Source organism: Micromonospora foliorum (assembly GCF_022229015.1).
GTDB lineage: Bacteria > Actinomycetota > Actinomycetes > Mycobacteriales > Micromonosporaceae > Micromonospora > Micromonospora foliorum.
Genome location: NZ_JAKKFF010000031.1, coordinates 1 through 46144, shown reverse-complemented (window position 1 = coordinate 46144; position 46144 = coordinate 1). Strand labels below are relative to the sequence as shown.

Here is a 46144-nt window from a genome sequence, read left to right as displayed (position 1 = left end):
CCCGTGACGGCCTGGCGGGTCTGCCGATCGGCAAGAAGCACATCGGTGACGCCGACCGCACCGCGACGTCCCGGATCGGACGGCAGGTGGCGCTCGAAGTCGACAACGCCACCAAGCAGATGCGCGTGCTGCGGGACGGCAAGCTGATCCGCAAGATCCCGGTCAGCCTGGGCAAGCGCAGCACCCCCACGTCCAGCGGCAAGATGGTGATCATGGAGAAGCACCAGCACACCACCTTCGACACGCGCGGCGAGCCGAACGGCGGCTACGTGGTGAACGTCGAGGACGCGCAGCGGCTCACCTGGGGCGGCGAGTTCATTCACGGGGCACCCTGGTCGGTGTCGCATCAGGGACACCGCAACGTCTCGCACGGCTGCACGAACATCTCGGCGGCCAACGCCGACTGGCTGATGGGCGTCACCCAGGTCGGTGACCTGGTCACCTTTACCGGCACCGAGGTCCGGCTCCAGTCGGGCAACGGATGGACGGCCTGGAACACCAGTTGGGCCCAGTTCGTCAGGGGCAGCGCCCTGCCCGTACCCGCGGATCTCCGACCGGCGCCGCCGCCGGCCCGGGCGGTCACCGGCGGCGTGCCGACGCCGTCGCCGTCGGCCTCCGGCGGCTGACACGCCGGGCGTGCGGCGGGCTCCCGAGCTACGGTAGAACCTGACGTTCACGTGAGGGACAAGGCTGAGTGACGGGCGTCACCGGCCGGGGGAGGGGTCCATGCGGATCGGGGAACTCGCCACGAAGACCGGGGTGTCGGTACGAGCCCTGCGCTACTACGAGGAGCAGGGCCTCCTGACTTCCGCGCGAAGCAGTGGCGGTCAACGCCACTACCTCGACGACGCGGTCGACCGGGTGTACCTGATCCAGATGCTGTACGCCGCCGGCCTGTCCAGCCGAACCATCCTGGACCTGCTGCCCTGCGTCGACGCGAAGGTCAACACGCCGCAGTCGCGGGCCATGCTCCGAGCTGAACGCGACCGCATCGATCGGCAGATCACCCAACTCCGGCAGGCGCGCGAGCGGCTCGACGCGGTCATCGCGCTCAGCGAGAGCCCAGCCAGCGGTTGCACCCGAGCCGACACCGACGCCGCGGTGGCGTAGCGGCGCGACACGTCGGGGATCAGATCGGGGTCAACTCCGGGATGCCGTAGTGCTGGTCGAGGACCTGCATGGCCGCGCCCGCGGCGATCACGTCCGCGCCGAGACTGGACAGGGCCACCCGCGTACGGAGCCAGTCCGCGCGCCGGGCGTCCGCCTGGACGGCGTCGGTGACCGCCGCGAGGTAGGTCCGCGGGTGCCGGAGGAGGTCCGCTCCCGCCAGCACCACGTGGGCGAGGTCGAGGGTCTGGAGCAGGTTGACGACGCCCACGGCCAGCACGCGGGCGGCGTGTGCGATGTCCCCGGCCTCGGTGGCGTGGTGGTGCACGATCTCCAGGCACCCGTGCCGGCCGCAGACGCAGCGGGGCCCGGTCAGGTCGACGACCGTGTGGCCGAACTCGCCCGCGTTGGTGTGCGCCCCCCGGTGGGCCGCGCCGCCCAGCCAGAAGCCTCCGCCGATGCCGGACTCGACCATGATGAGGGCCGCGTCGCCGAACGTCGCGCCGTGCCGCCAGGCCTCCGCCGTGATCCCCGCGGTGACGTCCTTGTCCAGGTGGACGGGGAGGCCGAGGTGTTTCTCGGCGAGCTCGCGCAGCGGTACGTCGTGCCAGTGCCGCAGGCCGTGGGCGTCCCGGACCAGGCCGTTGGCGTGGTCGAGTGGGCCGATCATGCCGATGCCCAGCCCGGTGAGTCGGCCCCGCAGGTCGCCGATGCCGGCCATCGTGTCGATGCCGGCGCTCAGGGCGTCGAGGAGCTGCGCCGGGGTGAAGTCGCCGGGCAGCGGGCTGACCGTCGAGTGGTGCACGGTGCCGGCCAGGTCGACCAGGACGAGCCGCAGCGTACGCCGGGCCACGTGGGCGCCGATCGCGTACCGGCTGTCGGGAACGAGTTCGTAGACGACCGCGGGCTTGCCGATGCCCGGACGCCGGACGCCGGCGGGCCGGATCAGACCGCCGGCGGTCAGCCGGGCGATGACCTTGGAGACCGCCTGTGGGGTCAGGCCGGTGGCCTCGACCACTGTCGCCCGCTCGAACGTGCGAGCGGTACGCCCCACCGCCATGACCAGTGCCTCGTTGTAGCCGCGCAGGAAGGTGACGTCGGCAGTGACGCGAGTCATCCCACCACCCTATTACGCAACGCTGTTGCTAAATTTTTTCGGTGATCGAGTTGAGCAGAGGTCGACGGTTGGCGGCACTGGCCGCGCTGGCACTGGGCGGCGTCGCGGTCGGCCTCACCGAGTTCGTGGCGATGGGGCTGCTGCCCGACATCGCCCGCGGTCTGCTCCCGCACCAGTACGCGCAGTCGCCGTCGGACGCGATCGCCCGAGCCGGCTGGATGATCACCGCGTACGCGCTCGGCGTGGTCGTCGGCGCGCCGCTGATCGCCGCGTTGAGCGCGCGCCTACCCCGCAAGAAGCTCGTCCTCGGGCTGCTCGTGCTGTTCGCCGTCGGCACCGTCGCATCCGCGGTCGCCCCCACCTTCGACCTGGTGCTGGTGGCCCGGTTCGCGGCGGCACTGCCGCACGGCGCGTACTTCGGTGCGGCCGGTCTGCTCGCGGCGACCCTGATGGGCCCCGGTAACGAGGCCCGTGGTTTCGCCACCGTGCTGGGCGGTCTGACCGTGAGCAACCTGGTCGGCGTACCCCTCATCACGCGCCTCGGGCAGACGGTCGACTGGCGGTTCGCGTACCTGGTCATCGCCGGCTTCTTCCTGCTCACCCTGCTGGCGGTGCTGGCGGTCGTTCCGGAGGTCGCCGCGGCGGTCGACGGCTCACCGGCCGCCGAGTTGCGGGCGCTGCGGACCTCGCAGGTCTGGCTGGTCGCCGCCACCGGCGCGGTCGGGTTCGCCGGGTTCTTCGCGGTGAACACCTACATCGCGCCGGTCACCACCGACGTCACCGGGCTCTCCGCCGCGACGGTGCCGTGGGCGTTGGTCGCGGTGGGTCTCGGGATGACCGTCGGCAACGCCCTGGGCGGCTGGCTGGCCGACCGCGACCTCCAGCGGAGCATGGTCATCGGCTTCGTGGCGATGATCGTGAGCATCGCCGTGTTCAGCCTCGTGGCGTCGTCCCGTGTCGGCCTGTTCGTGGGCGCGTTCCTGGTCGGTGCGACCAGCCTCTATCTCGGGCCGGTCCTACAGGCGCGCCTCATCACGGTCGCCCCGGGAGCACAACTGATGGGCGCGGCGCTCAACCAGTCGGCCATGAACATCGCGAACAGCCTGGGCGCCGCCCTGGGCAGCGTCGCCATCGCCGCCGGACTTGGTTACCTCGCGCCGGCCCGGGTGGGCGTCCTTCTGGCGGTCGTCGGGTTGATCCTGGGAGTGGTCAGCTTCGCCGTCGGACGACGGGTGCGCGATCGGGTCCCGGCCACCGTCTGACGGCTGCGCGAGCGGCCCGGCCACCGTCTCGACCCGAGGTGGCCGGGCCGCCCGCGACGCGGTCAGAAGTCGTCCACGCCGACCGTCACCCGGTCGGTGCTCGATCTCCAGTTGGGCACGTTGATCACCTCGTACCCGCCGCCGCGTTGGCCCACGGTGATCCGTACCAGGCCGAGGTGTGCCGGCGTCGCCGGAATGAAGACGTCCATGCCGGTGATGAAGGTCTGGCTGAAGAACTCCGGCAACGGGGCCGTCAGATCCGTGACGCCATCGCTGCCGTCGTCGAACGCGAAGATGCCGATCGTCCTCTTGGCGCGCGGTGCGTTCGCCGCGTTCAGGACATCCCTGCCGTTGATCCAGAGGTTGTCGCCGGCATCGCCCTGGTCGCCCCACCACTCCTTCTGGCGTTGGATGGTGAGCGCCGTGTGTCGGTCACTGGTGTCGATCAGGGCGCTGAGGCCCTCGCCCGGCTCGCTTGTCGCGAGGCGGACGAACGAGTCCGAGCGCAGGAACGGCTGGAAGTAGAAGTGGTGCGTCGCGGCGCCGGTGCGCACGAGGGCGAACTCGTAGCGGGCCGTGGCGAGCACCGGGATCGGGCCGAACGAGCCGTCGGCACCGAGCGACAACCGGTGCGCGGGCCGGTGGGACAGTCGGTCGCCGGTCAGCGGGCTGACCGGGTAGACCTCGACAGTCGCACCGGCGACGCCGACGTTGCTCGGAAAGAGCACGGCCCGGCCGGAGACCCGGGCGGCGCCGAAGAGTTGGGGCACGATCCGCGTCGTGTGGGGCGCGCGGCCCTGGAGGAACCGGAAGATCTCGCCGAACGACTCCGCCGACGACACGGTCTGGGTGTGCGACTGGTCCGGCAGGTGCACGTTTGTCGCGCCGACGACGGCGCGGGCCGGGTCGCCCTCGCCCCAGATCGCGAGGGTGGGCACACCGCCCGGCGGGGAGGTCGCGGTGCGCCCGTCCAGGTTGACGTAGTGGGCGACCCGGGCGGCCCGCTCCGGCGAGCTGGTGAGATAGCCCTGCGTGACGAAGGTGCCCAGCGAGTGCGCGACGAGGTCGACCCGGTCCGCGCTGGTGGCCGCCAGCAGGCGGGAGATCCGCGCGTCGAGCCCCGCGTACACCTGGGGCAGGATGGTCGCGATGTTCGGGGAGTCGTACTCGTGGGCTTCGATGACGTCGATCGGATAGCCGTTGCTGGCCAGCCGCTTGGCCTGGGACTCGAACTGCGCCGCCGATCCCGCGCTGCCGTGCACGAAGATCACTGGGCGGTAGGTCGGGGTGACGACGGCTTCGGCGGCGCGGGGAACGGCGACGGGGGACAGGCCGGCCGCGAGGGCGACCCCGACCAGCACGGAGAGCAGCCTCCGGCGAGATGTGTGCATCGATCCTCCACCTTGAGGGACGAAGTATTTGCACTACTAGCGCAAGTATCGTGTCAGGGCGCGGCGCGATGGTCCACACCTTCCGGTCAGCTGACCGCCGTCGCGAGCAGGTCGCCGACGGCGGCGCGGACCGGGTCGGGATTCGACCAGCTCCAGTTGGGGTGCGCGCGGTTGGTCAGCAGCGCCAGGACGAGTTTGCGGTCGGGAGCGACCAGGAGCGAGGGGCCGGCGAACCCGGTGTGCCCGAAGGTCCGGGCCGAGGCGAGCCTCCCCATGAACCAGCTCTGGTTGAGGACAACCCCGAGGCCGTGCGCCGAGGTCCGATTGGGTCGCTCCGGGTCGATGGCGGGTTTGCCGGCGTTGTGGTTGCTGAGCATCCGGCGCACGGTCGCCGCGGCCAGGATTCGCTTGCCCTGGTAGGTGCCCTCGTCGAGGAGCAGCTGACCGATGGCCGCGAGGTCGGCCGCGGAGGCGAAGATGCCGGCGTGGCCGGCGATGCCACCGAGGTGGTTGGCGACGTCGTCGTGGACGGTGCCCCGCAGCAGGCCCCGGGACGAGCGGGCGTCGGTGGCGACCAGCCGGTTGGCCTTCGAGGTGGTGGACATCCAACTGCTGGCGTTGAAGCCGGTGTCGCGCAGGCCGAGCGGGTTGGTGAGGTTGGTCCGGAGTGCCTGGTCGAGCCGCTGGCCGGTGACCTTCTCGACGATCTTGCCGGCGACCATCAGCCCCACGCTTGAGTAGCGGAACGTGTTCCCGGGCACGGCGCCGGCGACCAGCGGCGTGGTGAGCACGGCGTTCCAGCGGGCCGCGTTGTCGGGCAGACCGGTGACCTTGGCACCGACGGGGAGGCCGCTGGTGTGGGTGAGCAGCATCTCGACGGTGATCTGTTCCTTGCCCGTGCCGGTGAAGGCGGGCAGGTAGTCGCGCACCGCAGCGCCGAGGTCGACCTGCCCCTTGTCGACCTGCTGCAGGAGCAGGATGGCCGTGTACACCTTGGTGACCGAGGCCAGGTCGAAGATGGAGTCCGGGCGCATCGCGACGCGTTGACCCGCCGCCAGCAGCTTCGGACCCGCGCCGTAGCGCAAAGCCTCACCGACGGCGGTGTGCACCATCATCTTCCCGTCCACGAGGACGAGAGCGACCGCACCGGGGAAACCCTTGTGCTGGAAGGTCTGCGCCGTGGCGGGCAGGTGTCGACGGATCAGGGCGGTCACGTCCCGCGCGTAGGGGGCCTGACCCGCTGGTGGGGCGCCGCCGCTCGGGGGGACCGGCGCGCCCGGTGCGGCGGACGGCGACCTGAGGTTTCCCGCCGAACCGAACCCGGCCCGGTTCCCGGCGGCATCCGTCCCGGTCACCGCGTCGCCGGTGGCCGCAGCGCCGGGGTCCGTCGCGCCGTTGTCGCCGCAGCCGGTGAGGGCGGAGGTCGCGGCGGCCAGGCCGGCCCCGAGCAGAGTACGACGCGCAACGGGCATGCCGGAGATCGTGACAGTCGGTCCTCGGGCGCGCCACCTGTCGGGTCCGAACGTCGAGCCCGTCGGCCCCATCGGCCAACAGGTGGTCATCTGGCGGACACAGCCGGTTGACGTTCGGGCGTTTGTGCGACGATCGGCGGGCATCACGTCGAACGACCGTCCACCGGTCTGTCCGCGCACGGTCGTGGCAGTCACCGGGGAGGGCACACACCCCGTTACCTCTTGGAGAGCACGATGTCCCTCTCCCCGTCCCGGGTCTTCGCAGAGCTGAACGCGGCACGACCCCCTGACCAGCCGTCCCCGACGATGGGAACGGCCGTCGTGGTCGGCGGCAGCGTCGCCGGTCTGCTGGCCGCCCGGGTGCTGTCCGACCACGCCGACACCGTCGTCATCATCGACCGGGACGACCCGCAGGTGACCGGAGCGCGGCCCGGCGTACCCCAGGGGACCCAGCTGCACGCGCTGCTGCCCGGCGGCCTCTTCCAGTTGGAGCGGCTGTTTCCCGGCTTCCGCGACGAGGCACTGGCGCGCGGCGCGATCGAGTCGCCGCCCACGGCCCGGCGCAACTACCTCGACGGGCGTCTGAAGGTCGTCGTCCCCGACGACGCCGACAGCCTGGCGGGTAGTCGGCCGCTGCTGGAGGGCCTGATCCGCCAGCAGGTGCTTCGACTGCCCAACGTCAAGACGATCACCGCCCGCGCCACCGGCCTCGTGGTCGACGGCACCGCGGTCACCGGGGTCCGCTGTGAGGTCGGTGGGGTCCCCGGTGTCGAGCGCGGCGACCTCGTGGTCGACGCCATGGGGCGGTCCAGCAAACTGTCGGACTGGCTGGAGCGGGCCGACTGGGACCGGCCGGTCACCCGGCGGATGACCGTGCACCTCAACTACGCGACCGCCCTGTTCCGTCGTCCGGAGGTCACCCCGGCCTCGACGGTCGTGCTGGCGCTGAACACCGCCAGGACGTCGGTGGACGTGGCCGGGGCCGCGTTCTTCGCCATCGAGGACGGCCGGTGGATGGCCATGATGGCCGGTTACCGCAACGACCGTCCGGGGCGCACCGCGGAGGACTTCGTCCGCCGCCTGCGGGAGCAGTTCCCACCGGAGTTCGGCGAGGTCGCCGACCAGGAGATGATCGGTGACGTCCAGACCTACCACCATGCCGACAGCCGGCGACGGGACTTCCACGCGCTCAAGCGGTTCCCGGCCGGCCTGATCAGCGTCGGCGACGCCGTCGCCTCGTTCAACCCGGTGTACGGGCAGGGCATGACGGCGGCGGCCCTGCACGCGGCCTGCCTGTCGACGTACCTCCGGTCCGGCCCCGATCTGCGGGCGCCCGCGCGCCACTTCCTCGCGCTACAGAAGGTCGTGGTCGACGCCGCCTGGTCGCTGTCGACCTCGGCGGACCTGGCGTTGCCCCACGTCGACGGGCCCTACCCGCGCGGCTACCGGCTCTCCAGGTGGGCCAGTGGGCAGATCATCGCCGCGACCGTCACGGACGTGACGACCGCGCGGCGGTTCAACGACGTCGTCTCCATGCGCGAGCACCCCGGTTCGCTGGCCCGGCCCGGCGTGCTCCTGGGCGCCCTGCGCGCCAACCGACGCGCACACTGAGCGGGTGACCCGGCGGCCTCGTCGCGAGGCCGCCGGGACCGCCCTAGCGGGGGAGCTTGCGGAGGATGTCGACCACGAAGCGGTGGTCGTCCAGCTGCGGCAGCCCGGAGACACCGACCCAGCCCACCACACCGGTGCCGCGTACGCGCAGGGGCACGGCACCCCCGGCCGCCGCGTACCGCGAGGCCGGCAGGCCGAACCTCTCGGCCAGGGTCACCTGCTTGTCCTGGCACAGCCGGGCCATGTACAGCGAGGAGTGCTCGAACCGCATCACCACCCGGCCCTTGCGACGCAGCCACGCGTCGTTGTCCGCCGTCGACCCCGGCAGGCCACAGTGGAACAGCTGCCGCCCGGCCCGCCACACCCCCACCGAGACCGGCAGCCGCTGCTCGGTCGCCGCGGCGACGGCGAGCATCCCCAGCTCGTACGCGTCGGTCTCGGACAGACCCGCGAGCTCCAGCTCGTCCTCCTCGCGCAGCAGCTCGTCCAGCGTCGGCCACGATTCACGGTCAGCTGACATGTCTCTTCTCCTCATGGTGCGGGGCGATCATCCGCGTGGTGCGGGCGATCATCCCCGTCGGGCGGGGCGATCACCAGGCGCAGGGCGCGTAGTCCTTCAGGAAACAGCCGTACAGGTCCTCGCCCAGCTCGCCCCGGACGATCGGGTCGTACACCCGGGCCGCGCCGTCGACCAGGTCCAGTGGGGCGTGGAAGCCCTCGTCGGCCAGCCGCATCTTCGTCGGGTGGGGGCGTTCGTCGGTGATCCAGCCGGTGTCGACGCTGGTCATCAGGATGCCGTCGGTCAGCATCTCCTCGGCGCTGGTGCGGGTCAGCATGTTCAGCGCAGCCTTGGCCATGTTGGTGTGCGGGTGCCCCGGCCCCTTGTAACCGCGGCCGAACTGGCCCTCCATCGCCGACACGTTCACCACGTACTTGCGGCGGGCCGACGCGGCGGCCATCACCGGGCGCAACCGGCTGACCAGCACGAACGGCGCGGTGACGTTGCACAGCTGCACTTCGAGCAGCTCGACCGGGTCCACCTCCTGCACCCGCTGGACCCAGCTGTTGACCGAGTCGAGGTCGGGCACGAGACCCCCGGCGTCGATGGCCGTGGACGCCGCGATCCGTTCCGGCGAGGCCGAGCCGCTGGTCAGCGCCAGCGCGGTGAGCGCGTGCGGGGTGAGCGCGGTCGACTGTGGGCCCGCGGTCAGGCTGCCCACCGGGCCACCCTGCCCGTCCGGCTTGGCGAACGTGATCAGCTCCGGCAGCGGGCCGTCCGGCAGGGCCGCGGCCTCGGCGGCGATGAGCTGCGCGTACGCCCCGGGGGACCGGCGGACGGTCTGCGCCGCGTTGTTGATCAGAATGTCGAGGGGGCCCTGGCTGCTGACGTCGTCGGCGAGGGCGATCACCTGGGCGGGGTCGCGCAGGTCGATCCCGACGATGCGCAGCCGGTGCAGCCAGTCCCCGCTGTCGGGCATCGCGGCGAACCGGCGGACCGCGTCGTGCGGGAACCGCGTCGTCACCGTGGTGTGCGCGCCGTCGCGCAGCAGTCGCAGTGCGATGTACATGCCGATCTTGGCCCGGCCGCCGGTGAGCAGCGCGCGCCGACCGGTCAGGTCGGTTCGGGCGTCGCGGCGCTCCCGGTTGAGCGCGGCGCAGGACGGGCAGAGCTGGTGGTAGAAGGCGTCCACCTCGCGGTAGCGCTGCTTGCAGACGTAGCAGCCGCGGGGGTTGTGCAGGAAGCCCGCCGTCTCGCCCGCGGCGGAGGACGCGAGCGGAATGCCCTGCGTCTCGTCGTCGATCCGCCCCGGCGCCCCGGTGGCGGTGGCCTCCGTCACCGCGCGGTCGGCGGCGAGGATGGCGTCCCGCCGCTCCTCCCGCCGCCGCTGCTTGATCACCTTGTAGAGCCGGGCGGTGGCCCGCTGCACCTGCACCACGTCGGGGTGGTCGGAGGGCAGCGCCTCCAACGCCTCGAAGACGCTGAGGCAGGCCTCCAGCCGGCTTCGGTCAATACCCTCTTGACCGTTTTCGGTAATGTTGTCCACCGTCATGCGTCGTTGTCTCGTCCCGTATCCCGTGCCGGCTCCAGCCGGTCCGCCCCAAGTCCGACCCGAAACGGTACGCGCCTCACGGCCTCCGACGCACCTCGCGGGCCGGCCCGGGGTGGCGCGCCTCGCGGCGTCGTCAGTCGGCGTCGGCGCGGCCGAGCCGCCAGTAACCCATGAAGGCCACCGCCCGGCGGTCCAGACCCCGCTCGGCGACGAGGTGCCGGCGCAGGTTACGGATGACGCCGGCCTCCCCGGCCAGCCACGCGTACAGCGGCACCGAGGCCACCTCCTCGGGCACCTCCCACAGGATCTCGGTGTCCACGTCCACGTCCACGTCGGGCACGGGCCGGACGGCCGCCGACGCGCCGGGGGTCAGCAGTTCCCCGGCCGCGGCGACGACGGCGGGCACCAGGTGGCTGCCGTACCCGTCGGCGCCCCGGGACAGCCAGCGGACCTCGACGCCGGGGGGCGCGACCAGCGGCAACACGTCGGCGGCGTCGGGTACCTCCAGCACGACCGTGCCCCGGGCGTCGCGGGGGAGCCGCTCGCAGATGCTGCTGATCGCCGGCACGGCGGTCTCGTCCCCGGCCAGCAGCAGGGTGCCACCGGTCGGCTGTCGAAACTCGACCCCGCCGTGGTTGCCGTCGAAGCCGGCGTCCGGTCCGACCAGGGCGATCTCGTCGCCGACGCTGGCCCGCCGGGCCCAGCGTGTCGCCGGGCCACTGTCGCCGTGCAGCACGAGGTCGACGTCGACCTCGGCCAGCTCTGGTCGGACCGCCCGCACCGTGTAGGTGCGGATCGGGTTGCGCAGGTGCTCGGGCAGGGCCCGCCACGTCGCGTACCAGTCCGCGCCGTCCGGCAGGGTCGCCCGGTCGTGACCGGGCAGCGGCAGCGCCAGTTTGATCCGCTGGTCGTAACCGTTGTCGGCGAAGCGGTCCAGGTCCGCCCCGGTGAAGGTCACCCGGGTGAAGGACGGGCTCAGTCGGCGCACCGCGCGGACGGTGACGGCGAACACGCGCCACGGGGCGATGGGCAGGGTCTCGGTCATGGTGCCTCTCTCGACTCGGGCCGGCGTCTACCGGGTGGTGCCCGCCACGGCGCGGGACCGCCACAGCAACCAGACGAAGTACGGGGTGCCGATCATGGCGGTGACCAGGCCGGCGGGGATCTGAGCTGGAGCGATGACCGTCCGGCCGAGGGTGTCGGCGATGCTGACCAGCGCAGCGCCGAGCAGGGCGGCCACCGGAAGCACCCGGGAATGCCGCCCGCCGACGAGCGCCCGCGCCGCGTGCGGGGCGACCAGGCCGACGAAGCCGATGACCCCGACGGCCGAGACGGCGGTGGACGTGAGCAGCGCCGCCGCGCCGAGCGCGACCAACCGGGTGCGTTCCAGCCGGACGCCCAGCACCCGGGGGGTGTCGTCGTCCAGCGCCATCAGGTCGAGCTCCCGGCGGGCGGCGACCACCGCCGGGGTGAGCACCAGCAGGGCGATCAGCACCGGCAGCACCTGGGTGGGCATCCGGCCGTAGGTGGAGCCGGACAGCCAGGTCAACGCCTTGCCGGTGTTCCACGGGTCGAAGGCGACGACCAGGTAGGTGATGACCGCCATGCCGCCCTGCCAGGCGCCGAAGCCGATCAGCACCAGTCGGTCGGAGCTCAACCCGCCGCGCCAGGCCAGGCCGTAGACCAGGGCGAACGCCAGCATCGCGCCGAGCCCGGCGACGCCGGAGACGGCCCACACCCCGGCGAGCGGCACGAAGGTGAGCAGGGAGACGGCCCCCAGCCCGGCGCCGGCGGTGATGCCGAGGATGCCGGGTTCGGCCAGCGGGTTGCGGCAGACCGCCTGCACGGTGGTGCCGGCGACCGCGAGCGCCGCGCCAGCCAGGACCGCCGCGGCGACGCGCGGCCACCGCTGGTCCAGCACAAAGGTGTACGCGGGCCCGGTGCTGCCGTTGAGCCAGTTCACCACGTCACCGAGCAGCACCCAGGTGTCACCGGCGAGCATGGCGACCGCCACGGCGCCGACGGTCAGGACGGCGGTGACAGCGACGACGCCGCGGTGGAAGGCGGCGGAGCGAACGGCCGCGTGGCCACCGGGCGGACGGCGGGTGGGGCCCGCGTCCCGGTGCCGGCGGGCCAGCCAGATGAGGATCGCCGCGCCGAACAGGGTGGTGACCACGCCGGTGGGGATGTCGACCCCGGCCTGCCCGCCCATCACGGCCCGCAGCAGCACGTCGGAGCCGAGCACGATGATGACCCCGGCGATGCCGGACAACGGCAGCAGGATGCGGTGCCGGTGCACCCCCGGCACCACGGGGGCGAGCAGCCGGACGATCACCGGGGCGCACAGGCCGACGAAGCCGACCGGGCCGGTGAGGGTGACGGCCGCGGCGGAGAGCAGCACGGCCAGCACCATGACGGTGAGCCGGGTGCGCCGCACGTCGAGGCCGAGCACGGTGGCGGTGTCGTCGCCGAGGGCGAGAATGTCGAGGCGGTGCCCGAGCAGCACGAGCACGACGGCGGCGCCGACGATCACCGGAGCGAGTTGGGTCAGCGCGGTCAGGTCGCTCTGCACCAACGAGCCGTTCCCCCAGGCGAACAGCCCGATGGTGGCCTGCTCGAACAGGAGCAGCAGCAGGGTGGTCACCGACCCGAGCGCCAGCGCGGTCGCCGAGCCGGCGAGGATCAGGCGGGTGGTGCCGGCCTGCCCGCCGGAGGACATCGCCATCACCAGGCCGGCGGCGGCCAACCCGCCGCAGAAGGCGAGGCCGCCGGCGGGCAGCGCGGGCAGCGAGACGCCGAACGCGGCGACGGCGACGATCGCGAGGTGGGCGCCCGCGTTGACCGCGAGGGTGTCGGGGGAGGCGAGCGGGTTGCGGGCGATCGACTGCAACGCCGCCCCGGCGAACCCGAGCGCCACGCCGATGGCCAGCCCGGCGAGGAGCCGGGGCAGCCGGGAGGCGATCAGCACGCGGGCCGCCTCGTCGTCGGCGCCGGTCGCGAGCCGCAGCAGGTCGAGGGCGCCGACGTTCGAGGTGCCCTGGGTGAGGTGCAGCGCGCCGACCACGAGCAGCAGCAGGATCGCGGCGACGAAGACACCGGCGACGCGGGGCACGGCCAGGCGTCCGCCCGGAGCCGGCCGGGTGGCCGGCTCCGGGCGTGGGGGCGCGTTCAGCACGCTCACACCGCGTACGTCTTGACGAGCTCGTCGATGTACTGCTTGCCGGAGAGCGGACCGCCGAAGGTCCAGACGCCATTGGGCATCTTGTGCAGGTTGCCCTGCCGCACGAAGGGCAGCGACTTCCAGATGGCGTTGCCGGCGAGCCCGTCGGCGAACACGTCGTCGCCGTCGGAGGCGTTGTAGAAGAGGTGCATGTTCGGGTCCTTGAGGACCGTCATGCCCTCGACGTCGGTCTGGCCGAGGCCCCACACCTCATCGGACTTGCCGGTCCAGGCGTTGGTGAGGCCGAGCTGGATGCCGATCTGGGAGACCAGCGCGCCCTTGCCGAACATCCGGATGCTGACGGTGCTGCCCTCCTTCCAGCCGTCGGCGATGGCGAACGGCCGGCCGGCGGCACCCGCGTCGGCGATCTTCTTCCTGCCGTCGGCGATGGCCGCGTCGAAGTCGGCGAGCAGCTTCTCCGCCTCGGTGGTCTTGCCGACCGCCTTCGCGATCATGTTGAGGTCGGTGCGCATCCGGCCGAGGTTGTCGGTGGCGTCACTGCCCTTGGCGACCACGACGGGCACGAACTTCTCCAGCTGGCTGACCATGTTGGCGCCCCGGTCGTCCTCCATCACGACGAGGTCGGGTTGGAGGGCGACGATCGAGTCGACGCTGGGTTCGCCGCGGGTGCCGACGTCCTTGACGCCCGGGTCGAGCTTCGCGGAGGTGACCCAGGTGCCGTAGCCCTTGGGGTCGGCGACACCGACCGGCATGACGCCGAGGCTGACCAGCATCTCGACCTCGCCCCACTCCAGCCCGACGACCTTGGTCGCCGGCGCCTTGAGGGTGATCTCCTTGCCCCGACTGTCGGTGAGGGTGACCGGGCCTCCGGCCGCCGAGGCGGAGGTCTCGGGGGCCGCGGCGTTCTCGGTGGTGCCGCAGGCGCCGAGCGTCAGGGCGGTCACGACGGCGATGAGGGCGGTGAAACGGGTACGGGTCATGACGGTCTTTCTCTGCTGTGGATGAGGGGTGTTCAGACCAGGGCGCGGATCTGATGCCGCCCGACGGGGCGGGTGGTGACCAGTCCGCTGAGCGGATCGCTGGTCACCTCGATGCGGATCCCGTAGGTCTCGGTGAGGGCGTTCTCGGTGAACACCGTTGCCGGGGTGCCGGTGGCGCGGACCCGGCCCTGCTGCAACAGGACCACCTCGTCCGCCACTGCGGCTGCCTGGTTGAGGTCGTGCAGCACGACGCCGACGGCGACGCCGTGCTCGTCCGCGAGGTCACGGACCAGGTCGAGGATCTCCACCTGGTAGCGCAGGTCGAGGAAGGTGGTGGGCTCGTCGAGGAGCAGCACCGGAGTGTCCTGGGCGAGGCAGGTGGCCAACCACACCCGCTGCAACTCGCCTCCGGAGAGTTCGTCGACGGGACGGTCGGCCATCGCGGCGACACCGGTGACGTCCATGGCGCGTGCGATGGCGGCGGGACCGTCGGGATCCTCGGTGCGCCAGCGCCCCCGGTAGGGGTGGCGGCCGTAGCCGACGACGTCGCGGACGGTGACGCCGCTGGGCACCGGCCGGCTCTGGGCGAGCAGGGTGACCCGCCGGGCGAACTCCCGGGCCGCGAGGCCGGCGGCGGTGACGCCGTCGGCGAGGTGCACGGTTCCGGCGTCGATCGGGTGCAGTCGGGCCAGGGCCCGCAGCAGGGTGGACTTGCCGCTGCCGTTGGGCCCCACCAGTGCGGTGACGGCACCCGCGCGGAGGTTGATCACGGCACCGTGCACCACCGGCACACCGTGATAGCCCAGACGGAGGTCGACGCCGGACAGGCTGCGCTCCCCGTTGACCGACGTCAACTCGCTCTTCATGAGGTTAGGCTAACCTAACCAAATCATGGTCTGTCAAGCCGGTCTCGGGCCCGTGACCAGCCCGGCGGACCGGTGGTCGTCGGGCCCGTGCGCGCGTGGGGGATGCTGGGTCCGTGCACATCGCGACCCTCGGCCCACTCGCCGTCGACGGCCAGCCCGTTCGGGGTGAACGGCTCGCGGCGGTGCTCCGCGCGCTCGTCGACGCGCGGGGGCGGGCGGTCTCCGTGAGCCTGCTCGTGGACGCCGTCTGGGACGGCACGCCACCCGACGACGCGACCGGCGCCGTCCAGGCGCTCGTGTCCCGGGTACGCCGTCTCGGGCTGCCCGTGGTCGCGGTGCCGGGCGGATACCGGCTGCCCGCCGAGGAGATCACGGTGGACGCGGTCGAGGCGCGCGCGCTCGTCGAGCAGGCGGGCACCCTGCTCCGGTGCGGTGACCTCCGTGCCGCCCGCGGCCTGGCCGATCAGGCGCGGGCCCTGTTCCCCGAGGTGCCGGAGTTGGTCAGCGCCGAGGACACCCGCCTGTTCGCCGAGGTCGCCGCGCTGCGCGCGCAGGCGGCACTCGCCGGCGTGGGCCCGTTCGACGAGGTCGACCTGGGCCGACTCGTCGCGCGCACACCACCGGACGAGCCGTCGGCCGCCCTGCTCGTCCGGGTGCTGGCCGCGCAGGGGCGGGAGGCGGAGGCGCTGGAGGTGGTCGAGCGGCTGCGCGCCGACCTGGCCGACCGGTACGGCACCGACCCGTCTCCCGTGCTCACGAGCGTGCACCTGGCGTTGCTGCGCGGTGAACTCACCGCCCCGCCCGTCGCGGCGCCGCCCCGGCGACCGGCGCGGATCACGCTGCCCGCCGCGTGGCGTCGTCCCATGGCCCCGCTCGTCGGGCGGGAACGGGACGTCGAGGCCGTCACCGACGCGCTCGCCGAGGCGCCCGTCGTGACGATCGTGGCGACCGGCGGGGCGGGCAAGACCCGGCTCGCCGCCGAGGTGGCCAGGCGCACGGCGGCGGCCGGGCAGGCGGTACGCGTGATCGAACTCGCTGGCCTGCGCTCGCCCGACGAGGTGCTGCCGACGGTGCTCGCCGCGCTCGGCGGTGCGGACACCACGGCGACCGGCGGCAATCTGGGGCTGGAGCGGCGGGTCCTCAGCCCCGAGGAGCGGCTGCGCGCCGTGGCGCCGGACCTGGACGGGCTGGTGGTGCTGGACAACTGCGAGCACGTGCTCGACGCGGTGGCCGTCGTCGTCGCGGACCTGGTCGCGGTGGCCTCGCCGGAGGTCGCGGTGCTCGCGACGAGCCGCGCCCCACTGGGCCTGGTCGGCGAGTTGGTGCACCGGCTGACCGCCTTGCCGGACGCCGACGCGCTCGCGCTGGTCGAGTCCCGCGCACGGGCCGGTGGCGCCGTGCCGACCTGGGACACCGAACGGGCGCTCGCCCTGTGCCACCGGCTCGACAACCTGCCGTTGGCGCTCGAACTGGCCGCCGCGCGACTGCGGCACATGCCGATCGACGACGTGCTCGCCGGGCTGACCGACCGGTTCGCGTTGCTCGACGACGCCCTGCGCGGCCTGCCCGAGCGGCACGCGAGCCTGTGGGCGTTGGTCGACTGGAGCCGGGAACTGCTCGCCGAGGACGACCGCCACCTGCTCCAGCGGGTCGCCGTGATTCCCGCGCCGTTCACCGCGGACCTCGCCGCCGCCGTCGCGCAGGCCCCGGACGTCCGGCGCGGCCTGGCGACCCTCGTCGAACAGTCCCTGTTGACCCTGGTCGAGGGGGACGGTCCGCCGCGCTACCGAATGCTCGAAACGGTCCGCGAGTACGGCGAGGCCCGGCTGGACGCGGCCGGCGCCCGGGATGAGGCCATGGCCGGCCTGGTCAGGTGGGCGCGGGAGCAGGCCGTCGCACTCGCCGGCCGGTTCATCGGCCCCGGCCAGGTCGAGGCGCTGCACCGTTGCGCCGCCGAGCAGGACAACCTTGTCGCGGGCCTGCGATGGGCAATGGGGGCGGACGACGAGCCCGCCGCCGTCGACGTCGCCACCGCGCTGTTCCACCTCTGGTCGGTGCGGGGCCTGCACCTTGAGGTCCTCGCCTGGGCGCGCGGGCTGCTGCACATCGACGACCCGCAGCGGCGGCTGCGGTCCGCGATCCTGCGTGGCGCGGCCAGCGGCCGGCCACTGCCCAACGCCGACCGGCTGGCCTGGACGTGCGTGGTGATCAGCGTGAACGCCGGCGTCAGCGCCGACCTGCGGCCCGCCGTGCTCGCCCGGCGGGCACTGCGGACGCTCCAGGCCGAACGGCCCGCCGAGGTGTCGTCCCGGCTGACCGCCATCGCGGCGGCGCTGCCCGGCTTCGACGCGTCCGATGTGGAGCAGAGCCTGAAGAGCGCGACCGAGATGGTCGCGCACCCGGACCCGTACGTGCAGGGGCTGGGGCTGTTCGCGCGCGCGGCGGTCCGGGAGAACGGCGGCCTGCCGGAAGCGTCCATCAGCGACGCCGAGCAGGCGTACCACCGCTTCGAGGCCGCCGGAGACCACTGGGGCATGGCGATGGCGGCGGGTGCGGTCGGGCAGTTCCTGGTCCCGGGCGGGGATGCCCGGTCGGCCGAGTGGCTGACCCGCAGTGTCCAGCACATGGAGCTGGTCGGCGCGACGCAGGACGCGCGGTCGATCCGGGTCCGGCTGGACGTGCAACTCGCCCTCAGCGGTGACGCGGAGGCGGAGCGGCGACTGGGCGAGACGGCCGCGCTGGGCCAGGCCGAGCAGATCGACGCCGCACAGGCGCTGCTCGGCCTGGCGCACCTCGCCTGGCAGCGCGAGCGGTACGACGAGACGCTCGCCCACGCCGACAAGGTGACGCGCGTCCTCGCCGGCTGGGTCGGGCCGCAACCGCAGCCGCGGGTGATGCTCCGGGCCACGGCGGCGATCATCTACCTGCGGGTGGCCCAGGCCGGGCGGGTGTCGGGCAACGACGCCACCGTCCAGGCGGCCGCGATGCTGTCGCTCGCCCGGGACGACGCGCTGACCTCGCGGGACCTGCCGGTGATCGGGGCGTGGGCGTCGGGCGGCGCGGAACTCTCGGCGTACCGGGGTGACGTCGACACCGCCCGCGAACTGGCCATCCTCGCGAAGCGGATCGGCACCCAGATCGAGATGTTCTTTCCGTTCGAAAGCGGCGAACGGCTCAACGCCATCCTCGGGAACGAGGAGCAGCGTGAGCCGTTGCTGGCCGCGTGGCGCGAGCGGCCGCCCGCCGCGGCCGTCAGCCGGATCCGCGAGCTGATGGACGACCTGCTCGCGTAGGTCAGATCTTCTTGCGGTACGCGCGCAGCGCCAGCGGCATGAACACCGCCACGAAGCCGGCGCACCAGGCGAGCGTCCACCACACGTGGTTGCCCAGTGGGGTGCCGAGGAACAGCCCGCGTACCGAGGCCACCAGGTGGGTCATCGGGTTGACGTCCACGAACGCCTGCATCCAGCCCGGCAGGGTGTCGGCGCCGACGAACACGTTGGACGCGAAGCTCAGCGGCATGATCAGCGCGAACATCACACCCTGCACGGCGCCCGCGGTCCGCACCTTCATCGACACGAGCACCGGCAGCCAGCTCAGGCAGAGCGCGAACAGCACCGCGAGCAGACACCCGGCGATCGCCCGGAACAGGTCGGTGTCGATCCGGAAACCCATCACGTAGCCGATCGCGAGGGTCGACACGGTGACGATGACGTACCGGACGACGTCGCCGAGGACCGCGCCGACAAGTGGCGCGGAGCGAGGGATCGGCAACGACCGGAACCGGTCGAAGATGCCCTTGGCGATGTCGGTGTTGAGGTTGACGCCGATCGCGATGGCGCCGGTCGCGATCGTCTGCGCCAGGATGCCGGGCAGCAGGAACTGCAGGTAGTCGTGGGTCGATCCGGCGACGGCGCCGCCGAAGACGTACACGAAGATGATGAGGAACAGCACCGGTTGCAGGGTCACGTCGATGAGCGCCTCGGGCGTACGCCAGGTCTTGATGAGGCTGCGCTTGGCGAGCGCTAACGAGTGCCGGACCAGCCGGAACGGCCGCGGATTCGGCGCGGAGTTCGAGAGCGCGCGGCTTCTCGTGGGCGCTGTGTCGGTCAGAGTGCTCATGCCGCGACCTCCGTGGGGCGGGTGGTGTCGTCTTCGGACGCCGTACGCCCGGTGAGGGTGAAGAACACCTCGTCGAGGCTCGGCAGGTGCAGGGAGAGTTCGGTGACCGCGATGCCGGCGGTGGCGAACCGCGCGACGCTCTCGGTCAGGGCCGCGTCGTCGGTGACCGGCACCGCGAGCACGCCCTTGCGGACCTCGTCGGCCTGCGCGCCGGAGCCGACCTGGGTCAGGATCTCCGCGGTGCGGGGCAGCTGCGCCGGGTCGGACGGGCGGACCTCCAGGGTCTGCCCGCCGACCACCCGCTTGAGCCCTTCAGGGGTGTCGTGGGCGATGACCCGGCCGTGGTCGATCACCGTGATCGCGTCGGCGAGCGCGTCGGCCTCCTCCAGGTACTGGGTGGTGAGCAGCACCGTCGAGCCGTTGTCGACCAGCGAGCGGACCACGTCCCACATGTCCTCGCGCTTGGCCGGGTCGAGCCCGGTCGTCGGTTCGTCGAGGAAGATCACGTCGGGGGAACCGACGAGGCTGGCGGCCAGGTCCAGCCGTCGCCGCATGCCGCCGGAGTAGGTCTTGGCCGGCCGGTTCGCGGCATCGGTCAGGTCGAACCAGTCGAGCAACTCGGCGGCCCGTCGCCGGGCGCCGCTGCGGCCCAGCTCCAGCAGGGTGCCGAACAGCTCCAGGTTCTGCCGCCCGGTCAGATCCTCGTCGACCGAGGCGTACTGGCCGGTGAGGCCGATGCTCTGCCGAACGCGCTCGGCGTCCCGTACCACGTCGAAACCGCCGATCCGGGCGGTCCCGCCGTCCGGGGTGAGCAGGGTGGAGAGGATGCGCACGGCGGTGGTCTTGCCGGCGCCGTTGGGGCCGAGCACCCCGAGCACCGTTCCGCGGGGTACGGCGAGGTCCACGCCTTGTAGCGCCCTCGTCTTCCCGAATGTCTTCACGAGGCCCTCGGCCTCGATCACCAGGTCAGCTGTCATGCGCCGAGTCTGCGCGGGCCCGCTGACACCGCCCCGACACGCCACCGACACGGGCTGACACGGCTGACATCGGGGCCGCGAGGGAGGGCGGCCGGGGCGTGCACATCCACGACGACGGTCGGTGTCACGATATGCTGGCCACGGCAGAGCGCCTGCCAGCGCCCGATGTGGTGGCCCACGCCTAACCGCATGCCCGGGGCCAAGAGTCTCCGACTCCGCGCCGATGTGTCGATTCCCGGCGTGCCGGTCACGCCGCCTGTTCGGTGGAGTGCGTGGGGCTGCACCGGAGGCGTCATGTCTGATTCCACCCCCCGACGGACCCCAGCCCCGGGACGCGCCCGCAAGCGCGCCATCCGAGAACATGCCGCCCGGGCTGGCGTCGCCTACTCGGAGGCTGCCCGGCAACTTGAGTCGGTCGGCCTTCGGCCCGGCGAAACCCTTTCCAGGTACGGGCGGACGATCTATCCGATCGGGTTCGATCCGCATCGCCAACTGCTCGTCGAACGTCGTGAGCGGCGGTCGTTCGAGGAGCGGGTGCGGGACAGCAGGCGGGCCGCGGTCCTGCCTCATGGCCGCGCGCGGCACCTCGTCGAACGGTTCCCGCCCAGCCGTGGGCGTACCGGCAGCGGGGTGGGCTCGCTCTATCACGGCGAGGGCCGCGAGGAACTGCTCGCGATGCTGTACATCGTGATCGTGGCCGAGTCGCCAGGGTTGCTGCCCGAGGTGGGGGACCTCGCCTGGATCGCGGAACTCGGCGAGGACACCGCGCTCGACACGGCCTGCGCCGACATCGACCGCGAGGCCCGCCGCCTGCTCGACCAGGAGCCGCTGGCCCTCTGGTCGCGCATCCAGAAGGCGCTGACCACAGCCGAACGCAGCGTGGACGGGCAGGTCCGCCAGGAGGCGATCCGGCAGACCGCGCTGTTGAGCACGATGATGACGCCACGTCTGGGGTACGCGGGCGAGCCGTACGTTGCGGGGCTGCCCGTCGCCGGTGCCCGGCAGATCCTCGACGCGCTGCTCATCGTCGCCGACGACGGACACGCGCCGGGCACCCGGGTACGCCTGCTCGCACAGCCGCGCCAACCGAAGTCGGCCACGATCATCGGCGCCCGGTGGGGTCGGTCAGGTCCGCCGGTGGGCTATCTCGTGTGGCTCGACGGGGCGACGGCGCCGCTGTCGGCCCGCCCCGACGACCTGATCGTTCTGGCCGACCAGGAAACCACTCCGCGCTGAGCCGGGGCCTGGAAGGGTGATGCCCGGCGCCGTCCCCTCCGGGCCCGGTCAGATCCTCCTGAACATTTCGGCAAGTCTGACGAACACCCAGGCAGTCTGACAGGAGCGCGGCGAACCCTGCCTGACGCGCTCCTCGGCGCGGTCGCTTAACTGAGGTGGATCAGGTAGTCCAGCTCAACTCGGTCGGACCGCATCACGATGTGCGCGACCTCGGCTACCCAGTCGTTCACGTAGGTCTGTCTGGTGATGACGATGACGGGCACCCCACCAGGGATGCGCAGCGCCTCGGTCTCGTCCGGCGTCGGCAATCTCCAGACGGGACGTTCGCGAATGCTGGTGATGGTGTGCCCAAGGCTGTAGAGCTGCGACGTGTTGCCACCGGGCCAAGGCTCGTTCTCAGGGTCGGCTACCGGGGTGCCAGCGACCATGTCCAGCAACAGGCGTGAGACGGACATCTGCTGCGGAACGCCGTGGGTGCGGAAAAGGAGGTGACGCTCAAGGAGCATCGTTCCCGGCTCCACGTTGAACAGTTCGGCTATCGCCTCACTCGCTGGCACCTCGCGGAAGTCCGTCTCCACGCCGTAGGCCGACCACTTCACCTGCTGATCAACGGTGAACGACGTGCCGAGCTCTCCGCTACGAACCTGCTCCAGCTCTTTGCGGTACCGCTCTGACGCCACCCGACGCACCGGCACAATCGGACGCGCGTAGGTGCCACGTCCTACCTCCGTCAGCACCAAGCCTTCAGAACGCAGCAACGCCAACGCCTCACGAACGGTTCCGCGGGCGACCGAGAATTCAGCCATCAACGTCGACTCACTGGGCAGCAAGGAGCCAGGTGGGATGACGCCAGCCTCGATGCGGCGGCGTAGCTCGTCGGCCACCTGACGATATCGGCGGGGCTGCTGGTGCGGGGTAGGCACGTCCGTCACCGTACTCCCGATCTTCCTGAGACTTCCTCCATGCCGCGACACGATGTCAACCTGTCTAGACAGGTTGCACAGACAGGGCCTACCGTAGCAATGAGACCGGCACGGAGAGTGATCTAGGGGTAGGCGCCCGTGCCGGTCTCTCAAGATCGAGGGAAGGCCCCGTGCGCCGATGGAAGTGGTTCCAGAGACCTGATGAGCCGCAAGCACCGCAACCAGCGGAGCGGCCACGTGATGCTTGAGCAGCCTCGCCCGGAACCCCCGTTCACCGTGATCATGGCTGGGTTCGTCGTCGACCTCCACAATCGCGCCACGTGCCCGCGCTGTCAGCCCGATGGCTGCCCGAAGCTGAGGGCCGCCGGGCTGATCCTGAAGGTGTGGCGTGCAAGGAAGCCGCATGAAGACAGGTGACATGCTGCGGCTGGACCGCGCTGCCAGCGTTCAGTTCATGCACCCCATCACCGTACGAGTCATCAGGGTTCTCGACTGGATCACCTACGACGGATGGGCCTGGATCGACTGCTACCAGCTCGGCCCGAACGGTGACGCCGTCGCGCGACGCTCGCTGTTCATCCAGCCGGCGCAGGTGCAGTACGTACCGCCTTCACCGTTCCCGGTGTGCCAGGCGCCACGCAAGGCCGGCCGGGCTCCCTTGCGGGGAGCCCGGCCGGTGCGGTCGACGGCGTCGTAGAGCTGTCCGGAGCGCAGCGGGGGGGGGTGCTGCGGCGGGAGAGGTACGGACGGCGCGACCGCGCTCCGCGCGGTGGTCCACCTGCTCAGCTCGGTAGGCGGCCCCGCGTGGAGACGAAGTGGTACGACATGACGGCGAACCCGGGGTCACGGAGCAGCCGCCGGAAGGCGTTCAGTTGCTGGGGCGACAGCCCGGCGGCCAGCAGGTCCGGTTCCAGCTGGCGGGAGTTGGTCTCGTAGAGCGACGTTCCGGTCGAACCGCCGGCCCAGCTCTGCGAGTGGGTGATGGTGTCCAGGTCGGTCAGGCCGGCGAGGGCCATCTCGGTGTGCACGTCCTGCGCCCAGCCCAGGTCGGCGCCGTGGTCCTCCAGGATGCCCATCATGGCGTCCATGACCTGCGCGAAGAGTTTCGCGGCATCATCGGTCGGCGCGGTCAGCACCCGCTGCGGCGTGGTGCAGTCGAACTCCTCGACCACCAGCCACCCGCCGGGCGCCAGCGCGCCGGTGAGGGTGCGCAGGACGCGCCGCCGATCGGGCAGGTGCAGCAGCACCAGCCGGGCGTGGATCAGGTCGAACGCGTCCCCGGGGGGCGGCTCGGTGCGGACGTCGTGCTGGCGTACGTGCAGGTTGCCCTCGGCCACGAGGTGGGTGGGGTCGATGTCGGTGGCCAGCACCTGCCCGTCGTCGCCGACCGCGCGGGCCATCCGCCGGGCCATCGAGCCGCCACCCGCCCCGACCTCCCAGCAGGTCGCGCCCGGCTCCAGCACCGGGCGGGCCAGCCGACGTGTGGTGATCGGATCCAGGAAGGACTCCAGCGCGTGCATCTGGGGGACGGCGTCCGGTGCGCCGTTGTCGAACGTGTACGTGTCATCGCTCGTAGCGGTTGTCATCGGTGTCTACCTCTCCGAGAAGGGTCGGGTTGACTACGGGGTGTCGGCCCAGAGCCGAGGGGTCGGTCGGTTGGGCGGGGGCGGCGCAACGGCGGCGACGCTCAACATCGCCGCCAGTGGGGCCGGATCGCGGCGGGCCTCCGCGGTCGGCCGGTCGTAGACCACCCGGCCGTACTCCAGCACCGCCACCCGGTCCGCGATTTCGATCGCGTGCTGGAGTTGCTGCTCCACGAGCAGCACGGTCAGGCCGTCGGCGGCGAGACCGTTGACGAGCTCGCGAACCCGCGCCGCCAGATCGGGCGAGAGGCCCTCACACGGTTCGTCGAGCAGCAGCACCCGGGGTTGGCCGAGCAGCGCACGGGCTATCGCCAGCATCTGCTGCTCGCCGCCGGAGAGTTCGCAGCCGCGGTGCCGCAGCCGCACCGCCAGCCTCGGCAGCAGTTCCAGGGTCCGAGCCACCGTCCAGCCCTCGCCGCCGGAGGTGGGGGCCCGCCACGGCGCGGCCGCCAGGTGCAGGTGCTCGGCCACGGTCAACCGGGAGAACACCCGTCGGCCCTGCGGGACGAGGCCGACGCCGGACTGGGCGATGCGATGCGGTTGTCGGCCGGCGACGTGCACGCCGCCGATCTCGATGCGACCGCTGGCCGCGCGAACCAGCCCGGCGATGGTGTGCACGAGCGTGCTCTTGCCCGCCCCGTTACGGCCCACCACGGCCTGGATGCTGCCCGGGCGCACCCGCAGGCTGACCTCGTGCAGGACGATTCCCCCGCCGTAGCCGGCACAGAGACGATCCACAGTGAGCATCAGGCCACCCCGTCGGCGTAGGCCTGCCGCACCAGCGGCGAGGTACGGATCTCGTCCGGTGTGCCGGCGGCCAGGGTCTGACCGTCACGCAGCACCGTGACCGTGTCGGAGAGCGCGTACACCAGGTCCAGTCGGTGTTCGACAAGCAGCACGGCGACCGCCCTGGGCAGCGCCTGGAGCAACTCGACCAGCCTGCCGACCTCGATGGCGGACAACCCGGCCGCCGGTTCGTCGAGGAGCAGCAGGCGGGGGCGACCGGCGAGGGCCATCGCGATCTCCAACTGGCGTCGTTGCCCGTGCGCCAGGTGCCCGGCGGGCACCGCCGCGACGGCGGTGAGCCCCATCTGGTCCAGCAGCGGACCGGCCAGGTGCTGCGCGGCGCGGCGGCGTCCGCCCGGCCACCACCGGCGGCGCGGGATGACTCGCGGCAGCGCGGCCACCACGACGTTCTCCGTCGCGGTGAGCGTCGGAAAGACCGCAGGTCGCTGGTGGATGCGGTTGATGCCGCGCCGCGCCCGGGCCGCCGGCCCGAGCCGACCGACGTCCCGTCCGTCGAACCGCACGGTGCCGCGCTGCGGCCTGGCGGACCCGCCGATCACGTTGAGCAGGGTCGTCTTGCCGGCCCCGTTCGGGCCGATCAGCGCGTGCCGCTGGCCGTCGTGGATGCACAGGTCGACGCCGTCGAGCGCGGCGAGCGAGCCGTACCGGACGCTGACCTCCCGGGCTTCCAGCAGGCCGGTCATCGGTGCGCCTCGGCAACGGTGGCCTGATCGTGGGCGACCGGCTCGTGCGCCGGGGCGTCCCGCGGGCGCAGCCGACCCCGGGCCCGGTTGACGCCGGTGGGCAGCAGGTAGACCGTCGCCACGAACAGCGCGCCCAGCACCAGCGGCGCGTGGCCGGGCAGCACCCCGAACAGCCAGTCCCGGACGGCGATGACCAACGCCGCGCCCACCAGGGCGCCGCCCACCGAGGCGGTGCCACCGATGACGACACCGAGCAGCAGCAGGGCTGACGTGTCGAAGCCGAAATCGGCGGGGGAGATGTACTGCTGGGCGACGACCAGGAGCGAGCCGGCGGCACCGGCGATCGCCCCGGCGGCGATGTGCGCGCCGGACAGGTGGACCGCCACCCGGTGGCCGCTGGCCCGCAGCCGTGTCTCGTCGTCGCGGCCGGCACGCAGCACCAGCCCGGCCCGGGTACGCAGCAGCACCAGCACCACGCCGATCAGCGTGGCCACCACGACCAGGGCGTACAGGTAACGGGCCTGGTCGCTGGCCAGGGCCGGGAACCCCCAGAACGGGCGGACCGCGGGGATGCCGGCCAGCCCGTCCGTGCCACCGGTCACCGACCGCCACCGCCCGAGGACGATGACGACGAGTTCGCCGATGGCCAGGGTGATCATCAGGACGATCACCCCTCGGGCGTGCACGACGAGCGGCACGGTGAGCGCGGCCAGCAGCGCTCCGGCCGCCGCCGCGACGACGAGCTGCACGACGCCGACGTCGGAGACGCGGCTGCCGACCACGGCGCAGGCGTAGGCGCCCGCCGCGTACGGTGCGGTCTGGCCGAGGGTGGGCATGCCGGCGACGCCGGTGAGCAGGGCCACGCTCACCCCGACCAGGGCCAGGGCCAGCGTCCGGGCGAGGATCGACGTGGTGTAGTCGTCGACCACCCAGGGCGCCACGACCAGGCCGACCAGGACGAGCGCCGCGATGCCACCCCGTGCCCGCCGGATCACCTCGCCCCTCATGCCGGCCTCCATCTGCCGGCCAGGCCGCGCGCCCGCACGGCCAGCACGGCCGCCATGGCGGCGAACAGCAGGAACGGCGCGGCGGACGGCAGCAGCGCCACTCCCAGCGTCTGGATCTCGCCGATCGCCAGCGCCGCCAACAGGGTGCCCGCCATCGACCCGAGACCACCGAGGACGACGACCACCAGGGAGAGCAACAGCACGGTGTCGGCGGTGCCCGTGCCGGGGCCGATGATGGGCGCGCCGAGGACCCCGGCCGCACCGGCCAGCGCGCCGGCGGCGGCGAGCACACCGGCCCGGATCCGCGCCGGACTCACGCCCAGACAGGCGACCATCTCCGGGTCGTCGACGGCCGCCCGGACCAGCATCCCGGCCCTGGTGCGTCGCACCACCAGGTAGAGCGCGAGGGCGAGCACCGCGGCGACGACGATGAACACCAGCCGGTACGCGGCGTAGCGGTGACCGGCGACCATCACCGACCCTTCCAGGGCGGCGGGCACCCGAACCTGCGGATTGTCGGGCCCGAAGCCGGCGACGAGCAGGCTGCCGCCGGCCAGTGCCACCCCGAACGTCAGCAGCGCCTGACTGAGGTGGTTGCCGGCGGCGACCGGTGTGAGCAGGCCGGCCAGGAGCACTCCTGCCGCGGCGGCGGCCAGCACACCGACCGCGAGGGCCAACCCCAGGCTCGCCCAGCCGCCGTCGAGCAGCGCCGCGGCGGTGTATCCGCCGATCGCGTAAAGCAGGCCGTGCGCGAGGTTGAGGATGTTGGCGACGCCGAAACAGAAGACCAGGCCCGACGCGGCGACGAACACGAGCAGCCCGTAGGCGACTCCGTCCAACGCCGGGATCAGGTACGGGTCGATCCGGTTCGTGCCGGCCGCCACCGCTATCACCGGCCGACGGTCGCGAGGTCGCCCACGACGGTGTTGGACAGCGCCCGGCCGTCCTGGCGGACCTGCCGCAGGTACCACTTCTGCACGGGCGAGTGCGTGGTGGTGGAGAACTGCCAGGTGCCGCGCGGGCTGGCGATCTGGCCGAGTTGACCGATGGCCGTGTTGATGGCCTCCGGGGTCGGGTTGCTGCCGGCGGCACCGATCGCCCGGTCCAGTACCGCCGCCGCGTCGTACGAGGCGAGCGCGTAGGTCGTCGGCGATCCGTCGTGCTTCGCCTTCCACGCGGCCACGAAGGCGCGGTTCTCCGCGTTGTCGAGGTCGGGCGAGTAGTTGAGCACCGAGTAGATGTCCCGGGCGGCCTCGCCCTGCGCGTTGAGCACGCCGCCCTCGGTGAGGAACCCGGCGGCGTACAGCGGGATGTCCTTGATCTCGGACTGCGCGTACTGCTTGACGAAGTCGACGGCGGCGCTGCCGGCGTAGAAGGTGTAGACGGCCGCCGCGCCGGAGGCCTTGATGCGGGCGAAGTAGGGGAGGAAGTTGGTGGTGGCCGGGAACGGCGTGAAGGTCGTCTTGCCGTCGGCGTTCGCCAGCTTCCCGCCGATCTTCCCGAACGCGTCGGTGAAACCGCGCAGCTCGTCCCAACCGCCCTGGTAGTCCGGGCCGATCGCGTAGACGGAGCCCTTCACGTTGTCGCGGACGTGCTGGGCGATCGCCGCCCCGGGCTCGTCGGAGAGGTACGAGGTGTGCCAGACCCGGGAGACGTCCTTGAGCTCCGGCCGGCCGTTCGAGCCGACCAGTGGCACCTTGGTCTCGTTGAGCACGGGGGTGACGCCGGCGACCGAGCCGCCTCCGACGATGCCGGTGAGCGCGGACACCCGGTCCTGCTTGAGCAGCTTGGTCGCCGCCGGGACCGCAGTCTGCGCGCCGTTGCCCTCGTCCGCGACGATGAGGTCGACCTGCCGGCCGCCCAACTTGCCGTCGTGCGTGTCCAGGTAGAGCTGGAAGCCGTCGCGGATCTCGGTGCCGACCGCCTGGTACGTCCCGGACAGCGACGCGAGCAGGCCGATCTTTATCGAGCCGCCGGCGCTCGTGCCCGGCGCGTCGTCGCCGCAGGCCGAGCTGGTGGTCAGCACGGCCGCGAGCAGCGCGGCGGTGAGGGCACGGCTGCGCCAAGGCGTGGTGAGAGGCATGTCTGACTCCAGAGGAAGGGGAAGGGGTCTCCGGCGTGGGGGCGCCGGGGTGGTCAGCGGCTGCGGGCGAGCGCCGCTCGGGCAGCGGGGGTCAACGCGTCCCCGATGCGGTTGGCCAGCTCGGTCATCTCGTAGGAGACCTTGCCCACGTCGCACTCGGGGGCGGCGAGCACCAGCAGCGAGGCACCGTCGTTGAAGGCCATCGAGAACATGAACCCGCCCTCGAGCTGCGTGACGTTGGAGATCACCGCGCCGGCGTCGAAGAAGGCCGCCGCCCCCCGCAGCAGGCTGACGAGCCCGCTACCCGTGGCGGCCAACTGGTCGGCCCGGTCCGGTGGCAGGTCGCGGGTGGCGGCCACCATCAGGCCGTCGCTGGAAATGGCGATCGCGTGGCTGACCTCGGTCGCGCGCGCGGCGAAGTTGTCCAGCAGCCAGCCGAGATCCTGTTGGTCGGTCACGTGCTCTCCTGTCGCGTCATTTGTTGCCGAGGTTGATCGGGGTGCGCCGTCGGTTCGCCACGCCCCGCGCGTACGCGGCCATCGCCGTCGCCACCTGCGCCGGGTCGCGGTACTCGGACCGTTGCTGCTGCTGGGGCACGGTCACCCCGCCGGGCACCAGGTGCCGTTGCGGCTGTCGTTTGGGCAGGCCGGAGTTGGTGGTCGCGGCGACCTCGGGGGCTTGTGCCTGGGCGGCCGTACGCCAGGCGTCGTCGGCGGGGCTGGACCACTGCTGGCCGTTCTGGCCGTCGACGACGTCGTTCTGGAACCAGTGGTTGACCTGTTCGAAGATGAGGAGCTCCTCGGTGGGCGCGTCACCCCGGTCCGGGGCTGCGGGAGCCGGTCGGAAGACCGGCGCCGCCGGCAGGGTCCGTTCGGCCGTGGGGCGGCCGGCGGTGGGTTCGGGGCGCGGCTGGTACGGCGGCGGAGGGCTGGGCGTCCGCGCTGCCCGCCGTGACAGCCGGCCGGGCGCAAGCAGGTACTCCTCCGGTGGGAGCGACCGGATGATCGCCGCGGGCAGGGTCGCCTCGGCGAGGATGCCGCGTCGGGGGCCGCGTCGCAGTTGGACGGTGGCGCCCAGCCGGGCCGCGAGCTGGCCCACCACGACCAGCCCCATCGCCCGTACGGCGGCCACGTCGATGGCCGGCGGGCGGGCCAGCAGCTCGTTGAGCTGCTGCATCCGCTGCGCGGACAGCCCCACACCCTCGTCGCTGATCTGGACGATGACGCGGTCACCCAGGCTCCGGCCGCTCACCCAGGTCTCACTGCCGGGTGGCGAGTACGTGGTGGCGTTGTCCATGAGTTCGGCGAGCAGGTGCACGACCTCGTCGACGGTCTTGGCGGCCACCGCGACGTCCCCGTCGATCATGCCGAGCCGGACCCGTGCGTAGTGCTCGATCTGGGACAGCGCCGCCTGGAGCACCTGTTGCAGAGGAACGTCGCGCTGGCGTACGCGACCCACGCCGACACCGCCGAGCACCAGCAGGCTGGCGTTGATCCGGCCCATCCGGGTGGCCAGGTTGTCCAGCGTGTACAGCTGGTCGAGCCGGTCGGGGTCGGTCTCGTCCCGCTCGACCAGGTCGACCTGGGCCAGGACGGCGTCGACCAGGCGCTGTTCGCGGCGGCTCAGGTGGATGAAGATGTCGGCGGTGTTGGCGCGCATCACGGCCTGTTCGGCGGCCGTCCGCACGGCGGCCTGGTGCACGGCGCTGAACGCCTGACCCAGTTCACCGATCTCGTCGTCGCTGGACGGTTCGAGCGCGGCACTGGACTGCTGGTGGGCCAGCTTCTGTGGGTCGACGGCCGCGCTGCCGGGCTGTTGGAGCTGGGCCACCACGGCGGGGAGCTGTTCGAAGGCCACCGCGTTGGCCGCGTCCCGGAGGCGGCGCAGCCGTCGGGTGATCTGCCGCGCGACGGCCCAGGTCACCAACGCGGTCAGGATCAGGGCCAGCAGGACGCTGGCCGCCTCGGCCACGGCCCGGCGGCGCTGGTCGGCGTGCGCGGCCCGAACGTCGTCGCGGACCGCGTCGTCGACCCGGGCGCGCAGGTCGGCCAGCCGGGCGGCGCGGGTCTGGGTGGTGGACACCCAGGCGTCGGTCTCCAGTTGCAGCCGTGACCCCGGCTGGGCCCGGGACACCTCGTCCTGCATTCGTTGCAGGGCGAGCGCCTCCTTGCCGGTGCCGGCCTGCTCCCACCAGATGCTCCACTCGGGCGGGGCCAGGGCCAGGAACGACAGGCTCGACTCGGTGTAGCTGGTGCGGGCCGCCGTGATGTCCTGCTGCATGGCCGGGGTCAGCTCGCCGCCCGCGACGGCGCGCAGCACGGCCACCTGCTGCTGGCCGATGGCCTCGGCCGTCTTCGACAGCGCCGCCGATGCCCGGATCCCGTCGGCGAGTTGGGCGTCGACCACGCCGTGCGAGACGTTCTCCCGGAAGTTGATGAGGTCGGCGATCGCGATGCGGTAGCTGAAGGTCATCGCGGACACCGACGCGTGCGTGGCGGTACGCACCTGGGTGCGTAGCGGGGCGAGGCCGTCCAGAGCCGCGTCGATGCGGCGCAGGAGAGCCGAGCTGGTGTCGGTGTCGGCGGACAGTCGGTCCCGCTGCTCGCGGTAGCGGGCGACGGCGTCGTCGGTGGCCGCCATCTCCGCGCCGAAGGCGTCCTGCTGCTCCGGCCTGGCGTAGGTGAGCAGGTCGGCGGCGGCGATGCGTTCGCGTTGCAGCCGGTAGGCGAGGTCGCCGGCCTCGGCGCCGACCTGCGCCAGGATCTGCAGGTCGCTGGCACGGGCCGTCTGGCGTGCGCTCTCGGTCAGCGCGAGACCGGCGAAGCCGATCACGGCGACGAGCGGGGCCGCGACGATGAGGCGCATCCGGCCGGCTATCTTCCAACCGCGTCGGCGGGTCGGGTAGGGTCTGGCCGCGTGGGACCGGGTGCTCGACGCCAAGATTGACTCCCACGACTCGTCGATGACGGTCTATCCGCACGTTGCCGAATGCAAGTCCCATTCGGCCGGAAGCCGCGCTCGTAGACCAGACCTGGCCGTGGTACAAACTGCCCGTACCAGCATCTGTACCCAACGTCAGCGACCGGTGACGCCGCGAGGTCGGGCCGGATCCGTCGGGTCAGCGCTGGTTGTCGAGGGGCCCGGCCGGCGGCTGCCGTCGCTCCGGGGCGTCCGGTTCGGGTTGGCCGTTGAGCACCTGGCCGATCAGTTCGCGTAGCTCGTCGATCGCGTCCACCACGGCTCCGGGGTCGCGTGCGTCACGCCGGCCACGCTGACGCGGCACCTGTCGATCGAGCTGAGCCGGTTCCGGGGCGCGTGGGCCCCGGCGACCGTCGGCCGCCAACTGTTCGGCGGCGACCTGCGGCCAAAGGGCGGCCAGCCTGCCGCCGGTGCCGAGCACGTCGTCGCAGCGCAGCGCGAACTCGTGACTGCCGAACCGGCGACCGGACTCGACCGCCGCGACCGTCTCCCGACTGAACCGCACCAGATCGGCCAGGGCTCGTTGGGTCAGCCCCCGTTGGACGCGACAGTTGCGCAACTCCCATCGGAACCGCTGACTGGCCGCAGAGTGAGCCGAGCTCGACGGGGACGTGTGCTCCATGCGCTCACCTTCGTGGAACGGGCATTCAGCGGACGCCAGATCGAGATTGGCCGATGAGCTGAACATTCACAGAGGGCAATTCTTAACCCAGGACGCGATGGGTGTGAAGACGTTCACCGGCATGGATCGCCGGGCAAAGCGGGAAAGGTGCGTCCCGGACCCGTCGCCGGCACCGAGGTGCGCCGGGTGGAGCGGGCAACGCGGCCCCACCCCACCCTCGACCCGTCCGCAGGTCAGCACCGCTGGCACTCGTGCGCACTCAGGCGGCGTGCACTTCGGCCGTCGCCCCACCCCGCGCCGCCGGCGCGTCCGCGGCTGCCGGGACATCGATTATCGCGAGCAGTCTGTGGTGCGCGCGAAACGCGACATTGGGTTTGTACGAGCGATGTTGCTCGGGTGACAGCCGTAGACCGGGAATGACTTCGGCGAGCCGGCTGAGGGCGATCCCGGCCTCAAGTCGCGCCAATCCCGCGCCGATGCAGAAATGTGGACCGTGGCCGAACGACAGGTGATTGCCCACATCGGCCCGGTGGGGGGCGAACCGGTCCGGGTCATGGAACGCTGCCGGGTCCCGGTTCGCCGCTCCGATCAGGAGCAGGCAACGCGCCCCGGCGGGGATCGTGACCGCTCCCAGTGTGACGTCTCGGGTGGTCACCCGGAGCCAGCCGTCGATGGCGGGCGCGAACCGGAGCGTCTCGCCCACGAAGGCGGGGACGAGCCCCGGGTCCGCGGTGATCGCCGACCAGCGCTGGGGGGCGGACAGGGCCTGGTCGAGGGCGTGCGCGAGCAGCCCGGCGGTGGTCTCGTGCCCCGCGACCAGGAGATTGAAGGCCAGGCTCGCCACCTCGGGCACCGTCAGCACGGTGTCGTCGTCGTCCCGGTAGGCCAGGGCGCGGCTGATGAAGTCGTCACCCCGGTGTCCGCTGTCAACCCGCTGGCGGACCAGATCCTCGCAGTAGTGCCAGAACTCCAGCAGCCCCTGCGCCAGGCGTACCTGCTCGGCCGGGTCCGGCTGCCCCCAGATGAGGGCGATCTGGCCGTCCGCCCAACTCCGGATCCGCCCGATGTCGGCGTCGGGCACCCCGAGGATGTCCAGGACCACCAGCAGGGGAAGCTCGGTCGCGAACTCCGGGATCAGGTCGACCTGGTCGCCCTGGCGGACGGCGAGACGGGACACCAGCTGGTCGACCCGGCGCCGGACGATCGCCCCGTACTCGGCCTCGACCCGCTCGGTGGTGTTCGCGAAGGTCGCCCGGAGGGCCCGGCGGGTACGCGGGTGCGCCGGTGGGTCGGCGGCGGCCGTCGTGGGTGGCGCGTCGATCTGCATGATCACGTTCAGTGCGGGTGGGCACACCTCGTAGACCGGGGCGAGGGTGAGGGCGTTGGCGAATGTCGCAGCGTCGGCGAGGGCCCGCCGGACGTGGGCGTGCCTGCTGATCAACCACAGGCCCAGATCCTCGGCGTAGTGCACCCCGTCGGGATCGTCGAGAATGCGCCGCCACATGCTTGCCGGATCGGTGAGATAAATCCCGGCGAACGGATTCAACCGCATGGAAAGCCTCCTGATGCACGCGGCGCGAAACCGGCAGCGCCCCCCATTTGGCGATCCACTTCAGTCGGGCCGATAATGGCGCGCATCTGCCTGTTACTCATCACGGTGCGCTGACTAGCTGCCCAAGTCAAGATAGGCTGAGATCTATTTGTTGGCCGTCAGAATTGCGTGGTGCAACGAACGGGTCAGTCCCGGCCGGATGCAAGTTGCGAGTCGGTCCTTGCCAGAGTCAAGCCACTGGGTCAGGTCGGATCCGTGCGCCTTAACGCCGGAGCCGAGCGCCATGACGCCCATGGCATGCGGCGGCGTTGCGGTCGACCGAGCGGAGACGGCCCCGATCGGGCGGCCACGATGGGCGGTGAAGAAGGCAGGTCGCCGCATTTCCCTCATGACCGGCAAACGACACCCGCGAGCGCAGGTGACGCTGGATCGGGCTGCGGTCCGAATGGCAAGAGTGCGGGTCGGCGTTGCCCGGTCGCCTCCAGTGAGCCATTTTCATCATCATCAAGGGCGTCTGAGCAGGCACGTGGCGGCGTGTCGTCGCTCCAGGCAGGACGAAGCTCCGGCGGCCGGGGCAGTCGTGCTTCGACAGCGAGCGCATCTGCCCCTCGGGGCTGTCCGTCCACCGCCGCTCTGGCGCGACCACTGGTGGGTGGTCGCGCCAGCCGGACGGATTGGTCAGTTGCAGTTCGTAGCGGACTGCGGACTGAACTTCTTGTTCACCAACGGCGCCGCCGCCTTCAGCTTCGAAGCCAGCAGCGCCGCGCCGCTTCCGGCGAGTTCGTGCTTCAGACCGAGGTTCGGTCCGGCCTCAGCCGCCATTTGACGCGCCTCGACGGCGGTTTGCGCTCGGCCTTCCAGCTCGCCCTGCCCGATGGTGTTGTTGTCGTAGGGAATCTCGGAACCTTCCCCAAGGCCGCGCCACTGAGCAGGCTCGGGCTCGTCACCAGCGGAGCACCGAGCCTCTTCCCACACCATCGCCATGACGTACCGGTGACCGACCTCCACCCGGGGGCGGTCACGCAGCGCCATCCGTGTGCGGTGGCTGGTGTCTCCTTCGGTGAACTGCCACCCGAACGCGGAGTACTCCCACACGTGTGGCGCGGGCTTGGGCGCGCCAGCGCGAGACCACAGCACGTCATCTATCCGCAGGCTCACCTGCCGGCCGATCAAACCCTCGCCACGGGCGATCTCAGTTGGCGTCGGCGGGGTCACCGTCTCAGACGTCGCGGTGACCACCACCACGTGGTCGGCGTAGGTTACCCAGTCCGAGGCGGTTTGGCTGGGCAGGTTATCCACGGCATCGCCGAGGATGATGCCCTGCCGCGCCGCTGACGCGCCGCTGACGGAATCAGCGGTGAGGACACTGGCGGTGATGGAAGCAGCGGTGAGTGCAGCGGCGGCCATCCCGATGCCGGCGAAGATAATGCGGCGTCTCATGGCCCCTCCTAGAAGGTCGCGTTGATGTTGTCGATGTTGTTCGAGCCGAGCGACTCGTAGATGTCGACGGGGGACTGCATGCAGCCCAGCCGACCATCGGTCTGGCTCAGTGCGGGATTGGCTTGGCTACCGTGCACCAGGCCAATGGCGTGCCCGGTCTCGTGGCAGACCAGCCCCTTGTTGTAGTGGCCGCCCCGAATGCGGATGTATTGCTGGTCGCAGTCGTAAACGCTGTCGCCGCCGACCGCGTTACACCAGGTAGCTCCGTTCGCACTGGACGGCATGTTGGTGGAGCCTTCCTGGTAAATGATGTCGGTCTCGCCACTGCCCGAGAAGACCGGCGTCGAGTCGTAATGAATCGCCAGATCAGTGGGAGAATACTCGCTGGCGAGGGTGTCACTTACCATCGAGCGGTCTGTGGGTTCGAGCTCGTACTCGCCACCACTGTCCATGTAGTAATAGACGTCAGCATTGTCCGTCCGGCAGCTGACTGAGCCGTCACCGCCATCCGGGTCGACGCGGCAGGACGCGTCGTAGGATCTGGTCGGGTACATGTTGTCGGTGGCGGCGGCCCAAGCCACGCCGCCCCCGACGCCTACCACCAGGGGCGCGAGGGCCAATACGAGAAGCTTGCGTCCGATTTTTGGCATGCCTAGCCTTCTCACTAGTTTCTGAATCGCCCGCTCAAGGACTCTCCGTCACCACCCGCAACGACAAACTGGCTCTTCGAAGTTCAGCGGGGTGCGGCTGTGTCGATCCGAGCGTGACGGGCTCGCAGCGTGTCGCTGATCATCTGAGTGTCTGTTTCGGAAGGCCAGTAAGAAGCTGCGAGCGCGGTCATCGTGATGTGCGTTCGGCGTGCCGCTTGTACAGGTGCGGAGAGGAAGCGTGGTTGGGGCTGCCGCGGCCCGGTGTCCGGGTCGCGGCAGCCGCCGGGGTTGCACTGCCGTTTGTCAGGCGGGTCTTATGGCGAGGTGTTGCAGGCGCTCGTGTCGCAGGAGAACTGCGTCAGGCGCGGATTTCGGGGCTGTAGTTGTGGTACCGGGTCTCGCCGTTCCTGGAAGCCCAGACGTGGACTCGAACGACGATGCCGTCGGGGAGGGAGTAGTTGCAGGCGGTGGCGCCGTTGCCACTGTTGCCCTGGCTCGTGTCGTCGAAGCAGTTGCTGCTGTGGTTGACCCAGTGTTGGACGCCACTGGAGTCGGGTTCCAGCTTTTGGATCTGCCCGCGGGTGCCCCAGCCGTCGGCCTGCATGTCGCGGACCTGGAGCACCTCGCCGTACTGGTAGAACGTGGCGCACCCACCGTTGATCGGGTCGCCTGGCGCCGCCCAGCAGGCCCACACGTATCCGTCGTTCCCGTCCGCCGCGGAGGCGGTGCCCGGTGTCAGGGCAAGAACAAGTGGAGCGGCCATCGACGCCGCGAGAACCGCCCTGGTCATGCTTTTCTTCATTTCGATCCCTCCATGGTGTGCCGCTGCGCGACGAAGGCGTCATCCCGTCCGGCGGCACCGTTTCGTACCGATCACCACCGTCTTGCGGAATCCTGAGTGGCTATTATCGATGCGACCGAATGACGGGCTAGCTTGAGAAACTCAGAGCCACATTTTTTCCCAAACGCCACTGTCGACGAAGTTCCCGCTGTTGTACCGCGCGGCCCGCACGTAAAGATAGCCATCATCATTACTGAAGTCCTTGTTGCAGACACCCCAGTCGCCCGCATTCAGTTTGTTGACGCAGGAGCCACTCCGTTGACCGGACATGGGGTAGTCCCATTCGGCCACGGCCGCGTACCCGTCCGCCTTGGTGTCCTTGACGTAGATCCTGTCACCCGTCTCCTTCAGGCAGGCGATCACGCCGGTGAAGGTGATGCATTCGTAATTGCCGAACGGTTCCCCCTCCGGGCCGAGGGAGTACACGGCATAGTCGGTCTCGCTGCCGTGGTAGGCGGCTTGGGCGGCGGCGGGGGCAAGCAGGGTCGCTGCCAGACCGGCCGCTGCCGCAAGGAAAAGATGTCTGCGCCGTGGTGCATACATGGTGAATCTCCTGTTCAATGCACGGTTCGCCTTTTCGCTGTGGTCAGTGGGCCAGCGCGTCGGCTGCTCGATGGAAACTGTCAGCTGATTGATTCCCACACCCAGTTACCGCGGTCGACGGGGTTGCCGTTGTTGTAGCGCGCGGCGGCGAACTGCAGATCCCCTGCCTCATAAAAGTCCTTGTTGCACTGGCCCCAGTGGTCGGCTCCTAGCTTGTTGACACACGCGCCGCTCCGGCGATAGTTGCCTTCGACAACGTGGTCCCAGATGGCGACTGCGGCGTAACCGTCTTCAAGTCTGTCCTTGACGTACAACACATCGCCGTCGGGTTTGAAGCAGGCGGTGACGCCGGTGTGGGTGGCGCAGACGTAGTCCCCCGTCGGCCCGCTGGAACTCACCGCATAGTCGGTCTCGTCGCCCCAGTAAGCGGCGGACGCGGCGGTGGGAATGGACAGAACCATCGCGATGCCGGCCGCGACGGCCAGCGCGAGTCGGTTGGGACGAGTAGTGCGCACTCGGGTGCCTCCTCGAATCCAGGCGTGTATCGGTGCCGTCCTGCAAACCCGGGGCCGAAGGCAGACGCTCCGGCATCCCGGTACGACGGATGCTGCCACCCCGGAGATCGACAACTGGGAAGTCGTGTCCAAGCTTGAGCGAATCTTGACTGGCGATCCCCCGGGTTCACCGGCACCCGGGGCGTGTCCTGTTGCGTCACCGGACCGATGAACGCCTTGACCCTGGCGGGAGTCGAGGTCAGATCGCTTGGGTGAACTTGAGTATTTCCATCCTGCGTAGCGGTTGGATTCGACGTGGTGCAGGACGACGATGGCTCGGACGATCGCGGTGGCTCGGCGTGGGCAGCAGCGCAGCTTGACCAGGATCTTCCAGGTTTTGAGTGTGGCGACCGCTCGTTCTCCGCGTGGGCGGATCTTTGCGTGGGCCCGGTTCACGGCCTTCTGCCTGCGCGACAGCTTCGGTCGCAAGCGGCGCCGCTTGAACGGTGTGCGCACGCTGCCGTGGGCGCCCTGGTAGCCCTTATCGGCGAAGGTCCTCACGTCCGCGCTGGTCAGGGCACGCCGGCCGGGATCGAGGCGCGCCACCGGGATCGGCGCTGCTTACGGTGGCCGCGGATGCGTTCGGCGAGGTGGTTCAGGGTGCGGCTGGACAACGGGATCGTGGCGGGGTGGGACACCCGCACACACCGGAGCGCTCAAGGACGCGGCCGAATACTACGGCCACTCCTGCTCGGTCAGTTCGCATTGACCGCGGGGGTTCCGGCCAGGCCGGAACCCCCGCGGTCGTCAGAGAGCTGCGACGACCCTGTCGCGGGCCTCCGACCGGTCAGGGTGCCCAGGGGGCGGTGATGTTCCAGCTGCTGTCGGCGGCCCACAGCGTTGGCGTGTTGTACGCGTCACCGCCGGTACCGTTGCTGAGCCAGACCTCCGAGTTGTAGTGCCGCAGGTACTTGCCGCGGAAGTTGTACGACTCCAGTGACACACCCGTGCCGGTCAGGCCGACACGCGCACACCAGGTGGCGTCGGCGCGCAGCAGCGCGGAGCCGTCGTCCGGTGAGTTGCGGACCCGGGAGTTCTGGTGGCGCAGGTACTGCCCGGGGAAGTTGACCGACTCGAACGAGTAGCAACCGGTGCCGGCCAGGCCGGGCCGGATGGTGTACGTCGCGTCGGCCTTGAGCAGGCTGGAGCTCGCGGCGTCGACCACCTCCGTGTAGGCCAGGCTGTCCTGGTGGCGCAGGTAGCGGTTGGTGAAGCCGGGCGTGGTCACCTGCAACGACCGGCGGGCGTTGACCGGCAGGGCGACCGGCGCCGAGCTGCCGATGGTCTTCGAGGCGTTGATCAGGGCGGTGTTGGCGGCCCGCACCCGCGTCTGGTCCATCTTGACCACCTGCCGGTCGTAGGTGAGAAAACCGTTCAGCTCACCCTCCAGGTCGGTGATCTCGGTGTAGATCGAGGCGCTGAGCCCCTTGCCGATCATCAGGTTCTGGGTGCCCTGCACCAGCCCCACGTACCGGTCGGTGAGGACGCTCGAACTGGACTGCCACTCGTACGCGAAGAAGCTGCCGCTCGGGCTGTACTCGTGGCCCGGCGTGTGCAGGCCCAGCCCGCCGAACTCACCGAGCACCGCGATCCGGGTGTTCGACGGCACCGGGGAGTCCGGTCCGAGATAGACGTGCCAGTCGTCGATGTCGCCGTTGCCGGGGTTGCCGAGGGACTGGCAGCAGTTGTGGCCGCTGTGCGGGTTGACCAGACGGGTCGGGTCCTGGTTCTTGATGTTCTGCGCGACCCGCCGGGTGTCGGCGAGGGACCGCTCGCCCCAGCCCTCGTTGTAGGGCGTGTACGCGATCACGGCGGGTGAGCTGCGGTGCTCGTCGACGATTTCGCGCGCCTCGGCCTCGAACTGCGCCTGCTGGGCGTCGGTGGGGTCGACGTCCTGCGCGGTCAGCGAGGGGATGTCCTGCCAGACAAGCAGGCCGAGCCGGTCGGCGTGGTAGAACCAGCGCTGCGGCTCGACCTTGATGTGCTTGCGCACCATGTTGAAGCCCAGGTCCTTGTGTTTCTGCAGGTCGAAGGCGAGGGCGGCGTCGGTCGGCGCGGTGTAGAGCCCGTCCGGCCAGAAGCCCTGGTCGAGGGTGCCGACCTGGAACACGAACTGGCCGTTGAGCTTGGGGCGCAGCACCCCGTTGACCAGGCCGGTGGTGATCTCCCGCATGCCGAAGTAGTGGGTGGTCCGGTCCACGGTGGCGCCTGCGGCGTTGCGCAGGGTCACCCGGAGGTTGTAGAGGAACGGGTCGTCGGGCGACCAGCGGCGGGCGTTGGGCACCGGCACGCTGAAGTCGGTGAAGCCGCCGGTGGCCGAACCGACCACGGTGGCGCCGTTCAGCGCCTCGGCGAGCACGCTGTGGCCGCTCACGTCGCCCCGGGTGAAGACCCGGACCCGCAGGGTGTTGTTGCTCAGGTTCGGGTAGACGTCCACGCTGCTGATCGACGCGGCGGGGACCGGCTCCAACCACACCGTCTGCCAGATGCCGGAGCTGGGGGTGTAGAAGATCCCGCCGGGTGTCTTGGTCTGCTTGCCGATGGCGGGCAGGCTGCCGTTCTGCCGGGTGTCGGTGGGATCCCAGACCTTGACGACGATCTCGTTCGTCCCGGCGGTGAGCTGTGGCGTCACGTCGAAGGTGAAGGCGTCGTAGCCGCCGGTGTGCGCGCCGACCCGGACACCGTTGACCCAGACGGTGCTCTGCCAGTCGACGGCGCCGAAGTGCAGCAGGGTCCGCCGACCGGACCAGTTCGCCGGGATGGTGACGGTGCGTCGGTAGAACAGGTAGTTGCGATTGTCGTTGGCGGCCCGTTGGATGCCGGACAGGGCGCTCTCCACCGGGAAGGGCACGTTGACCCGCTCGGGCAGGTTGGTGCCGAACTGTGGGGCGTCGTCGGTCGTCGACTGGCGTAGCTGCCACTCGCCGTTGAGGTTGAGCCAGTCCGGCCGCGTCATCTGGGGTCGCGGGTACTCGGGCAGTGGTGTGCCGATCAGGGCCTGGCTGGTCCAGGGGGTGGTCAGTGGCGGCGTCTTGGGAGGTGCGGCGTTCGCCGGTGAGGCTGGCGCGGCGAGGAAGCCGGCGACCAGGGCGATGGCGAGTAGCAGTGGCAGGGCGGGGCGGATGGGGACGTGACGTGTCATGCCGTCTCCGGGGGAGGAGTCGCCGCGGGCGGTGCAGCCAGGCCCGAAGCGCGTGGGTGGTGGGCATCGGGTGGTCATTGACGGGGGACGGGCGTCAGCGACGGATGTCGGTGGGATTTCCACACGCCAACGGTGACCGGCATATTGACATCCATCATCACCTGTATAACGTTATAGAGCCGCTCGGGGCGTCCCGTCAATGCTTGTTCGTCAATGCCCTGACGGCCCGCCGGTCGAATTCGCGAAAGGTTGGTGGATGGGCGTCAACCTGAAGGACATCGCCCAGCGCGCCGGTGTCTCGCTGGCCACGGTCTCGAACGTGGTGAACGGGTACCGGCCGGTGGGGGAGCGGACCCGACAACGGGTGCAGCAGGCGATCGACGAACTCGGCTACAGCCCCAACCTCGGTGCCCGGCACCTCCGCCGGGGCCGTACCGGCCTGATCGCCCTGGCCGTCCCGGAACTGACCAACCCCTACTTCGCCGAACTCGCCGAGATCGCCATCGCCGAGGCCGCCGCGCTCGGCTACACGCTCGTCATGGAGAACACCGCGGCGGACCGGGGGGCCGAGTTGGCGCTCCTCGACGGCTCCCGGCAGCGCATCATCGACGGCCTGATCCTCAGTCCGGTGCGCATCGGCCGGGAGGAGGTGCTGGCCCGGCCGGCCGGCAACCCACTCGTGCTGATCGGCGAGGGCGTCTACGACGTACCGCACGACCACATCGCCATCGACAACGTGGCCGCCAGCCACGCGGCGATCCGGCATCTCGTGGCGATCGGCCGTCGGCGGATAGCGTTCATCGGCGCCACCCCGGGCGGTGACCGGCAATCGGCCCACCTGCGGGTCCGGGGCTACCGGGAGGCCCTCGCGGCCGCCGGCCTGCCGTACCGACCGCGGTTGGTCGCCCGCACCGACGTGTTCGGCCGGCTCGACGGCATGCGGGCCATGCGTGACCTGCTCGCCCTCGGTGACCCGCCGGACGCGGTGTTCGGTTACAACGACCTGGTCGCCATCGGCGCGCTGCGGGCGCTGGCCGAGGCCGGTCACCGGGTACCCGAGGACGTCGCGGTGGTCGGGATCGACGACATCGAGGAGGGGCGGTTCAGTGTCCCGACCCTCACCACGATCGCCCCGGACAAGAGGGAGATCGGCCGTCTCGCGGTACGCCGCCTCGTCGCTCGCATCGAGGGCGCGGAGGTCACCGGGCCGCTGACCGTGCAGACACCGTTCCGGCTCCTGCGCCGGGAGAGCACCGGCACGCCGGCCGCCTGACCACCGGTCGCCTGCACGCCGTACGAGATCCATAACGCCGGTGGTACGACCCAGAGAGGATGACCCGCTAGATCCATAAATCTCAATATGATGACCGCTATCTCGACTGCGGTGCGCTCACGAGGCGTGCCATCCTGATGCGGAGGAATGCATGGTTCGCTGGCGTACCCTCACTGGCCTGCTGGCCACCGCGTTGGCCGCGGTGACCGCGGCCAGCCTCACCCTCACCGCGCCGGCCGCCGCGGCCGACAGCCCCGTGACGCCGAACGTCGTCGGTGGCACCCGGGCCGCTCAGGGCGAGTTCCCGTTCATGGTGCGTCTCTCGATGGGCTGCGGCGGGGCGCTGTACAGCCCCCGGCTGGTGCTCACGGCGGCACACTGCGTGGGCTCGACCGGCACCAACAGCAGCATCACCGCGACGCTCGGGACGGTCGACCTCCAGTCGTCCAGCCGGATCACCGTCCGGTCCAACTACGTCTACCGTGCTCCCGGCTACAACGGCGCCGGCAAGGACTGGGCGCTGATCCGGTTGTCCAGCCCGGTCACCGGGCTGAGCACGCTGCCGATCGCCAGCACGACCGCGTACGACAGCGGCACCTTCACCGTGGCCGGTTGGGGCGCCGCGCGCGAGGGCGGCGGCCAGCAGCGGTACCTGCTCAAGGCGAACGTGCCGTTCGTCAGCGACTCCACCTGCAACGCCAACTACGGCGGGGACCTCATCCCCGCCGAGGAGATCTGCGCCGGCTACGCCAGCGGCGGCACGGACACCTGCCAGGGTGACTCGGGTGGCCCGATGTTCCGCCGCGACGCCAGCAACGCCTGGATCCAGGTCGGCATCGTCAGCTGGGGCAACGGCTGCGCCCGGCCCAACTACCCGGGTGTCTACACCCAGGTGAGCTACTTCGCCTCGTCGATCGCCTCGGCCGCGGCGAGCCTCGGCGGCTGACCGTACGACCGCTCGGGCGGCCCGGACGACACGGTCCGGGCCGCCCGTTCGTGCCGTCCTGTCGGGTGGGCGGCGAGTGGGCCACCCGACAGAAACGGCGGGCCGCCCGTGCGGCGCCGGCCGCAGCGGCGATGATGGGCCGGTGAAGATCCTGTCCATCCAGTCGTCGGTCGCCTACGGTCACGTCGGCAACTCGGCGGCGGCCTTTCCTCTGCAGCGGCTCGGGCACGAGGTCTGGCCGGTCCTGACGGTGCACTTCTCCAACCACACCGGGTACGGCGCGTGGCGGGGGCCGATGCTCCCGGCGGCGGACGTGGCGGAGGTGATCGCGGGCATCGAGGACCGCGGGGTCCTCGGCAGCGCCGACGCGGTGCTCTCCGGCTACCAGGGCGACCCGGCCATGGGCGCGGTGATCCTGGACGCGGTGGCGAGGGTGAAGGCGACCAACCCGGCCGCCGTGTACTGCTGCGACCCGGTGATGGGCGACACCGGTCGGGGCATGTTCGTCCGGCCGGGAATTCCGGAGTACCTCCGGGACACCGTCGTGCCCCGTGCGGACATCATCACCCCGAACCACTTCGAGCTGGACTTCCTCGCCGGCCGTACGACCAACTCGCTGGCCGAGGTGCTCGACGCGGTCGACGTGGTGCGCGCGACCGGGCCACGGCACGTCCTGGTGACCAGCGTGCTCCACGGCGACCTCCCGCCGGACTCGCTGGAGGTGGTGGCGGTCTCCGACGAGGGCGCCTGGGCGGTGACCACGCCGCTGCTGCCGATCAACCCGAACGGTGGGGGCGACGTCACCGCGGCGCTGTACCTCGCGCACCTGTGGACGACCGGCTCGCCCGCGACCGCGCTGGAACGCACCATCGCCTCCGTCTACGCCGTGCTCGAGGCCACTCTCGCGGCGGGCACCCGGGAGATCCAGTTGATCGCGGCGCAGGACGTGATCGCCGACCCGCCGTCCCGTTTCACCGCCCGCCGGCTGCGCTGACGGTGGACTGCTGACCGCAGACCGGTGGCGCTGACGACGGTCGCGGACCGGCGGCGGTCAGCGGCCCTCGGGCACGGCCATCTCGCCGAGCAGCGACCAGTCCTCCTGCGGCACGGTGGCGTTGACGATGCGCGGCGTCTCGGCCAGGTGCGGCGGCAGGGTCTCCTGGGCCGTGCGGAAATGCGCGGACTGGACGTGGGCCGCACCGGCCTGGTCGTCGCGGAACGCCTCGACCAGCACGTACTCGGTCGGGTCGTCCAGGCTGCGGGACCAGTCGAACCACAGGCAGCCCGGCTCCGCCCGGGTCGCCTCGGTGAACTCGGCGGCGATCTGCGGCCACCGGTCGGCGTGCTCGGCCAGGACCCGGAACTTGGCGGTAATGAAGATCATGGCCCCAGGCTACCCAGCCGGACGGGCGCGGGCGACGACCTCCTCGGGCGTCAACGGCGCCTTCGGGTGGTGCGTCAGGCACAGCGGGGTGCGGACCTTGACGAACGAGAATCCCTCCCCGGCGGCGTAGAACTCACCGCTGTTGAGCAGGCCGATGTCCGGCAACCGGCCGCCCTTGGCCTCGGCGAGTTGCCGGGCCGCGTCGATCTGCGCCGGCGCGTTGAGCAGCCCGAAGAACTGCGTCGTCGCGTTGCCGGAGATCTGGTTGTGCAGACCCTTGGGCGCCTGGGTGGCGAAGACCAGCCCGAGCCCGTATTTGCGGGCCTGCGAGGCCAGCGCGATCGAGCTGGCGGTGCAGGCCGTGGTGCCGGTCGAGGGCGCCAGCGTCTGCGCCTCGTCCATCACGAACAGCCCACCCAGCGGTCGGTCACCGGCGGGGTGCCGCTTGATCCACGCGAAGAGCGCCATCTGCAACTGGTTGACGAAGCTCTGCCGCTCCTGGTCGGAGGTGAGGCCGACGAAGCTGATCACCGACACCCGGGCCCGCCTCCCCGCCGACGGCGTGAGCAGCAGCCCCGGGTCGGCCGGCGCCCCCACCCCGCCGAAGAGCGGGTCGGTGACCATCGCCGCCTTGAGCGCCTCGGCCAACTCCTCGGCGAGCTTCCCGGCGCGGGCCAGCCGACTGACCCCCTCGGGCAGGTCGGTGAGGAACTCGGTGAAGCCGGGCAGGCCCACCATCCCGCTTCGCGCGTACGCCTGGAGGGCCTCGGTGAGGACGGCCTTGCCCTGCTGGGCGAGCCTGCTCGACCGGTCGACACCGGCCCGTGGCGCGAGCGCCTCCACGGCGGAGCGGACGGCCTGGTCGAACTCGTCGGGCCAGTCCCGCAGGGAGGTGAAGTCGGGCAGCGGCTGGAAGCTCAGCGGCCGACCGGCGGTGACCCTGGGCGTCCACACCACCACCTCGGTGTGTGCGAGGTAGTCGGCGGCGCGTTCGGCGTCGCCGGGGCCCCAGCCGCTGGGTGGGTCCGGCCACGCGTCGCCGAGCCGGGCCAGGTCGTTGTTGGGGTCGAGCACGATCGCGGAGACGCCCTCGCGGGCGCACTCCTCGACCAGCCGGCGGATGAGCACGGTCTTGCCCGAGCCGGACCCGGCGAACACGACGGCGTGGCGGCGCAACGACTCCAGGGGCACCGTGAACGGGTGACCGCCGTCGACGGTCTGTCCCAACCCGACGGCCGGGCCGCCGGCGTCGACCACGAGGTCGGCCGGGTCAGCGGGCACGGGCCCGGTGGTCGAACCGGTCGACGCGTCAGCGGGGACGTCGGCGACCGGCACGCTCGACCGGTCGGAATCGGGGCCGCCCGACGGTGGCTCGTCGTCGTCGGGCGTCGACGGCGGGGCACCGCCGCGCGTCCCGTCGGGGCCGGGCAGGACCGCCCGGAACAGCTCGGTGCCGCTGGCCGGACGGCGGGCCACCATCCACTCCTGCAAGGCCTTGGACGGCTCGGCCGCCATCACCCGCAGCGCCGCGAAGACCCGCAGGTCCGCCTCCGGCACGGCGCGCCGCAGGCCGCAGGCCGCGTCGAAGCCGGCCAACACCTCGGTCGTACGCTTCCCGGTCGGCCACGGACCCTCCCGCAGCAGAGTCAGCCGCCGTTGCGGCAGGTCACGGTCCAACCCTGGCAGGCTGCCGGCGGCC

At 71.3% G+C, this 46144-nt stretch carries 40 protein-coding genes and 1 pseudogene; 10 read left to right on the top strand and 31 right to left on the bottom strand.

Annotation, left to right across the window (positions count from 1 at the left end; all coding sequences use genetic code 11):
* Nucleotides 1–626, top strand: a 626-nt coding sequence (locus PSH25_RS03285; RefSeq protein WP_238657583.1) for a L,D-transpeptidase, incomplete at its 5' end; no start/stop codon positions are given.
* Between the two features lie 100 nt (nt 627–726).
* Nucleotides 727–1110, top strand: coding sequence for a MerR family transcriptional regulator (locus PSH25_RS03280; RefSeq protein WP_238657582.1), 384 nt, complete (start codon nt 727–729; stop codon nt 1108–1110).
* A 19-nt stretch (nt 1111–1129) separates the two neighbouring features.
* Here PSH25_RS03280 and PSH25_RS03275 read toward each other — a convergent pair whose 3' ends face one another.
* On the bottom strand, nt 1130–2224 hold the full coding sequence (locus PSH25_RS03275) for an ROK family protein (RefSeq protein WP_238657581.1): 1095 nt from the start codon (nt 2222–2224) through the stop codon (nt 1130–1132).
* A gap of 41 nt (nt 2225–2265) precedes the next feature.
* On the opposite strand from PSH25_RS03275, the gene PSH25_RS03270 reads away from it, so the two are divergent.
* Entirely contained in the window at nt 2266–3486 is a 1221-nt protein-coding gene (locus PSH25_RS03270) for an MFS transporter (protein ID WP_238657580.1), read from the top strand.
* A 62-nt stretch (nt 3487–3548) separates the two neighbouring features.
* On the opposite strand, the gene PSH25_RS03265 is transcribed toward PSH25_RS03270, so the two are convergent.
* Nucleotides 3549–4877, bottom strand: a complete 1329-nt coding sequence (locus tag PSH25_RS03265; protein ID WP_238657579.1) for an alpha/beta hydrolase — start codon at nt 4875–4877, stop codon at nt 3549–3551.
* An 86-nt stretch (nt 4878–4963) separates the two neighbouring features.
* Complete coding sequence (locus PSH25_RS03260) at nt 4964–6349, bottom strand: serine hydrolase domain-containing protein (RefSeq protein ID WP_238657578.1); 1386 nt, start codon at nt 6347–6349, stop codon at nt 4964–4966.
* Nucleotides 6350–6583: 234 nt separating this feature from the next.
* Between PSH25_RS03260 and PSH25_RS03255 the strand changes: the two genes are divergently transcribed.
* The gene (locus tag PSH25_RS03255) at nt 6584–7960 is read left to right on the top strand and encodes an FAD-dependent oxidoreductase (RefSeq protein ID WP_238657577.1); all 1377 of its coding nucleotides are present in this window, start codon (nt 6584–6586) and stop codon (nt 7958–7960) included.
* A 43-nt stretch (nt 7961–8003) separates the two neighbouring features.
* On the opposite strand, the gene PSH25_RS03250 is transcribed toward PSH25_RS03255, so the two are convergent.
* The 6 genes from PSH25_RS03250 to PSH25_RS03225 form a co-directional block, all read right to left on the bottom strand.
* Nucleotides 8004–8480, bottom strand: coding sequence for a heme-degrading domain-containing protein (locus PSH25_RS03250; protein WP_238657576.1), 477 nt, complete (start codon nt 8478–8480; stop codon nt 8004–8006).
* A 70-nt stretch (nt 8481–8550) separates the two neighbouring features.
* A complete protein-coding gene (locus PSH25_RS03245; protein WP_238657575.1) occupies nt 8551–10011 on the bottom strand; it encodes an SDR family NAD(P)-dependent oxidoreductase in 1461 nt (486 codons plus the stop codon).
* A gap of 133 nt (nt 10012–10144) precedes the next feature.
* Nucleotides 10145–11056, bottom strand: a complete 912-nt coding sequence (locus tag PSH25_RS03240; RefSeq protein WP_238657574.1) for a siderophore-interacting protein — start codon at nt 11054–11056, stop codon at nt 10145–10147.
* A 27-nt stretch (nt 11057–11083) separates the two neighbouring features.
* Nucleotides 11084–13183: an iron ABC transporter permease gene (locus tag PSH25_RS03235; protein WP_238657584.1), complete on the bottom strand. Its 2100-nt coding sequence runs from the start codon at nt 13181–13183 to the stop codon at nt 11084–11086.
* Between the two features lie 5 nt (nt 13184–13188).
* Nucleotides 13189–14172 carry an ABC transporter substrate-binding protein gene (locus PSH25_RS03230; RefSeq protein ID WP_238657573.1) on the bottom strand — a complete coding sequence of 328 codons (984 nt, stop codon included), beginning with the start codon at nt 14170–14172 and terminating at the stop codon, nt 13189–13191.
* 32 nt (nt 14173–14204) lie between these two features.
* Nucleotides 14205–15038 (bottom strand): ABC transporter ATP-binding protein, encoded by an 834-nt coding sequence (locus PSH25_RS03225; RefSeq protein WP_238657572.1) that lies wholly within the window; start codon nt 15036–15038, stop codon nt 14205–14207.
* 113 nt (nt 15039–15151) lie between these two features.
* Here PSH25_RS03225 and PSH25_RS03220 point away from each other — a divergent pair, with 113 nt between their 5' ends.
* Nucleotides 15152–18331 (top strand): ATP-binding protein, encoded by a 3180-nt coding sequence (locus tag PSH25_RS03220; protein WP_238657571.1) that lies wholly within the window; start codon nt 15152–15154, stop codon nt 18329–18331.
* A 1-nt stretch (nt 18332) separates the two neighbouring features.
* On the opposite strand, the gene PSH25_RS03215 is transcribed toward PSH25_RS03220, so the two are convergent.
* The gene (locus tag PSH25_RS03215) at nt 18333–19160 is read right to left on the bottom strand and encodes an ABC transporter permease (protein ID WP_238657570.1); all 828 of its coding nucleotides are present in this window, start codon (nt 19158–19160) and stop codon (nt 18333–18335) included.
* Nucleotides 19157–20137 (bottom strand): ATP-binding cassette domain-containing protein, encoded by a 981-nt coding sequence (locus PSH25_RS03210; protein ID WP_238657569.1) that lies wholly within the window; start codon nt 20135–20137, stop codon nt 19157–19159. Before PSH25_RS03210 ends, PSH25_RS03215 begins: the two co-directional genes overlap by 4 nt.
* A 294-nt stretch (nt 20138–20431) precedes the next feature.
* Here PSH25_RS03210 and PSH25_RS03205 point away from each other — a divergent pair, with 294 nt between their 5' ends.
* On the top strand, nt 20432–21373 hold the full coding sequence (locus PSH25_RS03205; RefSeq protein ID WP_238657568.1) for a hypothetical protein: 942 nt from the start codon (nt 20432–20434) through the stop codon (nt 21371–21373).
* Between the two features lie 146 nt (nt 21374–21519).
* Here PSH25_RS03205 and PSH25_RS33865 read toward each other — a convergent pair whose 3' ends face one another.
* Nucleotides 21520–22257: a GntR family transcriptional regulator gene (locus PSH25_RS33865; protein ID WP_238657567.1), complete on the bottom strand. Its 738-nt coding sequence runs from the start codon at nt 22255–22257 to the stop codon at nt 21520–21522.
* 442 nt (nt 22258–22699) lie between these two features.
* Between PSH25_RS33865 and PSH25_RS03195 the strand changes: the two genes are divergently transcribed.
* Nucleotides 22700–22993, top strand: coding sequence for a hypothetical protein (locus PSH25_RS03195; protein WP_238657566.1), 294 nt, complete (start codon nt 22700–22702; stop codon nt 22991–22993).
* Nucleotides 22994–23078: 85 nt separating this feature from the next.
* Here PSH25_RS03195 and PSH25_RS03190 read toward each other — a convergent pair whose 3' ends face one another.
* The 17 genes and pseudogenes from PSH25_RS03190 to PSH25_RS03110 form a co-directional block, all read right to left on the bottom strand.
* Nucleotides 23079–23882 (bottom strand): class I SAM-dependent methyltransferase, encoded by an 804-nt coding sequence (locus tag PSH25_RS03190; RefSeq protein WP_238657565.1) that lies wholly within the window; start codon nt 23880–23882, stop codon nt 23079–23081.
* Nucleotides 23883–23915: 33 nt separating this feature from the next.
* Nucleotides 23916–24686 (bottom strand): ABC transporter ATP-binding protein, encoded by a 771-nt coding sequence (locus tag PSH25_RS03185; RefSeq protein ID WP_238657564.1) that lies wholly within the window; start codon nt 24684–24686, stop codon nt 23916–23918.
* On the bottom strand, nt 24686–25429 hold the full coding sequence (locus tag PSH25_RS03180) for an ABC transporter ATP-binding protein (protein ID WP_238657563.1): 744 nt from the start codon (nt 25427–25429) through the stop codon (nt 24686–24688). Before PSH25_RS03180 ends, PSH25_RS03185 begins: the two co-directional genes overlap by 1 nt.
* Entirely contained in the window at nt 25426–26436 is a 1011-nt protein-coding gene (locus PSH25_RS03175) for a branched-chain amino acid ABC transporter permease (protein WP_238657562.1), read from the bottom strand. The genes PSH25_RS03180 and PSH25_RS03175 overlap by 4 nt, the downstream gene beginning before the upstream one ends.
* Nucleotides 26433–27329: a branched-chain amino acid ABC transporter permease gene (locus PSH25_RS03170; RefSeq protein ID WP_238657561.1), complete on the bottom strand. Its 897-nt coding sequence runs from the start codon at nt 27327–27329 to the stop codon at nt 26433–26435. Before PSH25_RS03170 ends, PSH25_RS03175 begins: the two co-directional genes overlap by 4 nt.
* On the bottom strand, nt 27326–28519 hold the full coding sequence (locus PSH25_RS03165; protein WP_238657560.1) for an ABC transporter substrate-binding protein: 1194 nt from the start codon (nt 28517–28519) through the stop codon (nt 27326–27328). Before PSH25_RS03165 ends, PSH25_RS03170 begins: the two co-directional genes overlap by 4 nt.
* 53 nt (nt 28520–28572) lie before the next feature.
* Entirely contained in the window at nt 28573–28977 is a 405-nt protein-coding gene (locus PSH25_RS03160) for a roadblock/LC7 domain-containing protein (protein WP_030490280.1), read from the bottom strand.
* 16 nt (nt 28978–28993) lie between these two features.
* On the bottom strand, nt 28994–31384 hold the full coding sequence (locus tag PSH25_RS03155) for a sensor histidine kinase (protein ID WP_238657559.1): 2391 nt from the start codon (nt 31382–31384) through the stop codon (nt 28994–28996).
* Between the two features lie 253 nt (nt 31385–31637).
* Nucleotides 31638–32120 (bottom strand): helix-turn-helix transcriptional regulator, encoded by a 483-nt coding sequence (locus PSH25_RS03150; RefSeq protein WP_238657557.1) that lies wholly within the window; start codon nt 32118–32120, stop codon nt 31638–31640.
* Nucleotides 32121–32379: 259 nt separating this feature from the next.
* Complete coding sequence (locus PSH25_RS03145) at nt 32380–33672, bottom strand: cytochrome P450 (protein WP_238657556.1); 1293 nt, start codon at nt 33670–33672, stop codon at nt 32380–32382.
* A 678-nt stretch (nt 33673–34350) separates the two neighbouring features.
* The gene (locus PSH25_RS03140) at nt 34351–35112 is read right to left on the bottom strand and encodes a hypothetical protein (protein WP_238657554.1); all 762 of its coding nucleotides are present in this window, start codon (nt 35110–35112) and stop codon (nt 34351–34353) included.
* A gap of 8 nt (nt 35113–35120) precedes the next feature.
* Nucleotides 35121–35762: a hypothetical protein gene (locus PSH25_RS03135; RefSeq protein ID WP_238657553.1), complete on the bottom strand. Its 642-nt coding sequence runs from the start codon at nt 35760–35762 to the stop codon at nt 35121–35123.
* Nucleotides 35763–36120: 358 nt separating this feature from the next.
* A complete protein-coding gene (locus PSH25_RS03130) occupies nt 36121–36552 on the bottom strand; it encodes a hypothetical protein (RefSeq protein WP_238657551.1) in 432 nt (143 codons plus the stop codon).
* Between the two features lie 153 nt (nt 36553–36705).
* The gene (locus tag PSH25_RS03125) at nt 36706–37245 is read right to left on the bottom strand and encodes a hypothetical protein (protein ID WP_238657586.1); all 540 of its coding nucleotides are present in this window, start codon (nt 37243–37245) and stop codon (nt 36706–36708) included.
* Entirely contained in the window at nt 37227–37661 is a 435-nt protein-coding gene (locus PSH25_RS03120) for a hypothetical protein (RefSeq protein ID WP_238657585.1), read from the bottom strand. The genes PSH25_RS03125 and PSH25_RS03120 overlap by 19 nt, the downstream gene beginning before the upstream one ends.
* A 270-nt stretch (nt 37662–37931) precedes the next feature.
* Nucleotides 37932–38201: pseudogene (locus tag PSH25_RS03115) on the bottom strand (transposase family protein); the annotation flags it as partial.
* Nucleotides 38202–38487: 286 nt separating this feature from the next.
* Nucleotides 38488–40842 carry an AbfB domain-containing protein gene (locus PSH25_RS03110; RefSeq protein ID WP_238657550.1) on the bottom strand — a complete coding sequence of 785 codons (2355 nt, stop codon included), beginning with the start codon at nt 40840–40842 and terminating at the stop codon, nt 38488–38490.
* A 256-nt stretch (nt 40843–41098) separates the two neighbouring features.
* Here PSH25_RS03110 and PSH25_RS03105 point away from each other — a divergent pair, with 256 nt between their 5' ends.
* From PSH25_RS03105 to pdxY, 3 genes are all read left to right on the top strand, one after another.
* Nucleotides 41099–42115: a LacI family DNA-binding transcriptional regulator gene (locus tag PSH25_RS03105; RefSeq protein WP_238657548.1), complete on the top strand. Its 1017-nt coding sequence runs from the start codon at nt 41099–41101 to the stop codon at nt 42113–42115.
* 151 nt (nt 42116–42266) lie between these two features.
* Complete coding sequence (locus PSH25_RS03100) at nt 42267–43061, top strand: S1 family peptidase (protein WP_238657547.1); 795 nt, start codon at nt 42267–42269, stop codon at nt 43059–43061.
* 142 nt (nt 43062–43203) lie between these two features.
* Nucleotides 43204–44055 (top strand): pyridoxal kinase PdxY, encoded by an 852-nt coding sequence (pdxY, locus tag PSH25_RS03095; RefSeq protein WP_238657545.1) that lies wholly within the window; start codon nt 43204–43206, stop codon nt 44053–44055.
* Between the two features lie 57 nt (nt 44056–44112).
* Here pdxY and PSH25_RS03090 read toward each other — a convergent pair whose 3' ends face one another.
* Nucleotides 44113–44445: a putative quinol monooxygenase gene (locus PSH25_RS03090; RefSeq protein WP_238657544.1), complete on the bottom strand. Its 333-nt coding sequence runs from the start codon at nt 44443–44445 to the stop codon at nt 44113–44115.
* A gap of 9 nt (nt 44446–44454) precedes the next feature.
* The coding region (locus PSH25_RS03085; RefSeq protein ID WP_238657542.1) for an ATP-binding protein at nt 44455–46144 on the bottom strand (1690 nt) is incomplete at its 5' end.

Bases quoted from the DNA above. Each gene is read 5' to 3' on its own strand.
- PSH25_RS03250 (WP_238657576.1), bottom strand. From the start codon at position 8,480: ATGTCAGCTGACCGTGAATCGTGGCCGACGCTGGACGAGCTGCTGCGC.
- PSH25_RS03130 (WP_238657551.1), bottom strand. From the start codon at position 36,552: ATGACCAGGGCGGTTCTCGCGGCGTCGATGGCCGCTCCACTTGTTCTT.
- PSH25_RS03135 (WP_238657553.1), bottom strand. From the start codon at position 35,762: ATGCCAAAAATCGGACGCAAGCTTCTCGTATTGGCCCTCGCGCCCCTG.
- PSH25_RS03110 (WP_238657550.1), bottom strand. From the start codon at position 40,842: ATGACACGTCACGTCCCCATCCGCCCCGCCCTGCCACTGCTACTCGCC.
- PSH25_RS03260 (WP_238657578.1), bottom strand. From the start codon at position 6,349: ATGCCCGTTGCGCGTCGTACTCTGCTCGGGGCCGGCCTGGCCGCCGCG.
- PSH25_RS03265 (WP_238657579.1), bottom strand. From the start codon at position 4,877: ATGCACACATCTCGCCGGAGGCTGCTCTCCGTGCTGGTCGGGGTCGCC.
- PSH25_RS03275 (WP_238657581.1), bottom strand. From the start codon at position 2,224: ATGACTCGCGTCACTGCCGACGTCACCTTCCTGCGCGGCTACAACGAG.
- PSH25_RS03195 (WP_238657566.1), top strand. From the start codon at position 22,700: ATGAAGACAGGTGACATGCTGCGGCTGGACCGCGCTGCCAGCGTTCAG.
- PSH25_RS03210 (WP_238657569.1), bottom strand. From the start codon at position 20,137: ATGACAGCTGACCTGGTGATCGAGGCCGAGGGCCTCGTGAAGACATTC.
- PSH25_RS03225 (WP_238657572.1), bottom strand. From the start codon at position 15,038: ATGAAGAGCGAGTTGACGTCGGTCAACGGGGAGCGCAGCCTGTCCGGC.
- PSH25_RS03175 (WP_238657562.1), bottom strand. From the start codon at position 26,436: ATGAGGGGCGAGGTGATCCGGCGGGCACGGGGTGGCATCGCGGCGCTC.
- PSH25_RS03090 (WP_238657544.1), bottom strand. From the start codon at position 44,445: ATGATCTTCATTACCGCCAAGTTCCGGGTCCTGGCCGAGCACGCCGAC.
- PSH25_RS03140 (WP_238657554.1), bottom strand. From the start codon at position 35,112: ATGAGACGCCGCATTATCTTCGCCGGCATCGGGATGGCCGCCGCTGCA.
- PSH25_RS03100 (WP_238657547.1), top strand. From the start codon at position 42,267: ATGGTTCGCTGGCGTACCCTCACTGGCCTGCTGGCCACCGCGTTGGCC.
- PSH25_RS03205 (WP_238657568.1), top strand. From the start codon at position 20,432: ATGTCTGATTCCACCCCCCGACGGACCCCAGCCCCGGGACGCGCCCGC.
- PSH25_RS03240 (WP_238657574.1), bottom strand. From the start codon at position 11,056: ATGACCGAGACCCTGCCCATCGCCCCGTGGCGCGTGTTCGCCGTCACC.
- PSH25_RS03180 (WP_238657563.1), bottom strand. From the start codon at position 25,429: ATGACCGGCCTGCTGGAAGCCCGGGAGGTCAGCGTCCGGTACGGCTCG.
- PSH25_RS03245 (WP_238657575.1), bottom strand. From the start codon at position 10,011: ATGACGGTGGACAACATTACCGAAAACGGTCAAGAGGGTATTGACCGA.
- PSH25_RS03150 (WP_238657557.1), bottom strand. From the start codon at position 32,120: ATGGAGCACACGTCCCCGTCGAGCTCGGCTCACTCTGCGGCCAGTCAG.
- PSH25_RS03145 (WP_238657556.1), bottom strand. From the start codon at position 33,672: ATGCGGTTGAATCCGTTCGCCGGGATTTATCTCACCGATCCGGCAAGC.
- PSH25_RS03230 (WP_238657573.1), bottom strand. From the start codon at position 14,172: ATGACCCGTACCCGTTTCACCGCCCTCATCGCCGTCGTGACCGCCCTG.
- PSH25_RS03190 (WP_238657565.1), bottom strand. From the start codon at position 23,882: ATGACAACCGCTACGAGCGATGACACGTACACGTTCGACAACGGCGCA.
- PSH25_RS03185 (WP_238657564.1), bottom strand. From the start codon at position 24,686: ATGCTCACTGTGGATCGTCTCTGTGCCGGCTACGGCGGGGGAATCGTC.
- PSH25_RS03105 (WP_238657548.1), top strand. From the start codon at position 41,099: ATGGGCGTCAACCTGAAGGACATCGCCCAGCGCGCCGGTGTCTCGCTG.
- PSH25_RS03165 (WP_238657560.1), bottom strand. From the start codon at position 28,519: ATGCCTCTCACCACGCCTTGGCGCAGCCGTGCCCTCACCGCCGCGCTG.
- PSH25_RS03155 (WP_238657559.1), bottom strand. From the start codon at position 31,384: ATGCGCCTCATCGTCGCGGCCCCGCTCGTCGCCGTGATCGGCTTCGCC.
- PSH25_RS03215 (WP_238657570.1), bottom strand. From the start codon at position 19,160: ATGAGCACTCTGACCGACACAGCGCCCACGAGAAGCCGCGCGCTCTCG.
- PSH25_RS03280 (WP_238657582.1), top strand. From the start codon at position 727: ATGCGGATCGGGGAACTCGCCACGAAGACCGGGGTGTCGGTACGAGCC.
- PSH25_RS03255 (WP_238657577.1), top strand. From the start codon at position 6,584: ATGTCCCTCTCCCCGTCCCGGGTCTTCGCAGAGCTGAACGCGGCACGA.